55 protein-coding genes, 1 pseudogene and 1 riboswitch (2 of these 57 cut by a window edge) are annotated in these 55,602 nt (G+C 70.8%); of the genes and pseudogenes, 22 read left to right on the top strand and 34 right to left on the bottom strand.

Annotated features, from left to right (window positions below; genetic code table 11):
• Positions 1–90, bottom strand: the 5' end (the start) of a protein-coding gene (locus tag ACIHEI_RS08380) for a peptidase inhibitor family I36 protein (protein WP_396606084.1). 285 nt of this gene lie to the left of the window's left edge; the window shows 90 of its 375 coding nt (coding positions 1–90); the start codon lies at positions 88–90; its stop codon lies off the left edge, out of view.
• Positions 91–584: 494 nt separating this feature from the next.
• Here ACIHEI_RS08380 and ACIHEI_RS08375 point away from each other — a divergent pair, with 494 nt between their 5' ends.
• Together ACIHEI_RS08375 and ACIHEI_RS08370 are read left to right on the top strand one after the other, a co-directional pair.
• A complete protein-coding gene (locus ACIHEI_RS08375) occupies positions 585–1,304 on the top strand; it encodes a FadR/GntR family transcriptional regulator (protein ID WP_051653221.1) in 720 nt (239 codons plus the stop codon).
• Between the two features lie 59 nt (positions 1,305–1,363).
• Positions 1,364–2,611 (top strand): CynX/NimT family MFS transporter, encoded by a 1,248-nt coding sequence (locus tag ACIHEI_RS08370; RefSeq protein WP_392953201.1) that lies wholly within the window; start codon positions 1,364–1,366, stop codon positions 2,609–2,611.
• A gap of 74 nt (positions 2,612–2,685) precedes the next feature.
• On the opposite strand, the gene ACIHEI_RS08365 is transcribed toward ACIHEI_RS08370, so the two are convergent.
• The 11 genes from ACIHEI_RS08365 to ACIHEI_RS08315 form a co-directional block, all read right to left on the bottom strand.
• Complete coding sequence (locus ACIHEI_RS08365; RefSeq protein ID WP_387640304.1) at positions 2,686–3,402, bottom strand: ABC transporter permease; 717 nt, start codon at positions 3,400–3,402, stop codon at positions 2,686–2,688.
• Between the two features lie 10 nt (positions 3,403–3,412).
• A complete protein-coding gene (locus tag ACIHEI_RS08360; protein WP_396606083.1) occupies positions 3,413–4,354 on the bottom strand; it encodes an ABC transporter ATP-binding protein in 942 nt (313 codons plus the stop codon).
• Between the two features lie 9 nt (positions 4,355–4,363).
• A complete protein-coding gene (locus ACIHEI_RS08355; protein WP_392953193.1) occupies positions 4,364–5,260 on the bottom strand; it encodes an ABC transporter permease in 897 nt (298 codons plus the stop codon).
• The gene (locus ACIHEI_RS08350) at positions 5,257–6,270 is read right to left on the bottom strand and encodes an ABC transporter ATP-binding protein (RefSeq protein WP_396606082.1); all 1,014 of its coding nucleotides are present in this window, start codon (positions 6,268–6,270) and stop codon (positions 5,257–5,259) included. Before ACIHEI_RS08350 ends, ACIHEI_RS08355 begins: the two co-directional genes overlap by 4 nt.
• 150 nt (positions 6,271–6,420) lie before the next feature.
• Complete coding sequence (locus tag ACIHEI_RS08345) at positions 6,421–7,425, bottom strand: hypothetical protein (RefSeq protein WP_396606081.1); 1,005 nt, start codon at positions 7,423–7,425, stop codon at positions 6,421–6,423.
• Positions 7,422–8,339 (bottom strand): hypothetical protein, encoded by a 918-nt coding sequence (locus tag ACIHEI_RS08340; RefSeq protein WP_396606080.1) that lies wholly within the window; start codon positions 8,337–8,339, stop codon positions 7,422–7,424. Before ACIHEI_RS08340 ends, ACIHEI_RS08345 begins: the two co-directional genes overlap by 4 nt.
• A complete protein-coding gene (locus tag ACIHEI_RS08335; RefSeq protein WP_396606079.1) occupies positions 8,336–9,328 on the bottom strand; it encodes a hypothetical protein in 993 nt (330 codons plus the stop codon). The genes ACIHEI_RS08340 and ACIHEI_RS08335 overlap by 4 nt, the downstream gene beginning before the upstream one ends.
• Positions 9,329–9,362: 34 nt before the next feature.
• A complete protein-coding gene (locus tag ACIHEI_RS08330) occupies positions 9,363–10,223 on the bottom strand; it encodes a hypothetical protein (protein ID WP_396606078.1) in 861 nt (286 codons plus the stop codon).
• Positions 10,224–10,466: 243 nt separating this feature from the next.
• On the bottom strand, positions 10,467–11,834 hold the full coding sequence (locus ACIHEI_RS08325) for a hypothetical protein (protein ID WP_396606077.1): 1,368 nt from the start codon (positions 11,832–11,834) through the stop codon (positions 10,467–10,469).
• Between the two features lie 123 nt (positions 11,835–11,957).
• Complete coding sequence (locus tag ACIHEI_RS08320; RefSeq protein ID WP_396606076.1) at positions 11,958–12,845, bottom strand: LLM class flavin-dependent oxidoreductase; 888 nt, start codon at positions 12,843–12,845, stop codon at positions 11,958–11,960.
• Positions 12,846–12,961: 116 nt separating this feature from the next.
• Positions 12,962–13,816, bottom strand: a complete 855-nt coding sequence (locus ACIHEI_RS08315; RefSeq protein ID WP_396606075.1) for a hypothetical protein — start codon at positions 13,814–13,816, stop codon at positions 12,962–12,964.
• A gap of 297 nt (positions 13,817–14,113) precedes the next feature.
• Between ACIHEI_RS08315 and ACIHEI_RS08310 the strand changes: the two genes are divergently transcribed.
• On the top strand, positions 14,114–14,713 hold the full coding sequence (locus tag ACIHEI_RS08310; RefSeq protein WP_396606074.1) for a MarR family transcriptional regulator: 600 nt from the start codon (positions 14,114–14,116) through the stop codon (positions 14,711–14,713).
• On the top strand, positions 14,710–15,174 hold the full coding sequence (locus ACIHEI_RS08305; RefSeq protein WP_396606073.1) for a HEPN domain-containing protein: 465 nt from the start codon (positions 14,710–14,712) through the stop codon (positions 15,172–15,174). Before ACIHEI_RS08310 ends, ACIHEI_RS08305 begins: the two co-directional genes overlap by 4 nt.
• Positions 15,175–15,222: 48 nt before the next feature.
• Here ACIHEI_RS08305 and ACIHEI_RS08300 read toward each other — a convergent pair.
• Positions 15,223–15,459, bottom strand: a pseudogene (locus ACIHEI_RS08300) (LLM class flavin-dependent oxidoreductase); the annotation flags it as partial.
• Between the two features lie 80 nt (positions 15,460–15,539).
• Here ACIHEI_RS08300 and ACIHEI_RS08295 point away from each other — a divergent pair.
• The 5 genes from ACIHEI_RS08295 (at position 15,540) to ACIHEI_RS08275 (ending at position 19,378) form a co-directional block, all read left to right on the top strand.
• Positions 15,540–15,854: a hypothetical protein gene (locus tag ACIHEI_RS08295; RefSeq protein WP_396606072.1), complete on the top strand. Its 315-nt coding sequence runs from the start codon at positions 15,540–15,542 to the stop codon at positions 15,852–15,854.
• A gap of 68 nt (positions 15,855–15,922) precedes the next feature.
• Positions 15,923–17,131, top strand: coding sequence for a hypothetical protein (locus ACIHEI_RS08290; protein ID WP_396606071.1), 1,209 nt, complete (start codon positions 15,923–15,925; stop codon positions 17,129–17,131).
• Positions 17,132–17,447: 316 nt separating this feature from the next.
• Positions 17,448–17,696 (top strand): hypothetical protein, encoded by a 249-nt coding sequence (locus ACIHEI_RS08285; protein ID WP_396606070.1) that lies wholly within the window; start codon positions 17,448–17,450, stop codon positions 17,694–17,696.
• Positions 17,693–18,094 carry a DNA-binding protein gene (locus ACIHEI_RS08280; protein ID WP_396606069.1) on the top strand — a complete coding sequence of 134 codons (402 nt, stop codon included), beginning with the start codon at positions 17,693–17,695 and terminating at the stop codon, positions 18,092–18,094. The genes ACIHEI_RS08285 and ACIHEI_RS08280 overlap by 4 nt, the downstream gene beginning before the upstream one ends.
• Before the next feature lie 216 nt (positions 18,095–18,310).
• The gene (locus tag ACIHEI_RS08275) at positions 18,311–19,378 is read left to right on the top strand and encodes a ParB-like protein (protein WP_396606068.1); all 1,068 of its coding nucleotides are present in this window, start codon (positions 18,311–18,313) and stop codon (positions 19,376–19,378) included.
• A 59-nt stretch (positions 19,379–19,437) separates the two neighbouring features.
• On the opposite strand, the gene ACIHEI_RS08270 is transcribed toward ACIHEI_RS08275, so the two are convergent.
• Positions 19,438–20,313 (bottom strand): LamG domain-containing protein, encoded by an 876-nt coding sequence (locus tag ACIHEI_RS08270; protein WP_396606067.1) that lies wholly within the window; start codon positions 20,311–20,313, stop codon positions 19,438–19,440.
• 354 nt (positions 20,314–20,667) lie between these two features.
• On the opposite strand from ACIHEI_RS08270, the gene ACIHEI_RS08265 reads away from it, so the two are divergent.
• The 3 genes from ACIHEI_RS08265 (at position 20,668) to ACIHEI_RS08255 (ending at position 22,970) form a co-directional block, all read left to right on the top strand.
• Positions 20,668–21,081 (top strand): DUF6153 family protein, encoded by a 414-nt coding sequence (locus tag ACIHEI_RS08265; RefSeq protein WP_396606066.1) that lies wholly within the window; start codon positions 20,668–20,670, stop codon positions 21,079–21,081.
• A 98-nt stretch (positions 21,082–21,179) separates the two neighbouring features.
• Complete coding sequence (locus tag ACIHEI_RS08260; RefSeq protein ID WP_396606065.1) at positions 21,180–22,094, top strand: hypothetical protein; 915 nt, start codon at positions 21,180–21,182, stop codon at positions 22,092–22,094.
• Between the two features lie 63 nt (positions 22,095–22,157).
• Entirely contained in the window at positions 22,158–22,970 is an 813-nt protein-coding gene (locus ACIHEI_RS08255; RefSeq protein WP_387640254.1) for an HAD family hydrolase, read from the top strand.
• A gap of 19 nt (positions 22,971–22,989) precedes the next feature.
• Here ACIHEI_RS08255 and ACIHEI_RS08250 read toward each other — a convergent pair whose 3' ends face one another.
• The 11 genes from ACIHEI_RS08250 to hisC form a co-directional block, all read right to left on the bottom strand.
• Entirely contained in the window at positions 22,990–24,765 is a 1,776-nt protein-coding gene (locus ACIHEI_RS08250) for a GAF domain-containing sensor histidine kinase (protein WP_396606064.1), read from the bottom strand.
• Positions 24,766–24,800: 35 nt separating this feature from the next.
• Positions 24,801–28,232, bottom strand: coding sequence for a thiol reductant ABC exporter subunit CydD (gene cydD / locus ACIHEI_RS08245; RefSeq protein ID WP_396606196.1), 3,432 nt, complete (start codon positions 28,230–28,232; stop codon positions 24,801–24,803).
• 32 nt (positions 28,233–28,264) lie between these two features.
• Entirely contained in the window at positions 28,265–29,272 is a 1,008-nt protein-coding gene (gene cydB, locus ACIHEI_RS08240; RefSeq protein ID WP_396606063.1) for a cytochrome d ubiquinol oxidase subunit II, read from the bottom strand.
• Positions 29,273–29,283: 11 nt separating this feature from the next.
• Entirely contained in the window at positions 29,284–30,822 is a 1,539-nt protein-coding gene (locus ACIHEI_RS08235; RefSeq protein WP_396606062.1) for a cytochrome ubiquinol oxidase subunit I, read from the bottom strand.
• A gap of 274 nt (positions 30,823–31,096) precedes the next feature.
• On the bottom strand, positions 31,097–32,560 hold the full coding sequence (locus tag ACIHEI_RS08230; RefSeq protein ID WP_396606061.1) for a sensor histidine kinase: 1,464 nt from the start codon (positions 32,558–32,560) through the stop codon (positions 31,097–31,099).
• Between the two features lies 1 nt (position 32,561).
• Positions 32,562–33,323 carry a response regulator transcription factor gene (locus ACIHEI_RS08225; RefSeq protein WP_396606060.1) on the bottom strand — a complete coding sequence of 254 codons (762 nt, stop codon included), beginning with the start codon at positions 33,321–33,323 and terminating at the stop codon, positions 32,562–32,564.
• A gap of 151 nt (positions 33,324–33,474) precedes the next feature.
• Positions 33,475–34,071, bottom strand: a complete 597-nt coding sequence (locus ACIHEI_RS08220) for a hypothetical protein (RefSeq protein ID WP_396606059.1) — start codon at positions 34,069–34,071, stop codon at positions 33,475–33,477.
• A gap of 13 nt (positions 34,072–34,084) precedes the next feature.
• Positions 34,085–35,287 carry an ABC transporter permease gene (locus ACIHEI_RS08215; protein ID WP_387640237.1) on the bottom strand — a complete coding sequence of 401 codons (1,203 nt, stop codon included), beginning with the start codon at positions 35,285–35,287 and terminating at the stop codon, positions 34,085–34,087.
• Positions 35,284–36,057 carry an ABC transporter ATP-binding protein gene (locus ACIHEI_RS08210; protein WP_396606058.1) on the bottom strand — a complete coding sequence of 258 codons (774 nt, stop codon included), beginning with the start codon at positions 36,055–36,057 and terminating at the stop codon, positions 35,284–35,286. The genes ACIHEI_RS08215 and ACIHEI_RS08210 overlap by 4 nt, the downstream gene beginning before the upstream one ends.
• Positions 36,054–37,439, bottom strand: coding sequence for an efflux RND transporter periplasmic adaptor subunit (locus ACIHEI_RS08205; protein WP_396606057.1), 1,386 nt, complete (start codon positions 37,437–37,439; stop codon positions 36,054–36,056). Before ACIHEI_RS08205 ends, ACIHEI_RS08210 begins: the two co-directional genes overlap by 4 nt.
• Before the next feature lie 256 nt (positions 37,440–37,695).
• Complete coding sequence (gene hisC, locus ACIHEI_RS08200) at positions 37,696–38,772, bottom strand: histidinol-phosphate transaminase (protein WP_396606056.1); 1,077 nt, start codon at positions 38,770–38,772, stop codon at positions 37,696–37,698.
• Between the two features lie 287 nt (positions 38,773–39,059).
• Here hisC and ACIHEI_RS08195 point away from each other — a divergent pair, with 287 nt between their 5' ends.
• The 3 genes from ACIHEI_RS08195 to ACIHEI_RS08185 all read left to right on the top strand — a co-directional run bounded on the left by ACIHEI_RS08195 (position 39,060) and on the right by ACIHEI_RS08185 (position 42,849).
• The gene (locus ACIHEI_RS08195) at positions 39,060–40,217 is read left to right on the top strand and encodes a LacI family DNA-binding transcriptional regulator (RefSeq protein WP_073818037.1); all 1,158 of its coding nucleotides are present in this window, start codon (positions 39,060–39,062) and stop codon (positions 40,215–40,217) included.
• 147 nt (positions 40,218–40,364) lie between these two features.
• Positions 40,365–41,498, top strand: coding sequence for a metallophosphoesterase (locus ACIHEI_RS08190; protein WP_387640223.1), 1,134 nt, complete (start codon positions 40,365–40,367; stop codon positions 41,496–41,498).
• A gap of 127 nt (positions 41,499–41,625) precedes the next feature.
• On the top strand, positions 41,626–42,849 hold the full coding sequence (locus ACIHEI_RS08185; protein ID WP_396606055.1) for a hypothetical protein: 1,224 nt from the start codon (positions 41,626–41,628) through the stop codon (positions 42,847–42,849).
• Between the two features lie 126 nt (positions 42,850–42,975).
• Here ACIHEI_RS08185 and ACIHEI_RS08180 read toward each other — a convergent pair whose 3' ends face one another.
• Positions 42,976–43,977, bottom strand: coding sequence for a DUF5937 family protein (locus tag ACIHEI_RS08180; protein ID WP_396606054.1), 1,002 nt, complete (start codon positions 43,975–43,977; stop codon positions 42,976–42,978).
• Between the two features lie 122 nt (positions 43,978–44,099).
• Here ACIHEI_RS08180 and ACIHEI_RS08175 point away from each other — a divergent pair, with 122 nt between their 5' ends.
• Positions 44,100–45,389 carry an MFS transporter gene (locus ACIHEI_RS08175; RefSeq protein ID WP_396606053.1) on the top strand — a complete coding sequence of 430 codons (1,290 nt, stop codon included), beginning with the start codon at positions 44,100–44,102 and terminating at the stop codon, positions 45,387–45,389.
• A gap of 8 nt (positions 45,390–45,397) precedes the next feature.
• Here ACIHEI_RS08175 and ACIHEI_RS08170 read toward each other — a convergent pair whose 3' ends face one another.
• The 4 genes from ACIHEI_RS08170 to ACIHEI_RS08155 all read right to left on the bottom strand — a co-directional run bounded on the left by ACIHEI_RS08170 (position 45,398) and on the right by ACIHEI_RS08155 (position 47,227).
• Positions 45,398–45,793: a type II toxin-antitoxin system VapC family toxin gene (locus tag ACIHEI_RS08170; protein WP_387640213.1), complete on the bottom strand. Its 396-nt coding sequence runs from the start codon at positions 45,791–45,793 to the stop codon at positions 45,398–45,400.
• On the bottom strand, positions 45,790–46,020 hold the full coding sequence (locus tag ACIHEI_RS08165) for a FitA-like ribbon-helix-helix domain-containing protein (RefSeq protein ID WP_387640210.1): 231 nt from the start codon (positions 46,018–46,020) through the stop codon (positions 45,790–45,792). Before ACIHEI_RS08165 ends, ACIHEI_RS08170 begins: the two co-directional genes overlap by 4 nt.
• A gap of 60 nt (positions 46,021–46,080) precedes the next feature.
• Entirely contained in the window at positions 46,081–46,626 is a 546-nt protein-coding gene (locus tag ACIHEI_RS08160) for a Uma2 family endonuclease (protein WP_387860193.1), read from the bottom strand.
• A gap of 94 nt (positions 46,627–46,720) precedes the next feature.
• On the bottom strand, positions 46,721–47,227 hold the full coding sequence (locus ACIHEI_RS08155; RefSeq protein ID WP_396606052.1) for a hypothetical protein: 507 nt from the start codon (positions 47,225–47,227) through the stop codon (positions 46,721–46,723).
• A gap of 110 nt (positions 47,228–47,337) precedes the next feature.
• Here ACIHEI_RS08155 and ACIHEI_RS08150 point away from each other — a divergent pair, with 110 nt between their 5' ends.
• Positions 47,338–47,763, top strand: coding sequence for a nuclear transport factor 2 family protein (locus ACIHEI_RS08150; RefSeq protein WP_387860195.1), 426 nt, complete (start codon positions 47,338–47,340; stop codon positions 47,761–47,763).
• Between the two features lie 137 nt (positions 47,764–47,900).
• Here the strand turns inward: ACIHEI_RS08150 and ACIHEI_RS08145 are convergent, their stop codons facing one another.
• The 3 genes from ACIHEI_RS08145 to ACIHEI_RS08135 all read right to left on the bottom strand — a co-directional run bounded on the left by ACIHEI_RS08145 (position 47,901) and on the right by ACIHEI_RS08135 (position 49,787).
• Complete coding sequence (locus ACIHEI_RS08145) at positions 47,901–48,938, bottom strand: CU044_5270 family protein (RefSeq protein WP_396606051.1); 1,038 nt, start codon at positions 48,936–48,938, stop codon at positions 47,901–47,903.
• Positions 48,929–49,459, bottom strand: coding sequence for an RNA polymerase sigma factor (locus ACIHEI_RS08140; protein WP_392953094.1), 531 nt, complete (start codon positions 49,457–49,459; stop codon positions 48,929–48,931). Before ACIHEI_RS08140 ends, ACIHEI_RS08145 begins: the two co-directional genes overlap by 10 nt.
• A gap of 196 nt (positions 49,460–49,655) precedes the next feature.
• Entirely contained in the window at positions 49,656–49,787 is a 132-nt protein-coding gene (locus ACIHEI_RS08135) for a hypothetical protein (RefSeq protein ID WP_396606200.1), read from the bottom strand.
• A gap of 449 nt (positions 49,788–50,236) precedes the next feature.
• Between ACIHEI_RS08135 and ACIHEI_RS08130 the strand changes: the two genes are divergently transcribed.
• The 3 genes from ACIHEI_RS08130 (at position 50,237) to ACIHEI_RS08120 (ending at position 52,756) form a co-directional block, all read left to right on the top strand.
• Positions 50,237–51,451, top strand: coding sequence for an AAA family ATPase (locus ACIHEI_RS08130; protein WP_396606050.1), 1,215 nt, complete (start codon positions 50,237–50,239; stop codon positions 51,449–51,451).
• A 7-nt stretch (positions 51,452–51,458) separates the two neighbouring features.
• Positions 51,459–52,079: a DUF4276 family protein gene (locus tag ACIHEI_RS08125; protein ID WP_396606049.1), complete on the top strand. Its 621-nt coding sequence runs from the start codon at positions 51,459–51,461 to the stop codon at positions 52,077–52,079.
• Positions 52,080–52,426: 347 nt separating this feature from the next.
• Positions 52,427–52,756, top strand: a complete 330-nt coding sequence (locus ACIHEI_RS08120) for a hypothetical protein (protein ID WP_396606048.1) — start codon at positions 52,427–52,429, stop codon at positions 52,754–52,756.
• 67 nt (positions 52,757–52,823) lie between these two features.
• Here ACIHEI_RS08120 and thiC read toward each other — a convergent pair whose 3' ends face one another.
• Entirely contained in the window at positions 52,824–54,620 is a 1,797-nt protein-coding gene (thiC, locus tag ACIHEI_RS08115) for a phosphomethylpyrimidine synthase ThiC (protein ID WP_396606047.1), read from the bottom strand.
• Positions 54,616–54,749, bottom strand: a riboswitch (TPP riboswitch). (Overlaps the previous gene by 5 nt.)
• Before the next feature lie 148 nt (positions 54,750–54,897).
• Here thiC and ACIHEI_RS08110 point away from each other — a divergent pair.
• The gene (locus tag ACIHEI_RS08110) at positions 54,898–55,098 is read left to right on the top strand and encodes a hypothetical protein (RefSeq protein ID WP_387640186.1); all 201 of its coding nucleotides are present in this window, start codon (positions 54,898–54,900) and stop codon (positions 55,096–55,098) included.
• Positions 55,099–55,282: 184 nt separating this feature from the next.
• A protein-coding gene (locus ACIHEI_RS08105) for a flotillin family protein (protein ID WP_396606046.1) crosses the window boundary here: on the top strand, positions 55,283–55,602 show its start. The gene runs 1,177 nt beyond the window's last position; 320 of the gene's 1,497 nt are visible here — the first part of the coding sequence; its start codon is at positions 55,283–55,285; its stop codon lies beyond the right edge, outside the window.

Here is a 55,602-nt window from a genome sequence, read left to right as displayed (position 1 = left end):
GTTCCAGTTGCACGAGCCGGAATTGTCGGCGAGTGCACTCGGGGCGGCCGCGAGCGGAATTCCGATCCCGAAGGCGGCCGTCAGGGCCACAGCGGCTATACGACGTCGAACTGCGTTCATCTTGTACCCCCACTGGAACTTTACCGCGCCAGCACCGCGCTGGCGCCGAAAAGGACACTATCAGCGCGGGACCCATGGTGAACGCATCAATATAATTATCGCAGAAATTCACCCTGAGTTACTGACTCCGCTTTCTCCGGGCCAGGAGGATTACGCCCTCTTTTCCCAATTGATCCTGGGGAAACCCTTGGATCTTCCACCAGGACGCAGCCCGCTGCGGTGACAGAGCGTGATGCGGTTCGCACTGGTCGCAATGATCACCGTCGGCAGCCTGGCCCCCGACAGCGCCACCGGCCGAGCCGCGGCATCCGGAATACGTCGAGCACCACCAGGCTGGGGTCGGCCAATCTCCCCCTCTCTTCTCGCAGATGCGGCGTTTTCGCACGCCAGGGCAGTTGTAGGATGACCGGGCAAGGAGTTGTAGGATGACCGACATCCGACAGTGAGCGAGAAGGGAGCCCGGCGTGGAGGGACTGCAGGCGGCCGGGCGGCGTTCACTGGTGGACGAGGCGATCGAGCAGCTGCGCGAGCAGCTGGCGGGCGGGGCGTGGCCGGTGGGGTCGCGGATCCCGACCGAGCACGAGCTCGCCGAGCGGCTGCGGGTGGGTCGCAACACCGTGCGGGAGGCGATCCGGGTGCTGGTGCACGCGGGGATGCTGGTCTCCCGGCAGGGCGAGGGGACGTTCGTCCGCTCGACCAGCGATCCGGCGTCGGTGCTGCGCGGAGTGCAGCGGTCGGGGGTGCGGGACGTGCTGGAGGTGCGGGCCGCGCTGGAGACCGAGGCGGCCCGGCTGGCCGCCGAGCGGCACACCCCGGACGACCTGGCCCGGATGCGGGCCGCGCTGGCCCGGGAGGCCGAGGTGATGGCCGCGCACCCGGAGCGGGCCGGCCGGGAGGCCACCGTCGAGCACGACCTGGAGTTCCACACGGCGGTGGTGGAGGCGGCGCACAACCCGGCGCTGACCGAGGTGTACCGGTACTTCGGAGCCTCGGTGCGGGAGTCGATGCGCGCGGCGTTCGGCGACCACGACATGCCCGAGGTGGCGATCGGCACCCACGCGGCGCTGGTCGACGCGATCGAGAGCGGTGACCCGGAGCGGGCCGAGGCGGCCTGTCGGGCCCTGCTGGCGGAACCGACGGCGGCGGTGGAGCAGCTGCTCGCCGAGATCGCCGCGCGCAAGTAGCGCCGCGCCGCCCGCCCGTTCTGCTTCTTCTTCCACCCGCACAGAGAGTCAGCCCCGCCATGTCGTCGGTCACCCGTGCCGTGCAGCCCGTCCTCGATCCGAAGGTCGGTACCCGAACCGCCAAGTTCGCGCACCCCGCCCTGCTGCTGGTGGGCATCGTGCTGGTGGCCCTGAACATGCGGGCCTGCCTGGCGGCGGTCTCGCCGATGGTGGCGGAGATCCAGCGCACCTTCGGACTGTCGGCGGCGGCGAGCGGCATGATCACCACGGTGCCGGTGCTGTTCCAGGGTGTGGGCGCGCCGCTGACGCCGCGGCTGACCCGCCGGTTCGGCACCGAGCGGGTGGTGCTGGGCGCCGTGCTGGCGCTGGGCGCGGGTGTGCTGCTGCGGGTGCTGCCGTCGGTGTGGACGCTGTACGCGGGCTGCATGGTGATCGGTGTGGCGATCGCGGTGCTGAACGTGTCGATGCCGGGCCTGGTGAAGCGGGAGTTCCCGCACCGGGCGGCCATGATGACCGGCGTCTACTCGACCACCATGCTGGTCGGCGCGACCATGGCGGCCGCGCTGTCGGTGCCGCTGGAGCACGCCCTCGGCGGTGGCTGGCAGGCGTCGCTGGGCGCCTGGTCGGTGCTGGCGCTGGTCGCCGGGCTGGCCTGGCTGCCGCAGGTGCTGAAGGCCCGCCGGGAGCCGACCGTGCCGCTGCGGGTGGCCCCGGCGACGGCGGAGCAGCGCGTCACCGTCAGCCCGTGGAAGTCTCCGCTGGCGTGGCAGATCAGCGCGTTCATGGGGATCTCCTCGCTGCTGGTGTACACCCTGGTGGCGTGGATGCCGACGATCCTGTCGGACCACGGGATGGCGCGCGGCGAGGCCGGTCTGGTGTTCGCGTTCAGCAACCTGGTGCAGGTGGTCAGCGCGTTCCTGGTGCCGCTGGCGGCGGGCCGGATGACCCGGCAGCGCGGGCTGGCGCTGGCGATGGCCGGGCTGAACGCGGCGGGCATCGCGTGGCTGCTGCTGGCGCCGGTGTCGGGCGCGTGGTTCTCGGCGGCGGTGCTGGGTCTGGCGCAGGGCGGTTCGCTGGGCCTGGGTCTGGCGTTCATCGTGCTGCGGACCGAGAACGCGCTGGGTGCGGCCCGGCTCGGCGGGATGAGCCAGGCGGTGGGCTACCTGGTGGCGGCGGCCGGTCCGGTCGGCGGCGGTGCGCTGAAGCAGCTGACCGGCAGCTGGGACGCGACGCTGATCGTGATGCTGGCGCTGGCCGCGGTGGCGGCGGTGGCCGGCTGGGGCGCGGGCCGCGACCGGACGATCTGACGATCTGACGACTCGGGAACGACGAACGGCGGGGACGGCTGCGTGCCGTCCCCGCCGTTTCGCGTTCCTCCGGCCTACTCCTCGCCGTTGAGGGTGAGGCCGGCCAGCTTGACCGAGGCCAGCGCGGTGGCGCCGACGGCGGCGATGATCAGCAGCCACACCGCGGTGGTCAGTGCGACCGGGGCGGTGACGGTGCCGTCGGCTGCGATCGCCTTGGTCAGCGACAGGCCCCACTGCTGGACGGACAGGGTGCGGGCGCCCTCGACGTAGTTGCCGATCAGGCTCTCCCAGATCAGCGCGTAGGCGAGGCCGGCGATCACGGCGTGCCGGGTGACCACGCCGAGCAGCAGGAACAGCGCGCTGTAGGCGGCGCCGGACACCAGGGTGCCGACGGCGTAGCCGAGGGCGACGTTGTCGGCGCCGCCGTAGAGGATCAGCCCGGCCAGGTAGGTCGGGACGGTCGCGAGCAGCCAGGTGCTGCCGATCGCGACGGCCAGCTTGGTGGTGACGATCTTCCAGCGCGGCAGCGGCTTGGCGAGCAGGTAGACGATCGAGCCGTCCTCGATCTCGGTGGCGATGACGCCGGTGCCGGTGATCAGTCCGGTGATCGGGACCAGGGTGCCGAGGGCGAGGTTGCCCAGGATGCTGTGCGCGAGTTCCAGCTTGTCGAGGGTGCTGTTGCGGGCGATCACCGCGATGACCAGCAGCAGGACCGGGACGGCCAGCAGGATCAGGATGCGCCGGCGGCCGAACAGCCCGCGCGCGGTGAGCCTGGCGACGGTGGTGTTCATCGGGGGCCCTTCAGGACGAGACCAGGTACGAGAAGACGCTTTCCAGCGACTCGTCGGCCGGGGAGACGGTGTACAGCCGGATGCCGGCCTCGCGGGCGACCTTGGGCAGCAGGGTGGTGAAGCCCTGGAAGTTGATCGCCTGGATGCGCAGGGCCCCTGCGGCGGAGCCGCTGTGGGGCAGGGCGGTGGCGTCGAGTTCGATGGCGGCCGTGGAGCCGTCCGCGATCAGCGCGGCGGCCAGGCGGCGGTCGTCGCTGGAGCGCACCAGGTACTGGTGCGGGCGGTCGGTCATCAGGCGGCGGATCTCGCGGAAGTCGCCGGACGCGGCGTGCCGTCCGGCCACCACCACCTCGATGTGGCGGGCGAGTTGCTCGACCTCTTCGAGGATGTGCGAGGAGAACAGCACGGTGCGCCCGTCGGCGCCGAAGCGGCGCAGCAGTTCCATCAGCTGGAGGCGCTGGCGCGGGTCCATGCCGTTGAACGGCTCGTCGAGCAGCAGTACCGCCGGGTCGTGGACCAGGGCGGAGGCCATTTTGACGCGCTGCTTCATGCCCTTGGAGTAGGTGCCGGTCTGGCGTTCCTGGGCGTATTCCATCTCGACCAGCGCGAGGGCCCGCTTGGCGGCGGCGCCGGGGTCGGCGAGGCCGTGCAGTTCGGCGTTGGCGAGGACGAATTCCCAGCCCGTCAGGTAGTCGTACATCGACTCCTTCTCGGGGACCAGGCCGATCTGCCGGTAGACCTGCTGGTTGCGCCAGATCGGGGCGCCGTCCAGGGTGACCGCGCCGGAGGAGGGGGCGAGGAAGCCGCTCATCATGTGGATGAGGGTGGACTTTCCGGCGCCGTTGGGGCCGAGGAGGCCGGTGATGCCGGGTCCGATGTTCATGGTGACGTCGTTGACGGCGACCACGTTGCCGAACCAGCGGGAGACCTTGTCGATGGTGATGACGGCCATGGCTGCCTCTCAGACGTTCCGGTAGCGGCGCAGCGTCAGCGCGTAGCTGCCGGCCGTGAGGAGGACGATGACCGTGGCGAACACCAGCACGCCGAAGGAGCCGGGGGCGGCCAGCCGCTCGGGGCCGTCGCCGCCGAGGTTGAACACCTTGTTGACCAGGCCCTGGACGGTGGCGCTGGGCGAGATCAGCTCGGCCCAGGCCGCGGACTCCTTGGGGACGGGGTCGTAGCCGCCGGTCAGGCCGCGGACGATCGCCGAGATCGCGCTGGTGATCATCAGGGTGCCCATGATGGCGGCGACGCCGAAGCCGCGGCGCGGGGTGAGGGCGGCGATCAGCAGGCCGAGCGCGGCGTACAGCAGCGCGTACAGGACGGCGGCGAACAGGCCGTACAGCAGGTGGACCAGGTTGTCGCCGAACGGGAACTTGGCGAGCATCGAGCCGATGAACAGCACCAGCAGCGGCAGCGTCAGGATGATCAGCAGGGCGCTGAACATGGCGGCGAACTTCGCTGCCACGTAGTCGGTGCGGCTGGCCGGGCGGGAGAAGTACAGCGGTACGACGTGGTGGCGCAGGTCGCGGGACATCAGCACGGGGGCCTGCGCGGCCAGGAAGATCTGGGTCAGTACCCCGAAGTTGGCGAGGTACGGGGCGTAGTCCAGCGGCATCTGCTTCAGGCCGGCGAAGGTGGCGATGGCGAGCATCGCGAGCGCCGGGGCGACCAGGCCGCCGAGGAGCAGGAACGGCAGCACCTTGGACTTGCCGGAGCGGCCGAGGCCGAACGCGGCGCGCAGGCTCTGCACGTACAGCGAGCGGGTGGCGTAGCCGCGTCCCAGCCGGGGACCGGTGTAGGGGCGGTAGCCGATGTCGTGGATGACGCCGCTGTGGGTGTTGGCGGGGGTGGTCATGCCTGCTCGCCTCCTGCCGGCACGGCCGCGGCCTGCTGGTCATGCGTCTCGGACCGGGCGGGCTGCTGGTCGCCGTCGGAGTTGCTGCTGAAGATCTCGGCGACCCGGTGGCGGCGCTGCTCGAGCCGGATCAGGCCGAGGCCGAGGTCGTCCACGGTGTCGCGGACGGTGTCGTAGGTCTCGTCGCCGGCGAGTTCCACCAGCAGGATGCGGCCGCTGTCGGCGCGCACCGTCAGTCCGGCGGCGGTGAGGCGTTCGCGCAGCACCTGTTCGGCGTCGAAGGTGTGGTCGGTGGGGTGGTCGGTGACCTCGACCGCGAGCAGCTGGGTGGCCTCGGTGAACGAGGCGGTGGAGGAGGACCGCAGCAGCTTGCCGCCGTCGATCACCACCAGGTGGTCGCAGGTGCGTTCCAGCTCGCCCAGCAGGTGGGTGGTGACCAGCACCGAGATGCCGAAGTCGGTGTGGATGCGGCGGATCAGGCCGAGCATCTCGTCCCGGCCGACCGGGTCGAGGCCGTTGGTCGGCTCGTCCAGCAGCACCAACTGCGGGTCGTGGACGAGTGCCTGGGCGAGCTTCACGCGCTGCTTCATGCCGGTCGAGTAGCCGCCCATCGGGCGGTAGCGCTCCTCGTACAGGCCGACGTGGCGCAGCGTGTCGGCGGTGCGTTCGCGGGCGGCGGCGGCCGGCAGGCCGGACATCCGGGCCATGTGGACGACGAACTCGGTGGCGGACACGTCCGGCGGCAGGCAGTCGTGTTCGGGCATGTAGCCGACCCGTTCGCGGATCTCCGCGCCTTGGGTGGCGATGTCCAGCCCGAGTACCTGTCCGGTGCCTTCGGTGGCGGGGGACAGGCCGAGCAGGATCTTGATGAGGGTGGACTTGCCCGCACCGTTCGCTCCGACCAGTCCGACCACGCCGGGCTGCACCTCCACGGTGAGCCGGTCGAGGGCGGTGACCCGGGGGAACCTCTTGGTGAGGCCGTCCGTCTTGATGACTGTGGACACGGTCATCAACGTAGTGCCGCCACCCCCGGCGCGGAATGCGCTGACAAGCTGAGCTTCCGTCCGCCCACGGGATGACACTCCGGGCCCGCCCCCTAGGGGTTGCGGGGGCGGGCCGGGAATCGTCGCTTCGTCAACTCACCTGTCCGTACAGGTTTTTCATACCATCAGGCTGCTCTGCAGCAGCAGGATCTGCCGGAACGCCTGGTCCGGGACGCCGTTCGGATTGGTCATCTGGACCAGCGCGACCACGTCGCCGCACTGCAGCCAGCCGAGCCGGCCGGTGGGCACGTCGCCGGCCTTCGCGTCCGAGAGCCGGACGTTCACGCTGCCGAGCGCCACCTTGTAGGTGTGGGCGACGTCCAGGGAGGTGGAGTGGATGTCCTTGGTGGCGTCCAGCTGGTTCGCGAACGAGAAGAAGTTGGTCGCCTCGTCCGCCGAGCCGAACCGGATCAGCCGCAGCTCGGTGCGGGTGCCGTCCTTGGTGGTCCAGCCCTGCGCGGCCGCGCCGCGGCAGGCGTCGCTGACCAGCCGCTGCGCGTACTGGTCGTCGTTGGCCAGCATCATGTCCCGGTCGCACGGCACCCAGCGGCCCGCCACCGGCGGCAGGCTCGCGGGCGCACTCGCGGAAGCGCCGGCCGACGCGGAGGCGCTCGCGGACGCGCTCGCGCTCGGGGAGGCGGACGCGGACCCGCTCGGGGCGGCCGACGGGCCGGTGCCGACGGCGCCGTTGGGCAGCGGCAGCAGCAGCGCCCGCAGGTCCGCGGCGTGCGTCTTGATCTTGTAGTCGGACGGCGCCGAGGCGCCCACCGGCAGCGGAGGCATCGTCAACTGCGGGAACACGTAACGGCCGTCGTTCGGCGTGGCCAGACCCGGCAGGTCGGTGCGGTCCGGCAGGGTCACCGCGACGGCGGTGGCCGCGCCGGTCACCACCGTCAGCAGCAGCGCCCCGCCGACCTGCCACAGCCGCTTGCGGTCACGCTTCGGCTGCTCGGGCGACTCGCCCTGGCCGGCCGGGACGAAGGCGTCCAGGGCGCCGGGCGCCTCGCCGTTCCCGGTGGTGGCGGCGTCGGGGGTGACGTCGGGGGTGACGTCGGGGGTGACCGGCACGATCGGTTCGGACGGTTCGGCCGGACCGGGGTTCGGAGTGATGTCGGTGCTCATGCGGTGGCTCCCGGGATGGCCAGTCGGTCGAGTTGCTGACGGAACAGGTCGACGACCTTGTTCTGGTCGAGGGGCGCGACCCCTGAGACCCTCATCTGCACCAGCAGGTCGCCCACGCCGGCGTAGCACTGCAGGAAGTCGAGCTGCTCACCGGCCTTCAGCGTCGGCAGCGCGCAGTGCGCCTCCGAGTGGCCGGCCACGCCCGGGCCCTGCCGGTACAGCTCGTTGTCGGTGAACCACTTGCCGTACGAGTTGTTCTCCGCCTCCACGGCCTGCTGGTTGAACTGGCTGAGCACCAGCATCACCGAGGTCTGGTTGTCCATGGTGACCAGGCTGCGCGCGCCGATGCCCTGGATGTGCAGCGAGGACAGCGCGTTCTCGGCGTCCTTCCGGTACTTCTCCGGGACGTCGGCGATGGTCTCCTTCAGCGCCCTGTCCAGGTCCGCGTCACGCAGCTCGTTGTCGTTGCCGATCGAGCCGAAGTCCGGGCCCAGGTGGTAGCTGGACGGCATCGGCAGCAGCAGGTCGCGCAGGCTGCCGAAGTGATTGCCGTTGGACTTCGCACCCCACTCCTGGGCCGGGCTCGCCGAGGGGGCGGGGGCCGCCGCGGTGGGCGCGGCCGGGGTGTCCTTGTAGTGGACCTTGATGATCGCCTCGCCGATGCCGACGCCGACCAGCGCCGCCGCGACCACCGCGGCGGCCGCCTTGAGCGCGATCCGGCGCGGCTTCGCGGCCAGGGCGGTCGCGGGCTCGGCGTCCAGCGCGGCGTCCTGCGCGGCGTCCGGCTTGGTGAACTCGACTGCGGCGGCAGCCGGTTCGGTGACCGTGGTGGCGGCGGACGTGGCGTCGACCGGCGGGGTGGCGGTGGGCGGCTGCGCGGGTGCGGCCGGCTCGGGGGATTCGATGTCGGTCACGCGAGACGCTCCCACTGTCGCTTGGCGATGTCCTCCAGCTGGCTCCGGTCGACCGGGTTCTTGGCGAAGACCTCGATGCTCATCAGCACGGTGCCCTTCCGGGCCACGGCCCCGCCCCAGTAGTACTCCTCGCTGCTGCGGGCGTACTTGTAGGGCTTCGTGGAGACCATGACCATGCTCTCGTCGTTGCCTGCGAACTTCGAGAGGCTCAGATCGGAGCGGCGCGGGCTCATGCCGGACATCACCTCGTGCACCGACTCCGGCCGGTACTGCCGCAGGCTCACCCGGTACTTGACGTCACCGGCGATCCAGCTGACGTTCGCCTGCCGGCGGAACCCACCGGACAGCAGCGTGGAGAACTGCTCGGCGCTGTTGCCGAAGGTCCTCGCCACGTCCGCGGCGGACATCCAGCCGTTGCTGCCCATGCTGTCGTCCTCGGTGCCGTCCGGACGCTTGATCAGCAGCTCGCGCAGGTCACCGTCGATGTTCAGCGGCTGCGGGCCGGCCGCGGCCAGCGCCTTGGCGTCGATCCGCTCGGCCGGGTAGCTGAGCTTCACCGCGGCGAGCTCGGGCAGCGGCGTCGCCGGACGGGAGGCCTGGATGCCGTAACCGATGACCCCACCGATCACCGGCCCGGCCACCACGGCGGTCAGGAACATCGCGCCCACGCCGAACTTCCGCTTCTTGCGCGCGGGTTCCTCACCCCCGGCGAGCACCTCGACGTGCTCGAAGCCCTCGGTGGTCGGCGCGCCGGACGGGGCGTCGGACGGGGCGTCGGGTGCGTCGGACGCCTCGGCGGAGGCGGGTGCGTCGGGCGCGTCGGGCGCGTCGGGCGCGTCGGGCGCGTCGGGCGCGTCGGCGGAGGCGGGTGCGTCGACGGAGGCGGGTGCGTCGGCGGAGGCGGTAGTGGACGGGGTGGCCGTCGGGGGTTCGGACGGCCCGGCGGCGGCCGCCCCGGGCTCCGCGGCGCCCGTGGACTCGGTGCTCAACTGATACTCCTGGAAAGAGAGTTCGGGACGGCCGTCAGCCGTTGGTGAGGCGGTCGCGCTCGCGCTTCATGGCGTCGAAGAGCAGCGCCTTGTCGGGGTCGCCCTGCACCTCGACAGTGATCTCGTAGACCACGTCGCCGACCACGCCGATACCGATCAGCGCCCCGGTGTACGCCTGCTCCTTGGGCTTGAAGACGTAGCCCTTGGCGTTGGACACCCCGTCGATGTCGAAGGAGTTGTCGCCGTAGCCCGAGTGGTCGGCGAAGCCCTGCGCGCGGTCGGTGCGGCCGAAGCGCTTGAGTTCCGAGCGCACCTCGGTCTTGCCGTCCCGGAGGCGGTAGGTGCGGCCGGCGGCGTCCTTGAAGCCCCAGGAGTCCAGCACCTCCTTGATGTCGACGCTGTCCTTGTACTGCGCCTGGAGGTCGTCCATGCTCAGCATCGCGCCGTCCACCGAACCGTACGGGTCGGCGTTGTCCGGCACCGGCAGCAGGAAGTAGCGCAGGTCACCGGAGTGCTTGCCGCCGGAGACGCTGCCCTGCAGCGTGCTGGACGGGCGCGGCACCGCGCTCGGCGTGGCGATCGGGGTGGGCGAGGGGCTGGGCGAGGCGCTCGCGCTCGCACTGGCCGAGGCGCTCGCGGTGGCGGCCGGGGCGGCGGCCACCCGGGTGGCCGGGTCGGGCTTGCCGACCGCGACGGTGACGGCCGCGCTGGTCGCGGTCACGGCCAGCAGGCCGGCCACCGCGAGGGCCACGCCGGCCGCCCGGGGCAGCCCGCGGGCTGCGGTGGGCTGCTCGGGGCCGGGCTGCTCAGTAACAGGCTCGGCGGCCAACTCGGGTTCGGCCGGGGCCGGGGTGACGGGGTTGGGCTCGGTGGCCGCCGGCCGGTCGGCAGGCACGGCGGCCGGCTCCTGACCAGGGGTCGGTTCGGAAACGGACAAGGGTCTCCCCCCAGGGTGCGCGTGGACGACCGCACGGCCCCCACGGGCTGTCCCCCCGGTCGGCCCGAACACAGGTGTCACCGTGCGGTGCACGAATTATGAGAGCCCTGTGCAGTCGTCAACAACACGGTTGCCAGGCCGATTTGCCGCAATCCCGAGCCAATCGGACAGGCCGTGACCGAACCGCAACCCCCGTCCGAATCAGCTCGTGCCCGAGTCATCCTTCGTGGACGGAGCAGGCTGCCCCGCAGGGGCATCGGAGGACGGTTCGGACCGCTCCTCCGACGCGGTCGACGCGGGCCCCGCGGGCGGTTCCGCAGGGGCCGCCGGGGCTGCCGGAGCGGGTTGCGAGCCCGGCTGCGGGGTAGACTGCGGGCCCGGCTGCGCGGGCGGAGCGGACGGAGCGGACGGCGCGGGCGGAGCGGACGGCGCCGCCGGGTCGGTCAGTCGGATGCCGGCGGCCTCGGCCAGGGCGATGTCGAGGCGCTCCGTACGGATCCGGCGGTCGATGTACATCACGCCGTTGGCGAGCGGCGTCAGCGGCGCCGTCATCGCGGCGATCAGCAGCATGGTCAGCGCGCCCAGCACCACCAGCGTGGTCAGCACACCGCTGCTGGGGAGCGCGGGCTCCTGCGACGAGGCGCCGACGGTGCTGGTCGGCATGATGGCCCCGAGGACGATCCCGAGCGGAGCCGTCACGATGTTCGCCGCGACCCGTCCGGCGAACGCCACGATGAAGCCCAGCAGCAGGCTGCGCCACCAGTTGCCCGCGTTGAGGCGCCAGGCCCGGCGGATCGCGCCGATCGGCGTGGTCTCCTCCAGCACCAGCACCGGCACCTGCAGCGTCAGCCGGACGGTGACGAACACGCTGCCGATCGAGACGGCCGGAAGGAGCACGAGCAGGAGCAGCACCGGCAGCGGGTTGTCGTTCAGCACCGTGAGGGCCACCGGGCCGCCGAACGCCAGGACCTCCAGCAGGAACATCGGCACGAGCACCGCGGCCTGGGACAGCACGGCCGGCCACAGCTTGGGAAGCGCCTCCTTCCAGGCCTGACCGGCCGTCATCGGACGGCCGAGCGTCGCCGCCCGCAGCACCACGGTGGCCAGCGGGGCGACCACGACGTTGAGGGCGAACAGCACCAGTCCGAGCACCAGGATCAGCAGCACCACCGGGCTCACCAGGTCCCACAGCTGCTGCCAGGTCGGCGCGCTCCCGTCGTCGGGCAGGCGCTCGATCGCGTCGCGCAGGTCGCCCACGAAGAACAGCGCGACCACCGTCACCGGCACCGCGCCGATACCGACCAGTGCGAGCAACGGCAGGTAGAGCGCCTTGAAGTAGCGGCGGACGGTGTCGAACACCGCGCTGAACATCTCGCCGAACGACAGCGGGCGCAGCGGGATGACGCCCGGCTGGGGCGCGAGCGGCACGGCCCCCCAGGGGCCCTGCCCCCAGCCGCCGCCGGGCGCACCGGCCTGCCCGTACCCCGGCCACTGCCCCTGACCGGAGGGCTGTCCCTGTCCCCACTGCCCGCCGGGCTGCTGCCCGGGACCTCTGTTGTCCCCGCTCATCCGTACCCCCTTCAGAGGCCACCGCCCCGGCCGCGCGCCGGGCTGCGACGAGCCTAGGACTCCCCTCCGACCACGCCTGCGGCGACCCCTGACCGGTCCTGCCCCCTTCCTACCGACGTTCGCTCAACCCAGTTGCCGCAGTCCGTCGGTGGCGATCCGCTCGAAGACGGCGGGATCGTTCGCGAAGATCGAGTCCGGGACGGGCCAGTGCACCACGAGTTCGGTGATCCCCAGTTCCCGGTACGTTCCCGCCCAGTCGACGAAGGCGTCCACCGACTGCAACGGCTGCTCGGCGGTCGATCCCTGCAGCAGCAGCTTCTCCAACTCGCCGACGTCCCGGCCGCGTTGCTCACACGCTTCGGTCAGTTTCGCGATCTGCCGGGCGATCACCGCGGGCGCCTGCTCCGCCGGCACGTCGGCCGGCGCCTTCGCGTCCCCGTACGTCACCCAGCCCTGGCCGTACTCGGCCGCCAGCCGCAGGCCGCGCGGCCCCGTCGCCGCCACGTAGAACGGCACCCGGGGCGTCTGTACGCAGCCGGGGATGTTCCGGGCCTCCACCGCCGAGTAGTACGCGCCCTCCCGCGTCGTGGCGTCCTCCCTCAGCAACTCGTCCAGCAGCGGCAGGAATTCACCCAGCCGGTCGGCCCGCTCCTTCGGCGACCACGCCTCCTGCCCGAGCGCCGTCGCATCGAACCCCGACCCCCCGGCCCCCACCCCGAGCGTCACCCGCCCACCGGACACGTCGTCCAGCGTGATCAGTTCCTTCGCCAGCGTCACCGGGTGCCGGAAGTTCGGCGACGTCACCAACGTCCCGAGCCTGATCCGCTCGGTCGCACACGCCGCCGCCGTCAACGTCGGCACCGACCCGAACCAGGGCTCCTCCCGGAAGCTCCGCCAGCTCAGGTGGTCGTACGTGTAGGCCGCGTGGAACCCGAGCTCCTCGGCCCGCCGCCACACCTTCTGCCCCTCGCTCCACCGGTGGATGGGGAGGATCACCGTGCTCAGTCGCATGCAACGACGATACGCACGAATCGAACGATGCCAGAGCGGCACTCAACAGCGCTGGGCGGAAGCGCCATCGCCCTGGCTCCCTGATCTCCGCCGCCTGGGCAGGGCGGGTCTGATCATCAGGGCCTGAACTTCTCCGTTCCGATCACCGGAATCACACCTTCGCCGTCCAGAACCTTGAGCGTTCCCATGAGGTTTCCTTGAGCCCAACTGTTCCACGACTTGGCGATAAGGTTGTAGGCACTCTTTCGGCCGGCACTGGTCCCCAGGAGAACCCGGTCACGAAAGAATCGGTTTCGCAGCACGAGACGAGGATCTTTCTGATCCATATTTGCACCGGACTCAAGACCCTTGGCCCAATCGTCGATCCGGTCCGCATATTCCGTGCGTGCAGCCTGAGCAAGAACCACCAGATGCGTGGGCTGGTTGATTCCCGCAGCCCTGTAACAGGCAGATGCACGAGGCGCCATACTAATCAGCTCAGGCCATGCGGCCACTGCCTTCAGAATGTCAGAAGTCGACGCCCTACTGTCATAAAAGCCATCGAAAAGAGTAACGGGATCCCACATCTTGTAGAGATGGCCGATGATTCGAGCTGCAGCCGCTACGGTCACACGGTGAGGGATCTTCAGAAGTTGAGCCGCTTGGCGGCGGTGACCCGCATCCAGCACGTCGAACGTCTCAACAAGGCAGTTTGGAATCACCAGCATCTCGACCGAGACGTTTGAAATCTTGATCGCCATCAGCCGATGCTGCCCGTCGAGCAGTCGCCCGGTGGTATCAAAAGCGATTCCCTGGTGCGTCGTCCTCCATTCACCCTTTGCCATGGCACGCGCATAGCGCTCATAGACAGTGTCAGAGAGAACGCGATTATGCTCGGGGTTGCAGTGGGCGAGCCAAAGATCCGCCATACGAGGAGTGATGACCATGTAGGACGGGCCATCCGGAAGCGGCGGGAGCTTTACCGTCGACAAGTTGCACCTTACATGTGAATGCGTTCAAACAGGTCTCCGATTGAGCCTAGCGCGCAGCTCTGACCGAAAGGTCGATCGACAAAATGTGATCAGAATTTCACGAATTAAAATTACTTGTGGTCGCCCAATTTTCGAAACTGGCGCCGACTTGACACACTCTGTCCGTTTGCCACGAGAGCCGTCGCTCGAGCCACGGCGAGGCAGCGCCCGCCATCGCGCGCGAATCTCATCGCCCGCAAGGGTGACATCGCGACTCCATGGTGGAGCTTGCGTAAGGAGCAAGCTATCCTGCAACTTATGCAAACTCCCCCGCCGGCGCTGCTACCGCTCCTGCGCACCCCATTCCAGGGCGAGTTGCTGGCCTGGCTGTATCTGCATCCGCGAGAAGAGGCATCGCTCGCGGAGCTCGCCTCGCGTTTCGGCGTCTCGTCTGCAACAGCCAGCCGCGAGGCGGATCGATTGGTTGAAGCGGAACTGATCACAGCGCGACGGCATGGGAACCTCCGCCTCCTGCGGGCCAACACCACCGGGCGGCTGGCAGGCCCACTGACCGAGCTGTTCGCCCTCACCTACGGTCCGATCGCCGTGCTCGGAGATCTGCTGCTACCGCTCGCTGGCGTGGAGGAAGCCCACATCTACGGCTCCTGGGCGGCACGTTACACCGGGGAGCACGGTGGGGTGCCCAACGACGTCGATGTCCTCGTGGTGGGCAACCCCGACGAGGACGATCTGTACGAGGCTGCGCGCAAGGCGGAGCGACTGCTCTACCGAGAAGTCAACGTTCACCGGGTCTCGCCCGCCCGTTGGCAGGAGCCGGGCACGGACCCGTTCCTCTCAGGCGTCAGACGTCGGCCGACGGTTCAGCTCGAGGCGTTCGAAAGGAAGCACAAGGGATGAAGTGGCAGCAGGGCCGCGCCGCGGTCGAAGGCATGTTGGCGCGCAAGGAGTTGGAGCGCGTACCAGCGAGCAGGGAGCAGGCCGACAAGCTCCTGGCCCAGGCGTCGAACCATCTCAAAGCCGCCGAGGCCGTCGTCTCCTTCGATGCGATCGGCGCCTACCAACTGCTGTACGACGCGGCACGCAAGGCACTGGTCGCGGTCCTGGAGAACCAGGGGTTGCGTCCGACCAGCCGAGGGGGTCACATCGCAGTTCTGGAAGCTGTCGGCGCGCAACTCGATCCGCCCCTCGGGGCGATTCTCCGGCCCTTCGACCGCATGCGCCGACGCCGGAACCAGGCGGAGTACGCGGATCTGGACGCACCCGGGATCGAAGCCCGGGATGTGGCCAATGACCTTCCGAAGGTCAAGGCGATCACCGAGCTTGCAGAGCGGGTCCTGGATGAGATGAGCCGCTTCTGAAAGTTTTTCAGTTACCACTCGCGGGAGGGTCGGCCAAGGTCAGCGTGCGATGGGTGAACGAGGCTTGACCGACGTCACGAGGGTACCCAATCGCATACTCTGCGTAGCTGTCGCCGCAGCGGTCAAGGTCGGGATCGCCCCGAACCACGGCTCGTCCCGGAAGCTCCGCCACGACAGGTGGTCATACGTGTAGGCGGCGTGGAACCCGAGTTCCTCGGCCCGCCGCCAGATCTTCTGTCCCTCGCCCCACCGGTGGATGGGCAGGATAACGGAACTCAAGCGCATGCAGTGACGATACGCGCGCGGATCGGCGGGACTTCGGACCGCCCGCAAGTCGGCACGAGCAGGTCCACTAGCGTGGCGCCATGGGCACGTTGAGCCGGCGAGAACTGGCCGCGCTGGTCGAGGAAGCGACGGTCGACACCTACGACGAGCACGAGGAGCTGTCGGCTCTGTTCACCGCCGTCGAGGAGAACCTGTCGGTGCCGTTCAGCACCTCGGTGCTGGGCGCCGAGGTGACCGTGCGCGGCATCGACCTCTCACTGGACGGAAGGATCGTCGCCCTGTGCACCCGCGGTGAGTTCCGGCAGACGATCGGATTGCTGGACCTTCAGCTGCCGGAACCGGCTCCGGACGGAGCGGAGTGGGTCGAGGCGTACCGCTACTACTGGACGCAGTGAGCGCCGGAACCTTCGAGATCGAGAGGGCCTGCATGGCTGTCGTGGTACGGAACGAGGATGAGGCATCGTTGCGGGACCTGATCGAGCGAAGCTCCGAACTGAAGGGTGAACTCGTCGCCTTCGCCCAGAGCGCGCGCTTCGACCGGTGGTTGACGCCCCACCTCCTGGAGGCCGCCGGGCCCCAGCGGCAGTTGGAGGAAGGCGATGCGATCCGGATCATCGACAACTTCATCCTGCGGTACCGCTTGCCGGACGGTTCGACCGTGGTGGACCGGTTCGTCGCCGGACGACGGGGCTTGACCGAGGCGGATCGGGAGATGCTTCTCGGCTGGCGTGACCCCGTCGAGGGCATCTTCGAGATCCGGCGCAAGGATGGGGACGCCGTCGTCCTGCTGAACCTGATCGACGACCTGGAGTACCGCACGTACTCGAACGTCGGGCGGGTGGCCTTCCGCGGAGTGTCCAAGGGGGGATTCCTGCACACCTGCCTGGTGCCCGTCCACTCGGTCGACGGGGCGTGGCTGATCTCCGGAACGATGTCGTCCTACCCGAAGTCCAGCGCCACCGAGATCGCCCGGGCGGCGCTCCAACTGGCTACCGAACACCCCCCATTGGTCTTCCGCAACCCCGAGAAGATCGAGCAGGGCTGGCGCTCGATGCGGGAGGACCGAACCGCGTTCATCGAGTTCTGCGGCAGCGACGAACTGGTCCTTCCCCCTGCCGAAACCGAGGAGCGGCTCAACGCCTACTACCGGCACCGGCAGGAAGCCGCCGCCGCCGAGCATCCCGACCGGGCCCGGGGCAGGCGGCTCCCCGGCCTGGCCTTCCCGGCCTTCGAACTGCCGCGAGGACTCGCGGAATCGGAAACGGTCGGTGTCATTTACGACGAAGTCGACGGGCTCAACTTCTACGCGGACTACGGGATGCTGCGGGACCTCTTCGCCGATCCGGCCCTCCCTGGCCGCAGGCAGCACCAGGACCTGCTGCGCGTGTACCTGCGCGAGGAGTCGATTGCACCGCTGCCGCTCCGCCGCCTGGCCGCCGCCCACCCGGAGACCGTCGACGAGGTGTTCCGGAAGCTGCTGCGGAAGCCCGGATTCACCTGGGACGAGCACGGCGAGGAACTGCTGCGCCGGCGCAAGCCCTGGTACTACGAGCAGGAGCCCCGCCCGGGCGTTTCCGTGATCGGTGAGCGTCTCAGCGAACTCGCTGCCGGCGGCCGTCGGCAGAGGTTCTCCAGGACACGGCGTGTGCCGGGTCGACCCGGCCACCCGTGACCGAGGCTGGTTCTCTGTGATCAGTAGCGACCCATGTGCGGCATGGCCTAGATCGGCATTCGCTCTCGTTCCGGTGGACACGCATGCGGCTGAACGGTCGCAGGATGCCTCCGAGTGGCGGGTCCAGCTGCGCCTTCACCGTCTCCTAGACCGCGACCTGGCCGCCCCTGCTCGTGGCGCGAAGTCCCTGGTTCACCAGGACCGCCGCAAGCGCCTTGCGCGCAGGGTTGCTCCCTCTCGGATGCGGCGAGAGCCCGTCGTCAGATCGCCCGAGAGCCGGGGGCCATCCAGGCGCATACCGCAGTATGCTCCCCCCATGGCAGCAACCACGCGCATCACCGTCACGCTTCCGACGGAGCAGGTGGAGGAGCTGAGAAAGCTCACCGACAACGTCTCCGGGTATGTCGCGGAGGCAGTCGCCCGGCAGATTCGGCACCAACTGCTCGCGGACGACCTTCGTCGCTACCAGGAGGAGCAGGGGGCGTTCACCGACGAGGAGATGGCCGAGGCTCACGCCAGGATCTTCGGCTCCGCCGAGTCCGCGGGCTCGGCGAGCGCCGCGTGATCGAACGCTTCGAGACGGTCGTGCTCGACTCGCAAGGGTTGTCCTCATGGATCACGCAGGACCGCGGCGTGCTGGCGATGCTCCAGGCGTTCCACTCCATGGGAGCCGACTTCGTTGTCGGCGCGAACACCATCGTGGAGGTCACCCACGCACGGGTGAACGAGGCCCGGCTGAACTGGACGCTCTCCCGGGTCAAGGTCGAGCCCGTCACCGAGCAGACTGCGAGAGCCTCTGCCACGTTGCTGAAGCAGGCCGGCCTGCATGGCCACAAGTACGCGATCGACGCGACGGTCGCGGAGATGGCATTGCGGCAGCCGGGGCCGGTCGCGATGCTCACCTCGGACATTGACGACATGACGCAGCTCTGCGGCGGCCAAGTTCGGCTGATCTCGATCTGAACCGGCCCTGACACGTTCAGGTGACGCGGGGCACAGGAAACGTCCAACGCGCCCGCGTCCTCTTCCCGTTGACAGTTCGCCGGCTCGAACCGGCCCCGGCGGCTGAGCCGGGGATCGTTCATCCGCGTTCTCCGGGAAGCCACGGCGGGGTTGCCGGGTGTTGGCCCGCCGCTGGGACGCTCACGGCCACATCCAGTCATGCGCGCAGGGAGTGTCATGCGATTCCGAGTTCCTTCCGCGGTACCGCTGTTGGCGGTCGGTGCGGCCCTGGTCAGTGGTGCCGCGACGGCGCCGAGCGCGGTGGCCGCGCCCGGCGCGCCGGGGCAGCGTCCGTCGTTCTGCGGGCACGACAACCGGCACACGCCGTTCGCCGGTTACCTGTGCGCGAAGCCCGGGGAGCTGTTGGACGTGCGGATCGGGGACGTCCACCCGACCCAGCCGTCGCTCGGCTACGACGAGGTGTACTACAAGCTCGGCCGGTACACGCTCGGCAAGGACGCGATCAACAAGAAGTTCAGCGACTGGTGCGAGGCGGACGGCCGCATCGAGGCGGTCGCCGCGAAGCCGAACGCCCGGCTGGACGACCCGTCCTCGTTCACCTGCACGCTGCCGGTGGGCGGGGAGACCGCGGACAGCGAGGCCGCGATGAAGACCGTGGTGATCGGCCCGGGCGGCGAGCCGTTCCTGACGGACGGTCACCACACGCTGACGTCCTTCTACGAGACCCCGGACGGCGGCGCGAACCTGCACGTGCGGCTGAAGGTGCTGGCGAACCTGTCCACGCTGACCCAGAAGGACTTCTGGGCGCAGATGCAGGCCAACAAGTGGGTGTACCTGAACGACCCGCAGGGCAACCCGGTGAAGATCAACAAGCTGCCGACCTCGGTCGGGCTGGCCAACTTCCAGGACGACACCTACCGCAGCCTGCTCTACTTCGGCCGCGACATCGGCTACACCCAGAACTCGGTGCCGTTCCAGGAGTTCTACTGGGGCAGCTGGCTCCGCGACACCAAGCCGGTCGACCTGTCCGGCTGGAACCGCTCGGACCTGACCAGCTACCTGGCCGCCGTGAAGAGCACCACCCAGACGATGGCCGCGCTGCCGAAGAGCAGCGTGGTCAACAGCGGCTTCACCGCCGCCGACCTGGGCGCGCTGGCCCAGTGGAACGCCGGAAAGGCCGCCAACAAGGGCGAGTTCGACAAGCTGAGCAAGCCGTACTCGGACGCCAAGCCGGGCAAGCTGGCGTACGCGCTCGAGTACAAGAAGGTCAACGGCCTGGGCTGAGCGACGAAGAGAGGGGGCCGGCGGATGTCCGCCGGCCCCCTCTCCGTGTCAGAAGGCGGTCAGGAGCCGAGCAGGTTCGCCGCCGGGGTCTCGGTGGACTTGCCGGTGGCGGCCTTGGCGACCTGGTCGGCCGTCAGCGCCTTCTTCCAGACCTGGACGCCGGTGACCGAGCCGTTCCAGGCGTCCGACCACTGCGACTTGTAGCGGGCCCGGCCGAGCTCCAGCGGGCCGGTGCCGGCCACGATCGACGGGGCCGCGGTGGTCTGGGCGAGGACGCCGTCCACGTACAGCGAGATGCTCTTGGCCTTGGCGTTGTAGACGCCGGTCAGGGTGGTCCAGTGGCCGGTGGTGGCGGTCGCGGTGGACACCGCCAGCGCGCTCTTGCCGGTCTCGTTGGCGGTCTGCACCTTGAAGACCCAGCGGTTCTTGTTGGCCCCGGCGTCCTCGCGGCCCAGGTAGAAGGAGAAGAACTGCTCGCCGTTCTGCGACAGCGCCGCCTTCGACGCGCTGGCGGCGTCGTTGCGGACCACGGCGGAGACGGTGAAGTCCTTGCTGGTGTCCACGGTGGCGTCGGCGGCCTCGGCGTAGGCGTCGCCGGTGCCGGTGAGTTGCAGCGCCTTGCCGTCGCGGCCGTCGGCGGCGCCGACCTTCGCGGCGCTGCCGAGCTTCAGCCCGGGTACCGAACCGGCGGTGTCCGAGGCGGAGCCGCCCTGGCCGGAGCCGCCCTGGCCGGCGGGGGCCTTCGCGGACTGCTTGGCTTCGGGGGAGGCGACGACACCGGCCTTGGCGGCCTTGGTGGTTGACGGATCGTCGGCACGATCGGTGACGATCACGGCGACGGCGACCATCGCGCCGACCGCCACCAGGCCGGTGGCCAGCGCGGTGATGCGGACGGTCCGCTTGCGGCTGGCCTCCCGTTCGTCGGCCTCCGCCATCGCCCGCCAGTACGCCGCTTCGGCTCCCCCGGCCGCCGGTTCTCTGGTCGCGCCCGCACTGCCCGTCGCCCGCCTGCCCGCCACGTTCTCCCCGATCCGTCCGCTTGCCTGTCCGCCGGAACTCTAGGCGGCCCGGTTCGAACACGCGAACCGGAACGCCGGTCGTCCCTCCGCCCCGAACACCGGAATCGACGCCGGGGTGAAGGAAGTTGACCTGCGGCCGATCAGGCGCGGCGAGCGGGCGGAGAACATGACCGAGCCGGCACCGAGCAGCACCGGAGCGGGGCAGCAGCGGGGTGTGGTCGCTCGCGCACTTACCCTGCAGGTATACGGGGAGGGGGTATCGTGGTGCGGATGGAGCGGACCGGGCGGGCGACGGACCCGGCCGGGCGGACGGTCGCCCGGTGGGCGGTGCTGTGCGCCCTGCTGCTCGGGCTGTTCCTGATGCACGGAAGCCCGGCGAGCGCCGCCGGGTGCCACCGGGAGACGGCGACCGCGGCGGCCCCGCACATGGGAGCGCACGTCATGGACGGGGGCGGCCGGGTGGCCGTCCGTGCGCCGGGCGCGCACGAGGGGGCGATGGTCGACTGCGTCTCCACCCCGGCCCGCGACCAGCTGCCGCCGGCCGGCCCGTCCGCCACCGTGCCGTGGACCCACCCGCAGCCGTCCGCGGCCGGACCGCTGCGCGCCGGCGGCGCCGAGGGCGGCCGGGCACCGCCCGACAGTGGGCGGGAACTGCTGATCCGGGTCTGCGTCGCCCGCAGGTGAGGGCGCCACCCGGCCGTACCCGAGAAGGGGCCGCCGGGCGCCGCGTCCTGTCCGCGACCGCGCACCACCGCTGCGCGCGCACCCTGGAGCGAACTCCGATGACCCGAACCACCACGACCACCCGCCGCACCCTGCTCACCGCCGCGGCCGCCGCCGCCCTCGCGCTGACCCTCACCGCCTGCGGCAGCGACGCGATGTCCGGCATGAACCACGGCGCCGCGCCCTCCGCCACCGGGCACGACACGTCGGGCGACATGCCCGGCATGAGCCACGGCCCGGACGGCATGGCGGGCATGCCCGGCATGGCCCACAGCACCGACGGGCTGGCCTCCGAACAGGGCGAATACCGCCTCGACGGCACCCTCGCCGGCAACGAGTACCGGTTCACCGTGACCGGCCCGGACGGCAAGGTGCTGACCGCGTACGAGCCGGAGCAGACCAAGGAGATGCACTTCTACGCGATCCGCTCCGACCTGTCCGGCTTCCAGCACCTGCACCCGACGCGCTCCGCCGACGGCACCTGGACCGCCCCGCTGGCCGCCCTGCAGCCCGGCGACTGGCGGATGTACGCCTCGTTCGTCCCCGGCGCGGGCAGCAACAAGGGCACCGGGCTGGTGCTCAGCCGCACCGCGGCCGTCGCCGGCCAGTCCACCCCGGAACCGCTGCCCGCCGCCGCCACGACCAGCACCGTCGACGGCTACACCGTCACCGTGGCCGGCGCCCCGAAGGCCGGCGCGGCCGGGGAGTTGACCGTCACCGTCGCCAAGGACGGCAAGCCCGTCACCGACCTGGAGCCCTACCTGGAGACGTACGCGCACCTGACCGCCTTCCACGCCGGCGACCAGGCGTTCGCGCACCTCCACCCGGAGACCAAGGTCACGGCCCAGGGCGGCGGCCCGACCCTGTCCTTCCACGCCGAGCTGCCGAAGCCCGGCGACTGGCGGCTGTTCCTGCAGTTCCAGACCGGCGGCACCCTGCACACCGCGGCGCTCACCCTGAACGTCGCCGCCTGACCGCCCCGGACCCGCCCCGCCGGGGCGGGTCCGCTTCCCGCACAAGTGCGCGAAGATGGACGGATGACCGCCTCCCCGCGCCCCCGCCTGATCGCCACCGACCTCGACGGCACCCTGCTGTGCCCCGGCGGAACGGTCTCCGCCCGGACGGCGGCCGCGCTGGCCGCCGCCGAGGCCGCCGGCGTGCAGGTGGTGTTCGTCACCGGCCGCCCGCCGCGCTGGATGCGCCACCTCGGCCCGCACATCGGCGGCCACGGCGTGGCGATCTGCTCCAACGGCGGCGCGGTGGTCGACGTCCGGCGCGGCGAACTGCTGGAGACCTGCCCGCTGAACCGCGCCGACACGCTCACCGTCGTCGACCGGCTGCGCGCCGAACTCCCCGGCACCGCCTTCGCGTTCGAGTTCCCGGACGGCTTCGCCCGGGAGGCCGAGTACACCGTCTTCTTCGGCGAGTCCGACAACGACCACCCGGTCGGCCCGGCCGCCGAACTCCTCGCCTCCGGCCGCGTCGACGGCCTGTTCAAGCTGCTCGGCAAGCACCCCGACCTCTCCCCCGACGAGTTCCTCGACCGCGCCCGCACCATCGTCGGCCCGCTCGCCGAGGTCACCCGCTCCAGCCCCATCCCGCTGATCGAAATCAGCGCCCCCGGCGTCACCAAGGCCAGCAGCCTCGCCCGCTGGTGCGCCCAGCACGACATCGACGCCACCGAGGTCATCGCCTTCGGCGACATGCCCAACGACCTCGAAATGCTCGCCTGGGCCGGCCAGTCCTACGCCGTCGCCAACGCCCACCCCCTGGTCCTCGCCTCCGTCACCCGCCACACCGTGAGCAACGACCAGGACGGCGTCGCCGCAGTCATCGAAACCCTGCTCTGACGCCACGTCACCACTAGGTTCAGAGCCGGGCCGTCCAGCGGACTCGGGTGCCCTTGGTGTGGGGGCCGGGTTCGTGCCAGGCGTCGCCGCCGAGGGCCTCGGCCCGGCGGGTGAGGTTGCGGAGGCCGGAGCGGCGGCCGCCGTCGGGGATGCCGATGCCGTCGTCGGTGACGGTGAGGAGGATGCCGGGGAGGCCGGGGCTGTCGGGGGCGACGGGGCGGCCGTCGGGGCCGAGGTGGACGGTGGCGTCGAGTTCGACGGCGACCCGGGAGGCGCGGGCGTGGCGGGCGGTGTTGGAGAGCATCTCCCGCAGAGCAGCGAGGAGTTGGCGGGAGGCCTGTTCGCCGACCAGGCTCTCCACGGGGCCGGTGAAGGTGATGCTGGGCCGGAAGCCGAGTGCCGCCGCGGCCTGGCTGCCCTCGCGCAGGACGCGGGTGCGCAGGGTGTCGGGTTCGTCGTCGGTGTCGCCGTGCTGGAGGGCGTAGATGGTGGTGCGGACTTCCTGGATGGTGGCGTCGAGTTCGTCGACGGCCTTTCCGATGCGTTCCTGGACCTCGGGGACGACGGCCCGGCGGGCGGCGGTCTCCAGCATCATGCCGGTGGCGAACAGCCGTTGGATGACGAGGTCGTGCAGGTCGCGGGCGATCCGGTCGCGGTCCTGGAACACGGCCAGGCGCTGCTGGTTGAGCTGGTACTCGGCGAGCCGCAGGGCCAGCGCGGCCTGCGAGGCGAAGGTCTGGGCGAGTTTCCGTTCGGTGCGGGTGAACGGCGCGGCGCCGGCTCCGCGCCACACGCAGAGCGCGCCCAGGACCCGCCGGGAGGACACCATCGGCACCGCCATGGAGGGGCCGAACTCCCTTGCCAGACGGTCGAACTGACTGTCCGAAGCAACCTCGGGAGCGACTGTCGGGTCGTCCAGGTGGACGGCTTCGCCGGACAGCAGGCGGGGGGTCAGGCCGTGCTCGGGGAGCAGTTCGCCGGCCAGGTAGTCGGCCCGTTCCCCGGAGGCGTACGCGACCCGCATCCGGCCCTCGCCGGCGGGCAGCAGGACCATGCCGAGCGCGCCTTCGGCGAGTTCGCGGACCTGTTCGGCGGCGACGGTCAGCGCGATCCGGGCCTCGTCGGTGGACAGCAGTGAGGTGGTGACGGCCGCCGCGGCGGTGATCCAGCGTTCGCGGCGCCGCCCTTCCTCGTAGAGCCGGGAGTTCTCGATCGCGACGCCCGCGGCGGCGGCCAGTGCCAGCACCACCTGCTCGTCCTCGGGGGTGAACGAGCCGCCGCCCTGCTTCTCGGTCAGGTAGAGGTTGCCGAACACTTCGCCGCGGACCCGGATCGGCACGCCCAGGAAGGACACCATCGGCGGGTGTTCGGGCGGGAAGCCGACCGAGCGCGGGTCGGTGGTCAGGTCGGTCAGCCGCAGCGGCCGGGGGTCGTCGATCAGGGCGCCGAGGATGCCGCGCCCGGCGGGCAGCCGGCCGATCCGCCGGCCGGTTTCGTCGTCGACGCCGACGTGGATGAAGTCCAGCAGGCCGCCGCCGTGCGGGTTGACCACGCCGAGCGCGGCGTACCGGGCGTCGACGAGTTCGGCGGCGCCGGAGGCGATCCGTTGCAGGGTGGTGTGCGGGTCGAGGTTGGCCCCGACCGAGACCACGGCCTCCAGCAGGCGCTGCATCCGGTCGGCCACGGCGGCGGCGGACTGGAGCCGTTCCGAGACCTCGGTGACCAGGGCGTCCAGCCCGAGCGAGGAGATCTCGGGAATGCGCGGTGGGCCGTTCTCGGCGGCCGGCTGATCCATGCCACCAGTGTGCATTCCGGGCGAAGCGGGACGGATCAGACGGCCACCCGGCGCGCCTCGCCGTCCCGTTCGCGGGCCAGCATCGCGGCCAGCCGCCCGTCGGGACGGTCCGCCAGCGCCGACCAGCGGCCGCGTTCCACCACCCGGCCGTCGTCCAGCACCAGCACCTCGTCCACGGTGTCGTCGTCGAGGCCGGCGAGCCGGTGGGTGATCAGCAGGGTGGTGCGGCCCGCGGTGGCGGCGAGCAGGTCGGCGGTGAGCGCGTCGGCGGTCGCCACGTCGAGGTGTTCGGCGGGCTCGTCGAGGATCAGCACGGGGAAGTCGGCAAGCAGCGCGCGGGCCAGGGCGAGGCGCTGGCGCTGGCCGCCGGAGAGCCGGGCGCCGTGTTCGCCGACCATGGTGTCGAGGCCGTCGGGCAGGCCGTCCACCCAGTCCAGCAGGCGGGCCCGGGCGAGTGCGGCGCGCAGCTGCGTCTCGTCGGCGTCGGGGCGGGCGAGGCGCAGGTTCTCCCGCACCGAGCTGTCGAAGACGTGCGCGTCCTGCGCGCACAGGCCGATCACCCGGCGGACGTCCTCGCCGGTCAGTTCGCGGGTGTCCACGGTGTCGGCGAATCGGACGGAGCCGCCGGACGGTTCGACGAACCGCAGCAGCACGTGCGCGAGCGTGGTCTTGCCGGAGCCGGACGGGCCGACCACCACGACCCGGCGGCCGGGCCGCAGTTCCAGGTCGACGCCGCGCAGCGCGTCGCGCGGGGCGCCGGGCCACCGGGCGGTCAAGTCGCTGACGCGGATGGGCAGTTGTTCGACGGGCAGGGGCTTCGGCGCGGCGGGTTCGGTGACCGGCGGGGGCGAGGCCAGCACCTCGGCGAGGCGTTCCCGGGAGGCCCGGGCGCGCTCGCGGAACCGCACCGCGGTGGGCATCCCGGCGACGGCCTCGAACGCGGCGAGCGGCGTCAGCACCACGACGGCCAGGCAGACGCCGGGCAGCGCGCCGGAGGCGACGCCGCGCACGCCGACCGCGGCGGCGGCCACCACCGTCAGTCCGGACACCAGCGCCACCAGGCCCGCGGAGACCGCCCCGGAGGCGGCGGAGCGCCCGGCCAGCCGGGTCAGCGCGGCGTCGGCGCCGCGGGTGGCGCGCAGCCGGTCCGGGAGGGCGCCGGCGACGGTCAGTTCGGCGGTGCCGGTCAGGGTGTCCAGCACGGCGGTCGCCAACTCGCCCTTGGCGGGGGCGTGCCGGCGTTCGGTGCGGCCGGAGATCCGGCGCTCCAGCGCGGGGACGGCGGCCCCGGCGAGCAGCAGGCCGAGGGCGAGCACCAGGCCGGCCAGCGGCAGGAAGGCGGCGAGCGCGGCGGAGGCGCCCAGCGACACCACGACGGCGATCGCGGCGGGCAGCCGCCAGCGCAGGTGGTGGTCCTGTACCGCGTCCACGTCGGCGACCAGCCGGGACAGCAGGTCGCCGCGCCGGAACTGCGGGAGCCCGGCGGGGGCGAGCTGCTCCAGGCGCCGGTAGACGGCGGTGCGGATGCCGCCGAGGGCCTTCAGCACGGCGTCGTGCGAGACCAGCCGCTCGGCGTAGCGGAACACGCTGCGGCCGATGCCGAACGCCCGGACCGAGGTGACGGCGACCATCAGGTACAGCACGGGCGGCATCTGCGAGGCGCGGGAGATCAGCCAGCCGGAGGTGCCCATCAGCGCGACGGCGCAGCCGAGGGCGAGCGAGCCCAGCAGCACGGCGAGCCACAGCCCGGGGACCCGGGAGGACGGTTCGGCGGTGTCCACCGCCTCGTCCCGGTACGCGGGCCGGGGCGCGACCTCGACGGCGGGCTCGGCAACGACCGGAGCGGCGACCGGAACGGGAGCGCCCGGCAGCCGCACGTGGTGGTCGGCGAGCGCGATCAGCGCGGGCCGGTGGGTGATCAGCAGCACCGTGCGGCGGAGCGAGCCGAGGGTCTCCAGCAGTGCGGCCTCGGTGACGGGGTCGAGGTGGGCGGTGGGTTCGTCGAGCACCAGCAGCGGCCGGTCGGCGAGCAGCGCGCGGGCCAGGGCGAGGCGTTGGCGCTGGCCGGCGGAGAGGCCGTGGCCGTTCTCGGCGAGCGGGGTGTCGGGGTCGGCGAAGTCGACCCGGGCGGCGGCGAGCGCGGCGCGCAGCTGCGGCTCGGTGGCGTCGGGGCGGGCGAGGCGGACGTTCTCGGCGACGGTGCCGGCGAACAGGTGGGGGTGCTGCGGGACCCAGGCGAGTTGGGCGTGCCAGCTCGCCAGGTCGGTGTCGGCGAGCGGCTGGTCGCCGATCAGGATCCGTCCGGCGTCCGGGCGGACGAAGCCGAGCAGGGCGCCCACCAGGGTGGTCTTGCCGGCGCCGCTGGGCCCGGTGAGCACTGTGGTGCGTCCGGCCGGTACCACCAGCGAGACCTCGTGCAGGGCGTCCTGGGTGCGGCCGTCGTGCCGGACGGTGAGTCCTTCGATCCGGATGTCGGCGCCGGCGACCTGGGGGGCGGGGCGGCGGCCGGGCTGGGGCAGCGGGGTCTCCAGTACCTCGAAGATCTTCCCGGCGGCGGCCAGGCCCTCGGCGCTGGAGTGGTAGAGCGCGCCGACCTGGCGCAGCGGCAGGTAGACCTCGGGGGCGAGGACCAGCACCAGCAGGCCGGTCTCCAGGTCGAGGGTGCCGTTGACGAGCCGGAAGCCGATGGAGACGGCGACCAGGGCGACGGAGAGGGTGGAGAGCAGTTCCAGCGCGAAGGAGGAGACGAAGGCGAGGCGCAGGGTGCGCAGGGTGGCGCGGCGGTAGTCCTCGGTGATCCGGCCGATCGCGGTGGCCTGGGCCTTGGCCCGGCCGAAGACCTTGAGGGTGGGGAGTCCGGCGACCACGTCGAGGAAGTGGTGGGAGAGCCGGGACAGGCCGGCGAACTGGCGGTCGGTGCGGGCCTGGGTGGCGTAGCCGATGAGGATCATGAAGAGCGGGATCAGCGGCAGTGTGACGCAGATGATCGCGGCGGATTCCCAGTCGGCGCCGAGGATCCGGGTCAGGACGACCAGTGGGACGACCACGGCGAGGGCCAGTTGCGGCAGGTAGCGGGCGAAGTAGTCGTCGAGGGCGTCGACGCCGCGGGTGGCGAGGGTGGCGAGGTCGCCGGTGCGGCGGCCGGTCAGGTAGCCGGGGCCGAGTGCGGTGGCGTGGTCGAGCAGGCGGCGGCGCAGGGTGGACTTGACGGTGGCGACGGAGCGGTGGGCGGTGAGTTCGGTCAGCCAGGCGACCAGTGCCCGGCCGAGGGTGACGGCGGCGAGGCCGAGCAGCGGCCCCCACAGCGGGGACTGGCCGTGCTGGAAGGAGCGGACCACCAGGTCGGCGATCAGCGCGGCCTGGGCGACCAGCAGGGCCGCGCCCACCCCGCCGAGCAGTACGGAGCCGGCGAGGAAGGCGCGGGTGGTGCGGGCGTAGGCCAGCAGCCGGGGGTCGATCGGACGCATCCGCTGCTGGCGTTCCATCAGGGGTGTGCTCCTCAGTGGTGGGCGGCGGCGGGGATGTGCTGGACGCCGATCCGGCGGCGGAACACCCAGTACGTCCAGCCCTGGTAGAGCAGCACGAGCGGGGTGAAGATCACCGCGACGACGGTCATCACCTTGAGCGTGTAGGGCGAGGACGAGGAGTTGGTGACGGTCAGCGACCAGGCCTCGTTCAGGGTGGACGGCATCACGTCGGGGAACAGCGCCAGGAACAGCATGCCGACGGCGGCGGCGATGGTCACGCCGCTGAAGCCGAAGGCCCAGCCCTCGCGGCCGACCTGGTTGGCGCCGAGCGCGCCGAGCAGGGCGAGGACGGCGACGATCAGCGCGGCCAGGCTCCAGCCGTTGCCGGTGTGGACCTGGGTCCAGATCAGGAAGACCGCCGCGAGCACCGCGGTGATCAGCCCGAGCACGGTGGCCTGGACGCGGGCCCGGTGCCGGATGTCGCCGGCGGTCTTCAGCGCGGCGAACACCGCGCCGTGGAAGGTGAACAGCACCAGGGTGGTGAGGCCGCCGAGCAGCGCGTACGGGTTGAGCAGGTCCCAGAAGGTGCCGACGTAGTTCTTGTCCTGGTCGATGGCGACGCCGCGGACGATGTTGGCGAAGGCGACGCCCCACAGGAAGGCGGGCAGCAGGGAGGTCCAGAAGATGGCGAGTTCCCAGTTGCGCTGCCAGCGTTCGCTCTCGCGCTGGTGCCGGTACTCGAAGGAGACGCCGCGGACGATCAGGCAGACCAGGATGATCAGCAGCGGGATGAAGAAGCCGCTGAACAGGGTGGCGTACCAGTCGGGGAAGGCCGCGAAGGTGGCGCCGCCGGCGGTGAGCAGCCACACCTCGTTGCCGTCCCAGACCGGGCCGATGGTGTTGATCAGGACGCGGCGTTCGGCGGTGTTGCGGGCCAGCAGCCGGGTGAGGATGCCGATGCCGAAGTCGAACCCCTCGAGGAAGAAGTAGCCGATCCACAGGACGGCGATCAGGATGAACCAGAAGTCGTGCAGGTGCATGTGATCCGTCCTCAGTACGCGAAGGCGAGCGGCTGGTCGGAGTCCTCGTCCGAGGGGCCGCGCAGGGTCGGGTCCTTGGCGGGCGGCTTCTCGTCCGTGTTGGGGCCGGCGGCGGCGTACTTGGCGAGCAGCTTGACCTCGATCACGGCGAGGATCGCGTACAGGGCGGTCAGCGTGGTGAGGCCGAGCACCTGGGTGCCGACGCTGACGTTGGGGGAGACCGCGTCGCGGGTGAACATCAGGCCGAACACCACCCAGGGCTGGCGGCCCATCTCGGTGAAGATCCAGCCGAAGCTGTTGGCGATCAGCGGGAAGCCCATGGTGAGGATGCCGATCCGCCAGCTCCACCGGGTGAAGAAGACGTTCATCTCCCGGTTCTTGGTGAGCATCAGCTTCGGCGGCTCGTCCTCGCCGGTGCGGTGCTCGGGGGCCAGCCAGAACTTGCGGCGGGTGGTCCACAGGCCGATCAGCGCGGCGACGAAGGACGTCATGCCGAAGCCGATCATCAGCCGGAATCCCCAGTAGGTGACGAAGATGTTGGGGATGTAGTCGGTCGGGTTCCCACCGTGCTGGGCGGCTTCGGCGGCGGCGGTGTCGTTGATGCCGGGGACTTCGGACGAGAAGTCGTTGTGGGCGAGGAAGGACAGTATTCCGGGGATCTCCAGGGCGACCGAGTTGTGGCCCTTGGAGACGTCGCCGACGGCGAACACCGAGAACGGGGCGGGGGCCTGGGTGTCCCAGAGCGCTTCGGCGGCGGCCATCTTCATCGGCTGCTGCTCGAACATCACCTTGCCGAGGGTGTCGCCGCTGATCGCGGTGCCGAGGCCGGCCACCGCGGCGAGCACCAGGCCGACGCGCAGCGAGGTGCGCATCGAGGCGGTCTTGCGCTTGTCGGTCTCCTTGCCCCGCTTGGCGCGCCACAGGTGGTAGCTGGCGATGCCGACCACGAAGGCGGCGCCGGTGAGGAAGGCGGCGGTGAGGGTGTGGAAGACCTGGACCAGGGTGGTGTTCTGGGTCAGCACCCGGACGATGTCGGTGAGTTGGGCCTTGCCGGTGACGGGGTCGATCCGGTAGCCGACCGGGTGCTGCATCCAGGAGTTGGCGGCCAGGATGAAGTACGCGGACAGCGCGGTGCCGATCGCGACCATCCAGATGCAGGCGAGGTGGATCTTCTTCGGCAGCTTGTCCCAGCCGAAGATCCACAGTCCGATGAAGGTGGACTCGAAGAAGAACGCGATCAGCGCTTCCATCGCCAGCGGGGCGCCGAACACGTCGCCGACGAAGCGGGAGTAGTCGGACCAGTTCATGCCGAACTGGAACTCCTGGACGATGCCGGTGACCACGCCCATGGCGATGTTGATCAGGAAGAGCTTGCCCCAGAACTTGGTGGCGTGGAAGTACTTCTCCTTGCCCGTGCGCACCCATGCGGTCTGCAGTCCGGCCACGATCGAGGCCAGGCTGATCGTCAGCGGGACGAAGAGGAAGTGATAGACGGTGGTGATGCCGAACTGCCATCGCGAGATGGTCTCGTGAGCGACTGCTAGGTCCACTGCGCCCTCTCTCACAGGATGTGCAAACCGAACAAAAAAGGCACATCTAGCACGGTAACGCGCCGAACCTGCCCAAGCTTGTCCGCTTGTGAACGTGAACACGTTCACAAGAGCAGTATCCATGATGCTTATCAGTGCATTCGCACGGGGGGGGTGTTCTCCGACAACTCAAATGATCTGCCGCCGGTTCGGCCGCCCACAAGCCGGAGCGGGGCGCCGACGCTGTACCGAACGGCGCTTGACACCGACCTCACTGACGTTACCTCAGCCCGGTTCAGCCCTGGTGCGGCAGGACCACCCTGAAGGCCGCGCCGGCGCCCGGCGCGGTGCGCAGGGCCAGCTCGCCGCCGTGCGCGGACACCAGCGCGGAGGCGATCGCCAGACCCAGACCCGCTCCCCCGGCCTCGCCGGCCCGGCGGACCCGGGACGCGTCCGCCCGGTAGAAGCGTTCGAACACCAGCGCCGCCTGCTCCTCCGCCAACCCCGGCCCCCGGTCCGCGACTTCGAGCAGGCAGCTGTCGTCCACCCGGCCCACCCCGATCCGCACCGCGGTGCCCGGCGGGGTGTGCTTGACCGCGTTGCCCACCAGGTTGCTCACCACCTGGCGCAGCCGGGCCTCGTCGCCGAGCACCGGCGCGGGCTGCGGGGCGCCCTCGCCGTGCGGACCGGTCAGGGCCACCGGGCGTCCCGGGTCCAGCGCGGTCAGGTCGTGCAGGGCGTCGGCGGCCAGCGTGCGCAGGTCCATCGGGGCCAGGTTCAGCGGGCGTTCCTCGTCCAGCCTGGCCAGCATCAGCAGGTCCTCGACCAGGGCGCCGAGGCGCACCGCCTCCGACTCGATCCGGTCCATCGCCCGGTCGACGTCGTCCAGCGCGCCCATCCGGTGCAGCTCGGCGAAGCCACGGATGCCCGCCAGCGGGGTGCGCAGCTCGTGCGAGGCGTCGGCGACGAAGCGGCGCATCCGGCGCTCGGAGGCGGCGCGGTCGGCGAACGCCGTCTCGATGTCGGTCAGCATCCGGTTCAGCGCCGCCGACAGCCGGCCCACCTCGGTGCGGGCCGGCAGCTCCGGCATCCGGTGCGACAGGTCTCCGTCGGCTATCCGCTGCGCGCCCGCCTCCAGCTGGCGCAGCGGCCGCAGCCCGGCCCGCACCGCGACCGCGCCCAGGCCGGCCAGGCCCACCAGGACGGCGCCGCCGATGGTGAAGAAGGTGGTGCGCAGGTGGCTGATGGTGGACTGCACGTCGTCCAGCGGCACCGCGACCTGCACGTACCGCGGCGAGCCGAAGTCGCCCGCGGTGGTGCGCTGCAGCGGCAGCACCATCGAGCGCCACTCGCCGCCGCGCGGCACCTTCTCGGTGAACGGCTCGGCCTCCCGGCGCGCCAGCGCGGCGGAGGTCAGCGCGGGCAGCTGCGGGGCCGGCTCGGAGTCGGTCAGCGGCTGGCGCAGCACCGACAGCACGGTGCCGTCCCCGGCCAGGTAGCGCACCACGTACTCGCTGGGCAGCGCCTGGCCGGTGCGGCGGCTCAGCGCCTGCGGGCTGAACACCGACATCGGGGTCTGCTGGCGGGTCGGCGCGCGCCGGGCCAGCGGTTCGGCGTACCGCTCCAGCTGCTGGTCGGTGCGCTCCACCAGCTGGCCGCGGACGGTGCCGAGCACCCAGGCGTCGCTGACCACCAGGCCGGTGGTGACCAGCAGCACCGCCAGCACCAGCAGCCGGACCCGCAGCGAGAAGCGGGCCATCTCAGCTGTTCGGCGGGCGGCGCAGCGCGTAGCCGATGCCGCGCACCGTGTGGATCAGCTTGGGGCCGTGCGCCGGGCCGGAGTCGAGCTTGCGGCGCAGGTAGGAGATGTACGACTCGACGATGGACAGGTCGCCGCCGAAGTCGTACGCCCACACGTGGTCGAGGATCTGCGCCTTGGAGACCACCCGGCCGACGTTGGCCATCAGGTAGTGCAGCAGCTTGAACTCGGTGGGGGAGAGCGAGACCGGGAGGCCGCCGCGGGTGACCTCGTGCGCGGTCGGGTCCAGGACGAGGTCGGCCACCATCAGGCGGCCGTCGTCGGCGGGGCCGCCGGCCCGGCGCAGGATCGCCCGGATCCGGGCGATCAGCTCCTCCAGGCTGAACGGCTTGGTGACGTAGTCGTCGGCGCCGACGGCCAGGCCCTGGACCTTGTCGCCGGTGCCGTCCTTCGCGGTCAGGAACAGCACCGGAACGTGCTCGGGGCTGCCCGGCCGCTGGGTCTGGTCGCGCAGCCGCTGGACGACGGTGAAGCCGTCCAGGTCGGGCAGCATCACGTCGAGCACCACCAGGTCGGGGCGCTCGGCGGCGATCGCGTCCAGCGCCTCCTGGCCGGTGGCGGCGGAGGCCACCCGGAAGCCGGAGAAGCGCAGGCTGGCCGACAGCAGCTCGCGGATGTTGGGCTCGTCGTCCACCACCAGCAGGAACGGTTCACCGCCCGCCGGAGTCGCCCCGGGCTGGCTCGACTGCAATGCGCCTGACAAGATCTGCTCCGCCTCCCGGGCCGGGACGAAATGGCCGGCCCGGGCTGTTTCCGGGACGGTCGGACGAGGTCCGCCGGGTGCACCCGACCGAGCATCGTCAGACAGACCCTAGCCCGGGCAGGCTACGCCAAATGGACGAAGAACGGGATGGTCAGCCGGTTGTGCTCGAACCGGTACCGGCCGTTCCGCCACCCTGGCCACCACCGCCGCCGCCCCGGCCGCCGAAGCCGCCGAAGCCGCCCGCGCCGCCCTCGGTGAGCTGGGTGGCGCTGTAGGAGCCGTCGGCGCCCTTGCTGCCCATCACGGTGACGTTCTGGCCGGGCTGCAGGTCGCCGACCTTGCCCTCCTTGGTGGTGGTGACCTTGGTGGAGTCGCCGGTGGTGATCTTCACGGTGTTCCCGTTGGCGTCGGTCAGGTAGACGGTGGTGCCGTCCACCGACTTGACGGTGCCGCGGGTGAAGCCGCCGCCGCCCGGGCCGTTCTGACCGCCCGGGCCGTTCTGACCGCCGCGGCGGCCACCGTTCTGCTGTCCCGGGTTCTGGCCTCCGGAGGCGCGGGCGGTGCCGTTGCCGCCGGTGTTGTCGTCCTTCTGGTACCAGACGCCGCCGGCGAAGGACAGCACGGCGATCAGGCCGCCGGCCAGCGCCAGGGTGGGCCAGGGGAGCCCCCGGCGCGGCGGCGCAGCCAGCTCGGCGGTGATGTCGCGGGCGTCCGGCGCGGTGGCCAGCAGCTCCTGCTCGTCCGACATGAAAGGGCTCCTTCTACTCGTGCCGGAGGGCGTCGATGGGGCGCAGCGAGGCGGCCCGGTTGGCGGGGTAGCTGCCGAAGAACAGGCCGATGGCGACGGCGATGGCGAAAGCGCCGAGCACCGATTCGGGGATCACCACCGGCTTGATGCCGACCACCGAGAAGTGCGAGCCGACGATCCCGGCGAGCACGCCGAGGCCGGCGCCGATCACCGACAGCAGGGTGGATTCGGCGAGGAACTGGCCGAGGATGACCGCGCGGGGCGCGCCGAGCGCCTTGCGGATGCCGATCTCCCTGGTCCGCTCGGTGACGGTGACCAGCATGATGTTGGTGATGCCGATGCCGCCGACCAGTAGCGAGATCGCGGCGACGGCGCCGAGCAGCACCGTGAAGGTCTTGGTGGTGGATTCGCGGGCGCTCAGCAGCGAGGTCTGGTTGCTGATCCGGAAGTCGGCCTTGGTGGGGTCCTTGATGGCGTGGGTGCCCATCAGGATCCGGGTGATGTCGGCCTGTGCCTCGGTGGTGGTGTCGGCGGAGGACGCCTGCACCAGGATCTGGTTGACCGAGCCGAAGCCGGTGAACGCGTTCTGCACGGTCGGCAGCGGGGCGATCACCACGTCGTCGGGGTCGTTGAAGCCGGTGGAGCCCTTGGTGGCGAGCACGCCGGTGACGGTGAACGGGGTGCCGCCGATGGTGATCTTCTTGCCGATCGGGTCCTCGGTGGCGAACAGCTCCTTGGCGGTGGTGGAGCCGAGCACCGCGACCTTGCGGGAGTTCAGCACGTCGTCGGCGGAGAAGTAGTCGCCCTCGGCGATCTTCTGGTTGGCGGTCTCGAAGTACGCCGGGTAGCTGCCGACGATCTGGCCGGGCTGGTAGGAGATGTTCCCGTACAGCGCGGTGCCGCTGGTGGTGACCACCGGGGCGACCGACTTGATGGCCGGGGTGTCGGTGGCCGAGGCGAGGGCCTTGGCGTCCTCCACGGTGAGCTTCTTCGCGGCGGTGGCGGAGCCGCGGGAGGCCGCGGTGGAGACGGTCAGCGAGTTGGTGCCCAGCGAGGTGATGGACTCCTTCACCGCGACCGAGGAGCCGTTGCCGACCGCGAGCAGCAGGATCACCGAGGCCACGCCGATCAGCACGCCGAGCATGGTCAGTGCGGAGCGGACCTTGTTGGCGGCCAGGCCGCCGACCGCGAAGCGGATCATCTGCCAGGCGATCACGCGACCACCTCCGCGGCCGGGGCCGGCGGCGGGCCGTCGACCGGGGCCTGCCGGACGTCGGAGACGATCGCGCCGTCGACCAGGCGGACCACCCGCTTGGCGTGCCGGGCCACCTCGTCCTCGTGGGTGATCACCACCACGGTGCGGCCGCGCGCGTTGAGGCCGTCGATGATGCCCAGCACCTCCTCGGTGGAGCGGCTGTCGAGGTTGCCGGTGGGCTCGTCGGCGAGCAGCATCGCGGGCGCGGTGACCAGGGCGCGGGCCACCGCGACGCGCTGCTGCTGGCCGCCGGACAGCTGGTTGGGCTTGTGGCCGGCCCGCTCGGCCAGGCCGACCAGGGTGAGCGCGGCCAGCGCCCGGCGGCGCCGCTCGGCGGCCCGCACGCCCGCGTAGGCGAGCGGCAGTTCGACCTGGGCGAGGGCGGTGGTGCGCGGCACCAGGTTGAACGACTGGAACACGAAGCCGATCTTGCGGTTGCGCACCAGCGCGAGCCGGCCCTCGTCGAGGTGGCCGACGTCGGTGCCGTCGAGCAGGTAGCGGCCGGCGGTGGGGACGTCCAGGCAGCCGAGGATGTTCATCAGGGTGGACTTGCCGGAGCCGGAGGAGCCCATCACCGCCACGTAGTCGCCCTCGGCGATGTCCAGGTCGACGCCGAGGGGTTCGCCGTCCGGGCCGAGCGGGCCGCGCAGGGCGTGCACGACGGCGTCGCCGTGGCCGTAGGACTTGAGGACCCGGCGGATCTGGATCACCGGGGGCTTGCCGGGGCTCATCCGCGCGAACCCCCGCCGCCGTTGCCGCCGCCGTTGCCGCCGCCGCCGTTGCCGCCTCGGGAACCGCCGCCCCCGCCGCCGTAGCCGCCACCGCCGAAGCCGCCGTTCAGGCCGGGGAAGCTGCCGGACGGGAAGCCGTTGCCGGTGCCCGCGGTGGTGGCGGTCAGCTCGACCTTCTCGCCCTCGGTGAGGCCCTCGGTGACCTGCACGGTGCTGTCGCCCTCGATGCCGACCGTCACCTGCACGCGCTCGGTGGAGCCGTCGTCGTGCAGCACGGTCGCGGTGCGGGTGGAGCCGGTGCCCTGGAGGGCCGCGGTGGGCACCGACAGGGCGTTGTCGGCGGAGCCGGTGACCACCGAGATGGTGGCGCTCAGCCCGGTGCGCAGCGCGGCGGTGTCGCCGGTGATCTGGAGCGTCGCGCCGTACTGCACGGCGCCGTTGGTGGAGCTGGAGGGCAGCGAGCTGACCGACAGCACGGTGGCGGCGAGCTTGGTGTCGGACTGCGCGTTCAGGGTGACGGTCGCCGTCTGGCCCTTCTTCAGCTTCAGCGAGTCCAGCTCGGAGAAGTTCGCGGTGACCTCCATCCCGGAGGGGTTGGTGAGCACGATGAATCCGGTCGGGGTGGTGCTGGAACTGGCGCTGCCGGCACCGGACTTGGTGGTGGACGAGCTGCCGGAGCCCGACGATCCGGCGCCGGAGACGGTGTCGCCGACCTTGCCGGTGACCGCGGCGACGGTGCCGTCGGTGGTGGCGGTCAGCGTGGTGCCGGCCAGCGCGGTCTGCGCGTTGGTCAGGGTGTTCTGCGCGTTGTCGACCTGCTGCTGGGCCTGCGCGACCTGCGCCTGGTCGACCTTCACGGTGGTCGTGGTGCTCGGCTGCGGCTGCGGGGTGGCCGCCGCGGAGCCCGAGCCGCCGCGGCCGGACGAGCCGCCGTTGCCGCCGTTACCGGCGCCCGACGAGCCGGTGCCGGGGACGGTGGTGGTGACCGTCTCGCCGGCCTCGGCCTTGGTCAGGTTGGCCTGCGCCGCGGTCAGCGCGGACTGCGCCTGGTCGACCTGCTGCTGGGCGGTGGTGGTGTCGACGGTGGCGAGCACCTGGCCCTTCTTCACCGTGTCGCCGACCGCGACCTTCACCGCCGTCAACCGGCCGCCGGTGGTGAAGTCCTGACCGGCGTCGGAGGGCGAGAACAGCGTGCCCGATCCGGACACGGTGGCCTGGACCGCGCCCTTGGCGACCGTCGCGGTCCGGACCTTGGAGCCGGCGGCGGCCTTGCTGGTCCCGCTGTCCAGGGTGGTGTACGCCAGTGCGGCCCCGCCCAGCAGGGCCACGCCGAGCGCGGAGTTGACGAGGACGGCACCACGCCGTCGCGGAAGCACCTTCATGGCGCAGAAGCATCGCCCCGCGCTCTTTCGCCGCCCTGTGCGGTTCCTGGGCGCCCGCTGGGACCGGCGATCCGGACAAGTCGGCGCACATCACCCGCCGGTTGCCCGTCGGTTGTCCGGCGGACCACCAGCTCTTGACCGGACTCCCGGGAACCTCCCAGCAAAGTCCCGTCCCCGGTTCACCCGCGCCGGGCGCCGGCCGGTCATGCCGACGGGGCGGGCAACCGCGTTGCCCGCCCCGCCCGTTGCGGCTTCGTCAGAGCTCCTTGCGGAACGCCTCCGCGGCGCCCAGGAACAGGTCGTTGCCCTCGGTCTCGCCGATCGAGACCCGGACGCCCTCGCCGGGGAACGGGCGGACCACCACGCCGGCCTCGGCGCAGGCGGCGGCGAAGTCGAGGGTGCGCTCGCCGAGCCGCAGCCAGACGAAGTTGGCCTCGGAGGGGACCACCGTCCAGCCCTGCCCGCGCAGCGCGGCGGTGACCCGGACGCGCTCGGCGACCAGCGCCTCCACGCGCTCCAGCAGGGCGTCCTCGGCGCGCAGCGAGGCGACCGCGGCGTCCTGGGCGAGCTGGCTGACGCCGAACGGGACGGCGGTCTTGCGCAGCGCGCCGGCGACCTGCTCGTGGCCGACGGCGAAGCCGACCCGCAGGCCGGCCAGGCCGTACGCCTTGGAGAAGGTGCGCAGCACGCAGACGTTGGGGCGGTCGCGGTAGAGCTCGATGCCGTCCGGGACGTCCTCGTCGCGGATGAACTCGCGGTAGGCCTCGTCGAGGACGATCAGGATGTGCGCGGGGACGGCGTCCAGGAAGCGGACCAGTTCCTCGCGGTGCAGGGCGGCGCCGGTCGGGTTGTTGGGGTTGCAGACGAAGATCAGCCGGGTCCGGTCGGTGATCGCGGCGAGCATCGCGTCGAGGTCGTGGGCCTCGTCGGCGGTGAGCGGGACGGGCACCGGGGTGGCGCCGGCGATCCGGGTGATGATCGGGTAGGCCTCGAACGAGCGCCAGGCGAACATGACTTCGTCGCCCTCGCCGGCGGTGGCGAGCACCAGGGACTGGGCGACGCCGACCGAACCGGTGCCGGTGGCGATGTGCTCGGCGGGGACGCCGAAGCGCTGGGCGAGTTCGGCGGTGAGCGCGCCGACTCCCATGTCCGGGTAGCGGTTGAAGTCGCCGGCGGCGGCGACCGCGGCCTCCAGCACGCCGGGCAGCGGCGGGTAGGGGTTCTCGTTGGAGGAGAGCTTGTAGGAGTCCGCGCCGGCGGGCTTCCCGGGCTTGTAGCTGGGGATGCTGTCCAGGCTCGGCCGCAGCCGGGGGCCGTGCTCACGCTGAACCACGGGGTTCTCCGTTTCTCTTCGTCGGCGGCGGCGCCGATCACTCCCCGGTCGGGTGCCGTGAACGATACCGACCGCCCCTCACCCGTGCGGGTGAGATGCTCGTCCGGGTTACGGGTGCAGATCAGCCATTCTGCCGGGTTCCTTTGGCACATGTCAGAGGTATTGGAGGCGGAAAACCGCAGCTGTCGAAGGGTGCACCCCGGATCCGGCCATGGAGAAACGGTTCTTTGACGCCGGGTAGTGATCCGGTCACAGAACGCCGTGACGCGCCATACGATCGGTCCGCCATGACAGCAGCAGCCAATCAGAACGGTCGCCGAGCCACCGCCTCACGGCGCCTGGAACGGGCAGGCATCCGGGACGTCGCGGCGGCCGCCGGAGTCTCCATCACCACGGTCTCGGACGCCCTCAACGGGAAGGGCCGGCTCCCCGACGAGACCCGCAGCCGGGTCCGCGAGGTCGCCGAGCGCCTGGGCTACCGGCCGTCCGCCGCCGCCCGGACCTTGCGCACCGGCCGGTCCGGCCTGATCGGACTGACCGTCACCACGTACGGCGAAGAGCCGTTCACCTTCACCGAGTTCGCCTACTTCGCGGAGATGGCGCGGGCCGCCACCAGCGCCGCGCTGGGCCGCGGCTACGCCCTGGTGGTGCTGCCCGCGTCGTCCCGGCACGACGTGTGGAGCAACATCGCGCTCGACGGGACGGTGGTGATCGATCCGCCCGACCAGGACCCGCTGGTCACCGAGCTCTACCGGTCCGGCGTGCCGGTGGTCTCCGACGGCAAACCGGGCAACTGCCCGGTCACCGCCTGGGTGGACAACGACCACGAGGCGGCGGTGCTCGGCATCCTGGAGCACCTGAGCGAGGCCGGCGCCCGCCGGATCGGCCTGCTCACCGGCACGTCCACCGACACCTACACCCGGCTGTCCACCGAGGCGTACCTCGCCTGGTGCGACCGGGTCGGCCAGGAGCCGGTGTACGAGGCGTACCCGGCGCACGACCCGGCCGCCGGGGCGGTCGCCGCCGACCGGCTGCTGGCCCGCCCGGACCGCCCGGACGCGGTGTACGGACTGTTCGACCCGAACGGCACCGACCTGCTGGCCGCCGCCCGCCGCTACGGACTGCGGGTGCCGGACGACCTGCTGCTGGTGTGCTGCTCGGAGTCCGACGTGTACGCCAACACCGAACCGCCGATCACCACCCTGTCGTTGAAGCCCCGTCGGATCGGCACCACCGTGGTCAACCTGTTGATCGACGCGATCGAAGGAGTCGACGCGGGATCGGGCTCCGTCCCCGGGCGGCTGTTCCCGCCGCGCTACCGCACCGCCGGGACGGGCCCGCCGCCCGGCACCCTGATGCCCACCGAGCTGATCGTGCGGGCCTCCTCGCAGCGCCGCAGCCCGCGCACCACGGTCAGTCCGCCCCGCCCGCCGGGCGAGGTGTGAGCGCGCGCCGCCCGCGTCGGCCGGCGGTCCGGACCATCCCGGACCGGGGCAGACCGGGCGGCCGGCCCGCCGCCCGGCGGGTCAACCGGGAAAACGGATACCGACCAGGTGAGGACGGCGGGAGAGTGCGCTTCCTATGATGGGCGAATGACACCCGAGGACCTCTTCCGCGAACCCGAGCACCCGCACTCGGGCATCCGCTCCCGCCAGGACCTCGACGTGCTCCCCCAAGGCTCCTGGTTCGAGCCGGCCGAACCCGCCGGCTACCAGTACGAGGACACCCACAGCACCTACGGCGGCGCCCACTACCTGGAGCAGCACTGGGCCCCCGCCGGGCAGTTCGGCGAAGCCGCCCCGCAGGCACCCGGGCACTACGCGCACGAGGACCCGCCGACCATCGAACTCGGCCCGCCGATCGAGGCGGTGCCCCCCGTCGAGGTGCACTTCCCGTACCCGCAGCCCGAACCCGGCGAGGGCCCCGGCCCGCTGTTCGTCATCGGCGACGTGCACGGCTACCTCGACGAACTGCTCGCCGCGCTGCACCAGCAGGGCCTGATCGACGCCGACGGCCACTGGTCGGCCGGGCGCTCCCGGATCTGGTTCCTCGGCGACTTCACCGACCGCGGCCCGGACGGCATCGGCGTCATCGACCTGGTGATGCAGCTGGCCGCCGAGGCGGCCGCGGCCGGCGGCTACTGCCGGGCCCTGATGGGCAATCACGAACTGCTCTTCCTGGGCGCCGCCCGCTACGGCGACGAGGCCGTCCAGTCCACCGCCGGCACCGCCTCGTTCCTCGCCGCCTGGCGGCTCAACGGCGGCCAGCAGCACGACCTGGAGCGCCTGCAGCCGCACCACATCAGCTGGCTGTCCCGGCTGCCCGCGATGGCGCTGGAGGACGGCCACCTGCTGCTGCACTCCGACACCACCGCGTACCTGGAGTACGGCGAGACCATCGCCGACGTCAACGACGCCGTGCACGCGCTGCTCGCCGACGAGGGCATCGACGAATGGTGGGACGCCTTCCGCAAGTTCACCAAGCGGTTCGCGTTCCGCGGCCAGGCCGGCACCATGGCCGCGCAGGAACTGCTCGCCATGTACGGCGGCTACCGGGTGGTGCACGGCCACAGCCCGATCCCCTACCTGACCGGCGACCACCCCGAGGACGGCGTCCCGCCGCACGTGCCCGGCCCGTACATCTACGCCGACGAACTGGCCATCGCGATGGACGGCGGCGTCACCATGGACGGCCGGCTGCTGGTCGCACAACTGCCGCTGAACTGAACAACTGCTCGATGGCGCAAGGGAACTGGGCGCGCCGAAGTTCCGGAAAGAGCCTGTCGGCGCGCTCCCGCGCACGCCTACCATCGAGGCCAGTGACCTTCCGTCCACCTCGCGGAACGGGGTACCCATGAGCCACCCGCCGCGCCTGCTCGCCGAGGACCGCGCCGACTTCGGCCGGCTGCTCGACGAAGCGCTGCGCGACCCCGCCGTCCGGCAGGCCCTGGCCGAGCCCGGCGTGCACCTCAACACCGAACAGCTCTACACCAGGGCCCTCGCGGACGCCGAAACCGTCGCCGCGCCCGCCGCCGCCGAGTACGCCCGCTACCTGGAACTGCGCGCCGCCGCCGCGGCCGCCGAGCAGCGCCCGGACAGCGCGCCGCCAATCGTCGGCGCTGGGCTGCTCCCCGCGCTGACGGTGCTGACGCCGCTGCTGGCCGGGTCGACCGGGCTGATCCTGCTGGTGCTCGGCTGGCTGCTGCGGGTCACCGCGCCCGGGCTGGCGTTCGGGCGCGCCGCCGTCACCGCCGGGCTGCTCGCGCTGGCCGTCGCCGCCGCCGCGCTGCTGATCGGCGGCGCCGGGCTGGTCCTCACCGCGCGCCGCGGCGCCGCCCGGGCCCTCGGCGCCGACCCGTACCAGCAGGCCGAGCTGGCCGCGGCCCGGGCCGCCTGGCACACCGCGCTGCGCGACCGCGCCCTGCTGCCCTGGCTGCTCGCCCACCACCTCGCGACCCCCGACACCGGCGTCCCGCGCGCCCGGACCGCGCCGCCCGACCTGCTCAGCCCCGGCTACAGCCGGGCCGGGTACGGCAGCCCGGGCTTCACCAGCCCCGGGCCCGAAGGGCTGACGGACGATCAGCGCCGGCCGCGCCCGGCCGGGTTCACGGGCCCCGGGCACAGCAGCCCCGACTTCACCAGCCCCGGCCCGGAGGGCCTCACCGACGATCAGGGGCGCAAGCGCACCGACGGACCGCGCTTCACCAGCCCCGGACCCGAGCAGCTCACCGACGCCGACGGCCGGCCGCGCCCCGACGGGCCGCGCTACACCGCGCCCGACTTCACCAGCCCCGGGCGGCGCGGCCTGACGGGCGATCAGGGCGCGCCGCGACCGGCCGGATTCACCGGGCCGGGCCACAGCAGCCCCGACTTCGCCAGCCCCGGACCGGAGGGCCTGACGGACGATCAAGGGCGCAAACGCGGCGACGGACCGCGGTTCACCAGCCCCGGACCCGAGCGCCTCGCGGACGCGGACGGCCGACCGCGCTACACCTCGCCCGACTTCACCAGCCCCGGACCGGGCGGTCTGACGGGCGACCGCGGCGAGACCGAGGCCCCCGAGCGGGACGGGGGCTGACCGAAGCGGCCGGGAGCAGAGGCGGGCGGCGGCGGGTTCGCCCGGCAGCACCGCCGCGATCGCCCGGGCCTCGGCAAGGCCGACATCTACCTTGAATACAGCGATGCCGCGCCCGCCAAGGGCCGGTCAAAGGGAAGTGCCCCGACCCTGACCGCCTGCCGCCGCGGCCAGCAGGATTTCCGCCGCTTCGGTGCGGCTGTACAGCACGTAGCGGCCGGTGCGGTGGGCGGCGAGCAGGCCGGCGTTCCGGAGGGCGGTGAGGTGCTGGGAGACGGCACCGGGGGTGAGGGCGGTGCGGTCGGCGAGGGCGGTGGTGGAGGCCGGGGTGTCGAGTTCGGCGAGGAGGCGGGCGCGGGTCGGGCCGAGGACGGCGGCGAGGGGGTCGGGGAGGGCGGTGCGGCGTTCCCAGAGGGTGGCCACGGCGCGCGGGGGATAGCGCAGGGTCGGTTGCCAGTTCGGGGTGATGAGCGAGAACACCCGGGGCCAGACGAACACCGACGGGACGAGCAGCAGGCCGCGTCCGGCGAGGTGGCCGGTGCCCCGGGTGTGACGGTGGCCGACGTAGAGGGTGTTCTCGTCCCAGGTGATGTCCGTCCCGAGGTCGCCCAGCAGCCGGTCCGCGCCGTGTTCGGCGAACAGCCGGGCGCGGTGCAGGATGTCGCCCTCGAGCAGCGCGCGGATCCGGGGCCAGTGCGGCGCGAGGGCGATCTCCCAGTAGGCGTCGATCAGTTCGGCGAGTTCGGCCAGTCCGCGCCGCGGTTCGGCCCGCAGCCGGTCGATCCGTTCCGAGCGCGGCGCGCGCGGGCCGTCGAGGCCCGAGCGGACCAGTTCGGGCGGGGTGGCGCGCAGGACGGAGAGCTCGAGCCGCAGGTCGGGGACGGAGGTGGTGGGCGGCGGCGCGAGGAAGGCCGGGATCAGCCGGGGCGGGTCGGGGACCAGGTCGGCGAGCAGGCGCCAGTCCAGCCCTGAATCGGCGAGGCGGCGGTGCGCCCGGGTGCTCCACGGGCGGTGCAACGGGTGTTCGGCGGGATGCTTCAACACCCTTACGCCGGCCACCACTTCCCACAGCGGTGAGAGGGCGAACCGGGTACGGGCCAGGTCGCGGACGGAGAAGGTCACATCCAGCATGTGCGCGCCCTTTCGCGGTGGCAGGTCATGGCTGCGGTGGTGGTCGCGGTCGTCGGCCCCGCAGGATTCAGTGCAGCCTAAATTCCTCGCCCGCCGCCCGGCCCCGCCGGGAACCTCGCTCCATGACCAGCTCCCGCCTCGGCCCCGCGCCGACCGCCCCGCCGTCCGACCCGGATCCGTCGGCCCTGCGAAACCCCGGCTTCCGGCTGCTCCTCGGCGCCGCGGTGGCGAGCAAGCTCGGCACCGCGGTGAGTTCGCTGGCGATCCCCCTGACCGCCCTGCTGGCGCTGCACAGCTCCCCCGGACAGGTCGGGCTGCTGGCGACGCTGAGCACCCTCGCGTTCCTGCTGATCGGACTGCCGGCCGGGGCCTGGGTGGACCGGATCCGCAAGCGGCCCACGATGATCGCCGCCGATCTGGCCAGGGCCGCGCTGCTCGGATCGGTGCCGCTCGCCTGGCTGTTCGGCTGCTTGACGATCCATCAGTTGTACGCGGTGGTCCTGCTGTCCGGCGCGGCCACGGTGTTCTTCGACGTGGCCGCGCTGAGCCAACTGCCCGAACTGGTCGGCCGCAACCGGCTCACCGAGGCCAACGCCCACCTGGTGACGGTGGACGCCCTCACCCAGATCGGCGGGCGCAGCGCGGGCGGCTTCCTGGTGGCGGCGCTGTCCGCCCCGGTGGTGATCGTGGTGGACATGGCGAGCTACCTGGTCTCGGCGCTCCTGCTGCTGCGGATCCGGCGGCCGGAGCCGTCCCCGCGGGAGCGACGCGACGGGCGGCTCGGCGGTGAGATCCGCGAGGGCCTGCGTTTCGTGTTCGGCCACCCGGTCCTGCGGGCCGTGGCGCTCGCCGGGGCGGGCACGAACCTGTCGATCCAGCTGTACCAGACGATGCTGCCGGTGCTGTTCGTCGATGAACTCGGGCTGTCCGCCGGTGTCGTCGGCCTGTTCTTCGCGGTCGGCGGGCTCGGCGTGTTCATCGGTTCGGTCGCGGCCCGCCGGCTGGCCCGCCGCTTCGGCGCGGGACGGGTGCTGTGGCTGATGGGCCTGGCGGTCGCGCCGTGCGGAGTGCTGCCGGCGCTGGCCGGACGGGGCGCCGCGCTCTGGCTCGCGACCGGTGCCTGGCTGGTCATCACCTGCAAGATCGGCATCGACAACGTGATCACGGTGAGCTTCCGTCAGAGCGTGACCCCGGACCACCTGCTCGGCCGGATGAACGCCACCATGCGCGTCCTGCTCACCGGTTCCCTCGCCCTCGGCGCCGCCCTGGCCGGCCTGCTGGCCGAACTCACCTCCGTCCGAACGACGTTGTGGCTCGCGACGGCGGTGCTGGCCACCGTCTGGGTCCCGGTCTTCCGCTCCCCGCTGCGCACCCGACGCGAGCTGCCGGGGCCCGCCGCCACCCATCGGTGACGATGGTCCTAGCCGTAGACCTCGATCTCGCACTTCGCAGCACCGCTGCGGCCGATCCTGGCGTCACAGGTGATCAAGGGCACGCCCAGGGCTTCCGCCAGGGCGACGTATTGCGAGTCGTAGGCGCTGAGGTTGGCGTGCAGCTTCCTCACCCGGTCCCAGAAGGGCAGCGTCTCCCGCTTGGCGAGAGGAAGCATCCGGTACGCGGCAACAGCCCTCTCCGTCTCCCTCTCGGTCAGCTTGCCGCCTCGCTGCATGCCGAGCAGGGCCGACTGGATCTCGTAGTCCAGCAGGGTCGGCGCGTATACCTCCGCAGCTGATGCCACCCGGCCGCGGACAAGTTCGCCATCGGGGCCGTGGGCTGTCAGAACCACGACCAGAGCGGAGCAGTCAATGACGATCAACGCCCGACCCGCCCCTCATCGATCACGGCGAGGACATCCGCGGCGCTGACGTCGGCGGTGGTCTCCCGGTTCAGGCGCTCCATCATCTCGGCCATGGTCGGCTTGGACGCCTCTCGGGCGATCAGCTCCTGCATGTAGGCCTGGAGCGACTTCCCGGCCTGGGCCGCACGAACCTTCAGGGTCTGGATCTGGTCGTCCGGGACATCCCGGATCGTGAGGGCTGTCATGCCTGCATTCTAGTTCGGATGTCTGCAGAATGCAGATAACACCATGGGGTGCAACGGGCCTCAGTACGGCAGCAGGACGGTGGTGTCGAGGGTGAAACCGAAGGGTGTGGGAATGTGGACGGTTTCGCCGAAGGCGGCGTCCTCCCGCATCCGGTAGCGGCCGGCCTCGGGTTCGCGGAAGAGGGTGACAGTCTTCTGTGAGGCGTCCACCAGCAGGTACATCGGAATCTGCATCAGCGGATAGTCGCGGAGTTTCCCGACCCAGTCGTTCTCCGGGTTCGACGGCGAGACGATCTCCACCGCGATGAGGGCGAGGTCGGCCGGAACCTGGTTCGCCGTGGTGGCCATGGCGGCCTCCGGAAGGTACGTCAGGTCCGGGTTCCGCAGCTTGGTCACCTGGGGCGACACCAGGTCCATGTTCCCGGTGGAGAGATACCCGACCGGCGCGTGTGCCTCGAACTGGCGGCGGACGACGGCGAGGTTCCGCTCGTGGATCGCAGAGGGTGACGCCTGCATGATGATGACGTCACCCGAGAACTCGATCTTGAAGTTGGACGGCGCCGACCTGCGGAACTCGTCGATCAAGGCGAGATGGTCGGGGTTCATCCGTCCTCCAGGAGTGCGCATCGCGAGCCGTCACCACGCTACCGGCCGGTCGGCCCTCGCGACGGCCGACGAGTCCCCGGGCCGCCGAGCACGGTCAGAGGTAGTCGAAGTAGCGGATCCACCACTCACAGGGGAGACCGTCCCCGTAGTACGAAGCGAATCCCTCGTTCACCCCGTCGTACGGTCGCGTGAGCAGCTCCTCCGGGAGTACGACGTAACCGAGTTCGGTGAGCGCCCGTTCGACCGCTTCCAGGTCGGCGGGGGCGAGCGCTCCCTCCTCGACTGCCTCGGCGGTGTCGGTGTGGACGCCGGGGTTCTCGGCAGCGATCACCGCCATCGATCCGAAGTTGCTCACCGAGACGACGATCTGCTCGCCGAGCTTGGTCGCACTCGCCGGTATCTCCACCCTTCCGTGCAGACTGGCGTCCTGCACGTGCCGGTCGGCCCAGCACGGGGCGGCGAAGTCGGCTTCCAGCCGCTCCACCAGGCGGTCGAAGAGCGCCCTGGTCGCCCTGTGGTCGTAGCCGGGCGGGAACTCCGGCGACTCCGGGGCGTCCAGCCGGCGGAGAAGAGCGATCAGGTCCGCTTCGGTGCGCAGCATCCGCCCATGATGGCAGGGCAGTTGGGCAGCGAGACACCGGCCCTGCCCGCCGGGTGACCATGTCCGAAATCCGCCGGTCCCGCCGCGCGCGGCCGCCTAGCCTCGCGGTCATGTCTCAACGCAGCCGCGACATCGTTCAGCACGCGTGGAAGGCGTTCGCCAGCCACGACGCGGACCGGATCTCCGCCGTCTTCACCGAGGACGCCGAGTGGCTGGCGCCGGCCGGGAACGCGACGGCCGTCGCACTGGACTGCCCCAGCCACATGATCGGCAGGGCTGCGATCGCCCGGTTCCTCGCCGAGGACTTCGGCCGCCTGTTCGTCCGGGACGTGGACGTCGCGTTCCGCGGGTTCCACGCGGACGGCGACCGGGTCGTCGTCGAGGAGACCATGACCGCGACGCTCGCCAACGGCAATCACTACGCCAACGACTACTGCCTGGTCTTCGAGCTCCGCGACGGCCTGATCCACCGCGTCCGCGAGTACATGGACACGGCCCGCGGCCACCGCATGGTCTTCGGCGACAGCGGGAAGTGACGCCACGCCTCGGGGTGCTGTCGGCTACAGCTCGGGCAGCCGCCCGCCGGGGGCGGGAGACCTGCCTTCCTTGATGCCAGGACGCTGCGCGGGGAAGCGGCGATCTCGCCCCGAGCAGCGTCTGCCTGCTACGGCCCTCAGCTGGCCTCGGCCGCCGGGGTGGTCCCGGCCCGGTCGACCACGGCGCGTGTCTGCACGGCTGTGGTGGCCAGCAGGGTGCCGGGCTCCGGGCTGTCCGCGGTCCGGTTCACCTGCACGCTCCTCTCGCCGAGGAAGTCCAGAGTGGTTTCGTCGAAGATCCATTCCGTCCGGCTGCCGGTCACCGGATCCAGGCGGGCTACGGCGACACCGTGACGGCCGAGGGCATCCGCCACGTCCGTGGCGAGCACCACGCCCGGGATCTGCTGTGCCGCCCGGTACAGGGCGGCGGCGAGCTTCGGGGGGAGCAGGGACTCGCTCGCCAGGTCGCCGATCGCCGTGAACGCCTCCTGATCAGGGCTTGTGCCCATGCCGCCGGTCTCCGCGTGGATGCGCTGCAGGAGGGCCGTCGGATCCGTCGGCAGGGATTCGAGGTAGCGGTAGGTGGGCGCGTTCACACTCGGCGCAGGGTTCGGCGCGAGGTCGTGCCGACCGTCGCCGTGGAGCATCTTGTCCCACAGGCTCTTCGGCACGTCCTCACGGAGCAGTCCGGGTCGGCTCCCGTCGACCGACAACCAGACCTGGCGGGTGTGCGGCTGCTGCATCGACCACGCCCACGGGGAACCGGTGCCCGGTCCACCGCTGGTCCTCGTGAAGGCGACCTTGCTCTCGACGTAGACGTACTTCCCGTCCCCGACCGACAGGTCGGGCTTCTCGGCGGCCGCGTAGGAGATCCGGTCCAGCAGGCCGATCGCGTCGGCGGTCGTGCCGGTGTGGAGAGCGACGACAGGTGCCGGCCCGGTCTCGTCGGGGTCGGTGCCGACGACGATGACTGCCGCGACCACGGCGGCCGCGAGGAGCGGAGCCGTGATCACCAGCCGGCGGGGCCGTCGGGCGGTCCTGCGGGGCACACCCGTGAAGAGCGGGGGGTGGGCCGTGATGCGTCGAAGCTCCCGTTCGGCCCGCTCCAGGTCCACTTCGGTCCCGGCCGGGTCTGCCGGCCGCATGAGGCTACGCACCTCTCGGGTCACACGCATGGCATGTCCTCCTTGTCGTGGTCGCTCACAACGGGTTGCTGGGCGAGCCGGCGGCGCAGCCGCGCACGGGCACGGTGCAGCCGCACCGAGCAGGTGGCGGGGGAGCACCCGAGGGCGGCTGCCGCCTCGGTGATGGACAGCCCTTCCCAGCCGATCAGCGCCAGCAGTTCCCGATCGTTCTCGCTGAGCGCGGCCCAACCCCGGCGGACCGCGTCCTGTTCGGAAACCTGGACCCCCACGTCGCGCGCCGACAGGTCATCGGCGGCGGTGGCCAGGGCGTGCAAGTGGTCGGCGCGCGCCCGGGCGCGGTGATGGCCGGCCACCATGTTGCGGGCGATCGCGTACAGCCAGGGCAACGGCCGGCCCCGGGGCACTCGGTCGAACCCTTGCCATACGGCGGCGAACACCTCACCGGCTATGTCAGGGGCGGCTTCGGCTCCGACCCTTCGCCAGGCATACCGCAACACCGCCACGTAGTGGGCCGTGTACAGCGCACGGAACTCCTCCGCATCACCGCTCACCCGCGCTCCCCAGTTAGGCATTTGATGCCCTGTCTGTGCGATTCGGCCCGCACTTCTTACAGGTCGATCGGAAGATTTGCCCGGGGCCGGGCTCCGACGGGTCGCACGGGCCGCCGAGGCGCTCCCGGAACGCGGAAAGGGCGCCACCCGGGGCAGCCGTCGAGGCTCTCCCGGGCAGCGCCCGTCCTGCGCGGTGTCAGTCCGCCAAGGGCAGGTAGACCCGGTTGCCGCGGGCGGCGAACTCGGCGGACTTCTCGGCCATGCCGGCCTCGGCGGCAGCATCGAGGCCCGTGCCGTGCTGGTCGCGGATCTGCCGGCTGATCTTCATCGAGCAGAACTTCGGCCTGAAGCCCGCATATGTGGCTGCCCACAAGTGCCATCTCCCACGATCGGTGCGTCCCACATCGACCACCAGTTACGCTTCCAGGTACCCAACCTGCCGCTGACCGTACGACCCGAGACGTTGTGCTGTGGCGCTTGAAGGCGTCGACACGTACCGGGCGGTCGCCGCGCACTTACCGCGGCAGAGACCTGGGCTGGGCCGGCTGGCGGGCGCGCATCAAGGCTGTCCAACTCCGGTCCAACACAACCTTGACAGAGCATGGGTCCGGTCCGGCCATAAGCGATCCAAACTGCCTGCCGTAGTCGAAACCATCACCGTGCCCGTCGGCAAGTGACTAGAGTGAGTACGTCCGCCCCAGCCGCGACTGAGCTCTTAGCCAAGGCCGGGCCGCTAACAACCGAACCAGCCGTCTCTCTGGCGAATGGAACTCATCGATGGCAGCTACCACCGCGCAGCATGGACTCGCCCGGATCGAGAGTCTGCGGGTGCGCAACTATCGGGTCCTTCGCGACTTGGAGCTGACGGAGATCACGCCCCTGACTGTATTCGCCGGGCCAAACGGCAGCGGTAAATCCACCCTCTTCGATGTATTCGCCTTTCTGTCAGAATGCTTCGATGATGGACTCCGTCGCGCATGGGACCGCCGTGGACGCGGGCGGGAAATCAGGTCACGCGGCTCGTCGGGAGCCGTCGAGTTCGAAATCAAGTATCGCGAGCCAGGTCTGACGCCGATCACCTATCACCTTGCGATCGAAGATGGAGCTAAAGGTCCAGTAGTTGCATCGGAGTCGCTGAAGTGGCGCCGAGGAAAGCAGTATGGCAAGCCGTACACATTTCTTGACTTCAAGTACGGCGAGGGGACAGTCATCGCCGGCGAGACCCCAGAGGAACAGGACAGGCGAGTCGCAGAAAGATTGACTTCACCGGATCTTCTCGCGGTTAGTACCCTGGGTCAGCTGGCCGCGCACCCTCGCGTCAATGCTCTCCGGCAATTCATCACGGGGTGGTACCTTTCATACATCTCCGCTGATGATGCGCGTGGAACACCTGAGTCCGGCCCCCAGGAGCGACTTTCGAGGACCGGCGACAACCTTCCCAATGTGATGCAATACCTGGACGAGCAACATCCGGAGCGTCTCAAGGAGATTCTCCGGATCCTCGCTGCTCGCGTGCCTCAGCTACAGGAAGTGAAAACCCGTCCACTAGATGATGGCAGGCTTCTTTTGCAGGTTAAAGATGCGCCGTTTGCCGATCCCGTACAGTCACGATGGGCATCTGACGGGACATTGAAGATGCTTTCCTATCTAATTGCACTTTACGATCCGGAGCCGCCCAGTCTCATCGGAATCGAAGAGCCCGAGAATCACCTGCACCCTCGCCTTCTGGTCGAGCTGGCTGAAGAATGTCGAGCTGCCGCCGAGCGGGGCCAGGTATTCGTATCGACTCACTCGCCGTTTCTTGTCAATGGCATCAGGCCGAACGAGCTTCGAGTTCTCTATCGCGACCAAACCGGATACACGAAGGCGTTTCGCGCGTCAGATAGCCAGGCCGTTCGCTCCCACGTCGACTCTGGGGCGCTGCTAGGCGATCTCTGGATGGAAGGGTACTTCAACCATGGAGACCCTTTGAGTCCAGCGCTGGCGCGGTGATGGGCCGATGCTGGAAATTCTTCTCGAAGAGCCAAGCGCAGAGGCTCTGATTCAGAATCTCGCCCCAATCATGACTCCGGGCGCGCAGCAGGGAAGGGATTACGAGCTTCGCGTATTCCAAGGAAAGGATGACTTGCTTCGAAAGCTTCCACAGCGCCTTTCTGGATACGCGAGCTGGGCAGCGGCGGGCAATATTAGATTTCTGATTCTCGTTGATCGCGACGACGATGACTGCCTGGCCCTGAAGAGCCGACTGATTGAGATGGTCGGCAAGGTGGACGGTTTGAACATGCTCGTCGGGGCGGAGCCTGCTGCCGGGGGACACGTTAAGGCCAGAATTGCTTGCGAGGAGATCGAAGCCTGGATACTCGGAGATCCGGATGCCCTCCGTGCGGCCTATCCAAGGCTGCCGAAGGCTTTCGAGAAGAAATCGCAATATCGAGAGCCCGATTCCATCAAGGGCGGCACCTGGGAGAGGCTTGAGAAACTTCTCCAGGATTACGGATACTTCGCTGGCGGGCTACGAAAGATGGAGCTTGCTCGAGCGGTTGCACCGCTCATGCAGCCTGATATCAATGGATCACCCAGCTTTCGACATTTCTGCGAAGCATTCAGAATGCTGATCTGAGTGTATGGGCTGCAATTGATCTCGCGCATGGTCAGTCTTGTGGGGCATCATCAGATACAGACCGTCCTCCTTGACGGGCGTCCACCCAAGCGTTCGTCCACCGTTTCCGCAGTCGAGCCCGAGTCATAGGCAGACCTGTGACTACTCCGTCCGATCAAGAACTCTGGGCCACTGTTATTGCGGCTCGTCCAGAGCTTCATCGCGTGCAGGCCGAGTTCTACCAGAAGGCCACCGACCGAGCCGGTGTTCTGCGACACGCACTCCGAGAGCATGGCTGGGACTAGACATCCGCGCTGCGCTATCTCGACGGGTTCTCCAACGACACGCTGACTCTTCTACCGGAACTGGTGAGCCTGGCTGTCTCGGACCGAACCCATGGATGGGCCTGCGAGGCGATCGAGCATCTCGCCAACCACAGTCTGATTCCCGAGCTGGCGCCGCTGGTCCGGCAACACCTGGACAGCGAGGACGAGTACGAGTACTGGCGCCTCGGCGGCCTTCTCGCGCGCATCCAAGCGTGGCCACTGCTGTGTGAACTCACCGACCGGGCACTGAGAAGCAGGGACCCGGAGATCCAGGAGGCCGGCGAGTTCTACGCCCGGGAGTACGACTTCCTTCAAGGGGCCGCCCAGGACCAGCCAACCGACGGGGACATCTCGTCAGCCGTCAGTGTCTGACTGCCCGACAACCGCCGGCTGGCTGTGTCCGGGATCCCGGTCACAGCCAGCCGTACGATCAAGGGCGTCAGTCCGCCATCGGCAGGTAGACCTTGTTCCCCTGGGCTTTGAACTCCTCGGACATGGCCTTCATGCCCTCGACGGCGGCCTCGTCGTACTCCCGCGAGGCCTCGCCGCCGCCGAACTTCTCATTGATGGATTTGCTGATCTTCATCGAGCAGAACTTCGGGCCGCACATGGAGCAGAAGTGCGCGGTTTTGGCGGGCTCGGCGGGGAGGGTCTCGTCGTGGAATTCGCGGGCGGTCTCGGGGTCGAGGGCCAGGTTGAACTGGTCCTCCCAGCGGAATTCGAAGCGGGCGTCGGAGAGGGCGTCGTCCCAGGCCTGGGCGCCGGGGTGGCCCTTGGCGAGGTCGGCGGCGTGGGCGGCGATCTTGTAGGTGATGACGCCGGTCTTGACGTCGTCGCGGTTGGGCAGGCCGAGGTGTTCCTTGGGGGTGACGTAGCAGAGCATCGCGGTGCCCCACCAGGCGATCATCGCGGCGCCGATGCCGGAGGTGATGTGGTCGTAGCCGGGTGCGACGTCGGTGGTGAGCGGGCCGAGCGTGTAGAACGGGGCCTCGTCGCAGATCTCCTTCTGCAGGTCCATGTTCTCGCGGATCTTGTGCATCGGGACGTGTCCGGGGCCTTCGATCATCACCTGGACGTCCTTGGCGCGGGCGATCCGGCCGAGCTCGCCGAGGGTGGTGAGTTCGGCGAACTGGGCCTCGTCGTTGGCGTCGGCGATGGAGCCGGGCCGCAGGCCGTCACCGAGCGAGAAGGTGACGTCGTAGGCGCGCAGCAGCTCGCAGAGTTCCTCGAAGTGCGTGTAGAGGAAGTTCTCCTGGTGGTGGGCCAGGCACCAGGCGGCCATGATGGAGCCGCCGCGCGAGACGATGCCGGTCTTGCGGCGGGCGGTGAGCGGCACGTACCGGAGCAGGACGCCGGCGTGCACGGTCATGTAGTCGACGCCCTGCTCGCACTGTTCGAGGACGGTGTCCCGGTAGACCTCCCAGCTGAGTTCCTCGGCCCGGCCGTCGACCTTCTCCAGTGCCTGGTAGAGCGGGACGGTGCCGATCGGGACGGGGGAGTTGCGCAGGATCCACTCGCGGGTGGTGTGGATGTTGCGGCCGGTGGAGAGGTCCATGACGGTGTCGGCGCCCCAGCGGGTGGCCCAGGTCATCTTCTCCACCTCCTCCTCGATGGAGGAGGTGACGGCGGAGTTGCCGATGTTGGCGTTGATCTTCACCAGGAAGTCGGTGCCGATGATGGCCGGTTCGCTCTCGGGGTGGTTCACGTTGACCGGGATGACGGCGCGTCCGCGGGCCACCTGCTCGCGGACGAACTCCGGTTCGAGGCCTTCCCGGAGCGCCACGAACTCCATCTCGGGTGTGATCAACCCGCGCTTGGCGTAGGCGAGTTGGGTGACGGATTCGCCGTCCCTGGCGCGCAGCGGGCGGCGTGGGCGGCCGGGGAAGACGGCGTCCAGGTTGCGCAGGTCGCCGCCGCGCGGCGCGGTGTGCTTGATGCCGTCGTCCTCGGGGCGGGCCTCGCGGCCCTGGTACTCCTCGACGTCGCCGCGCTGCCGAATCCATCCGTCGCGCAGGGCGGGCAGTCCGCGGCGGACGTCGGTGGGCAGGTCGGGGTCGGTGTACGGGCCGGAGGTGTCGTACAGCGGGACGGTGCGGCCGTCGGTGAGGTGGACCTCGCGGTAGGGGACCCGCAGGTCGGGGCGGCTGCCTTGGCGGTAGGCCTTGCGCCAGGCGGGGGTGGGGTACCCGGTGGCGGCCGACTCGCGGGCAGACGGGTACTCGGAAAATGCGGTCATCGGACCTTCAACTCCCTACGCCGGCATTACCCGGTCAGGTTCCTGCGGTCGGCGCAGCAGGTGGTACGCGGGCCCGCGTACCGTCAGCGCCCTCTCAGCCCGGTGCTCCGAGCTCCCGTTCCGCGCAGGCGTCGTCCGCCTGCGTTCGGTTCCTCACCGTAGGGCACGTCACGGCGCCGGTCCAGGGCGCACTCCCGCGCCCGGCCCTCCCCCGGCGGGCAACTCCCGCGTGGGCCCGCGCTGTTCACGCCACGTACGAGGTGGGAGAATCGTGCAGGTGATCGGACTGACGGGGCGGGTGACAGGGCGGATCGGCGCGGGCCTGGTCGGCGAGGTGATGGTGCACGTGCCCGAACGGCTGGGCACCGAGGCGTTCCTGGCGTACCGCGCCACACCGGGCGAGCCGCTGCAGCCGGGCACCATGGTGGTGGTGGTCGAATATCAGCCACCGCGCACGGTGTACGTGGAGCCCTTTTGATTGCACGTCAGACGGCCTCCACAAACCTGCCGCAACACTTTTGAGACAGTGAGAGTTCCCACGGTCCAGACCCTTCCCCCCTGATCCGGAACGGCGGAGAATGCGGCTGCCACCGGTTTCCGCGCCAGTTCTGCACGACCCAAGCGCAGCACGGGACCGGTGTGCTCCTAAGGGGGGATTGCCGATGTTGGTCGGCATCGCAGGCGGCGCCGTCGCAGGCCTCGTTCTGCTGATCGTTCTTTTCAAGCTGATGTGGCGCGTGGCGGAACCCAACGAGGCGCTGGTGATCTCGGGTTCCAAGCACGGCGAGGGTCTGGGCTTCCGCGTGGTGACCGGGCGGGGCACCTTCGTGGTGCCGGGCGTCCAGGCGGTGCGCCGGCTCTCGCTGGACCTGAACGAGGCCGCGCTGGACGTGGAGTGCGTGACGTCGCAGGGAATTCCCGTGCACGTCAAGGGCGTTGTGATCTTCAAGGTGGGCGACGACCCGGTGTCGATCGCCAACGC

It is taken from the genome of Kitasatospora sp. NPDC051984 (assembly GCF_044593455.1).
Taxonomy (GTDB): Bacteria; Actinomycetota; Actinomycetes; order Streptomycetales; family Streptomycetaceae; genus Kitasatospora.
This window is presented reverse-complemented; position numbering and strand designations above follow the sequence as displayed.

Coding starts and splice junctions, on each gene's coding strand:
- ACIHEI_RS08370 (WP_392953201.1), top strand. CDS start 1,364: ATGTCGTCGGTCACCCGTGCCGTGCAGCCCGTCCTCGATCCGAAGGTC.
- ACIHEI_RS08365 (WP_387640304.1), bottom strand. CDS start 3,402: ATGAACACCACCGTCGCCAGGCTCACCGCGCGCGGGCTGTTCGGCCGC.
- ACIHEI_RS08360 (WP_396606083.1), bottom strand. CDS start 4,354: ATGGCCGTCATCACCATCGACAAGGTCTCCCGCTGGTTCGGCAACGTG.
- ACIHEI_RS08355 (WP_392953193.1), bottom strand. CDS start 5,260: ATGACCACCCCCGCCAACACCCACAGCGGCGTCATCCACGACATCGGC.
- ACIHEI_RS08350 (WP_396606082.1), bottom strand. CDS start 6,270: ATGACCGTGTCCACAGTCATCAAGACGGACGGCCTCACCAAGAGGTTC.
- ACIHEI_RS08345 (WP_396606081.1), bottom strand. CDS start 7,425: ATGAGCACCGACATCACTCCGAACCCCGGTCCGGCCGAACCGTCCGAA.
- ACIHEI_RS08325 (WP_396606077.1), bottom strand. CDS start 11,834: ATGAGCGGGGACAACAGAGGTCCCGGGCAGCAGCCCGGCGGGCAGTGG.
- ACIHEI_RS08320 (WP_396606076.1), bottom strand. CDS start 12,845: ATGCGACTGAGCACGGTGATCCTCCCCATCCACCGGTGGAGCGAGGGG.
- ACIHEI_RS08310 (WP_396606074.1), top strand. CDS start 14,114: ATGCAAACTCCCCCGCCGGCGCTGCTACCGCTCCTGCGCACCCCATTC.
- ACIHEI_RS08305 (WP_396606073.1), top strand. CDS start 14,710: ATGAAGTGGCAGCAGGGCCGCGCCGCGGTCGAAGGCATGTTGGCGCGC.
- ACIHEI_RS08295 (WP_396606072.1), top strand. CDS start 15,540: ATGGGCACGTTGAGCCGGCGAGAACTGGCCGCGCTGGTCGAGGAAGCG.
- ACIHEI_RS08285 (WP_396606070.1), top strand. CDS start 17,448: ATGGCAGCAACCACGCGCATCACCGTCACGCTTCCGACGGAGCAGGTG.
- ACIHEI_RS08275 (WP_396606068.1), top strand. CDS start 18,311: ATGCGATTCCGAGTTCCTTCCGCGGTACCGCTGTTGGCGGTCGGTGCG.
- ACIHEI_RS08270 (WP_396606067.1), bottom strand. CDS start 20,313: ATGGCGGAGGCCGACGAACGGGAGGCCAGCCGCAAGCGGACCGTCCGC.
- ACIHEI_RS08265 (WP_396606066.1), top strand. CDS start 20,668: ATGGAGCGGACCGGGCGGGCGACGGACCCGGCCGGGCGGACGGTCGCC.
- ACIHEI_RS08260 (WP_396606065.1), top strand. CDS start 21,180: ATGACCCGAACCACCACGACCACCCGCCGCACCCTGCTCACCGCCGCG.
- ACIHEI_RS08255 (WP_387640254.1), top strand. CDS start 22,158: ATGACCGCCTCCCCGCGCCCCCGCCTGATCGCCACCGACCTCGACGGC.
- ACIHEI_RS08250 (WP_396606064.1), bottom strand. CDS start 24,765: ATGGATCAGCCGGCCGCCGAGAACGGCCCACCGCGCATTCCCGAGATC.
- cydD (WP_396606196.1), bottom strand. CDS start 28,232: ATGCGTCCGATCGACCCCCGGCTGCTGGCCTACGCCCGCACCACCCGC.
- cydB (WP_396606063.1), bottom strand. CDS start 29,272: ATGCACCTGCACGACTTCTGGTTCATCCTGATCGCCGTCCTGTGGATC.
- ACIHEI_RS08230 (WP_396606061.1), bottom strand. CDS start 32,560: ATGGCCCGCTTCTCGCTGCGGGTCCGGCTGCTGGTGCTGGCGGTGCTG.
- ACIHEI_RS08220 (WP_396606059.1), bottom strand. CDS start 34,071: ATGTCGGACGAGCAGGAGCTGCTGGCCACCGCGCCGGACGCCCGCGAC.
- ACIHEI_RS08210 (WP_396606058.1), bottom strand. CDS start 36,057: ATGAGCCCCGGCAAGCCCCCGGTGATCCAGATCCGCCGGGTCCTCAAG.
- ACIHEI_RS08205 (WP_396606057.1), bottom strand. CDS start 37,439: ATGAAGGTGCTTCCGCGACGGCGTGGTGCCGTCCTCGTCAACTCCGCG.
- ACIHEI_RS08195 (WP_073818037.1), top strand. CDS start 39,060: ATGACAGCAGCAGCCAATCAGAACGGTCGCCGAGCCACCGCCTCACGG.
- ACIHEI_RS08190 (WP_387640223.1), top strand. CDS start 40,365: ATGACACCCGAGGACCTCTTCCGCGAACCCGAGCACCCGCACTCGGGC.
- ACIHEI_RS08185 (WP_396606055.1), top strand. CDS start 41,626: ATGAGCCACCCGCCGCGCCTGCTCGCCGAGGACCGCGCCGACTTCGGC.
- ACIHEI_RS08180 (WP_396606054.1), bottom strand. CDS start 43,977: ATGCTGGATGTGACCTTCTCCGTCCGCGACCTGGCCCGTACCCGGTTC.
- ACIHEI_RS08175 (WP_396606053.1), top strand. CDS start 44,100: ATGACCAGCTCCCGCCTCGGCCCCGCGCCGACCGCCCCGCCGTCCGAC.
- ACIHEI_RS08165 (WP_387640210.1), bottom strand. CDS start 46,020: ATGACAGCCCTCACGATCCGGGATGTCCCGGACGACCAGATCCAGACC.
- ACIHEI_RS08160 (WP_387860193.1), bottom strand. CDS start 46,626: ATGAACCCCGACCATCTCGCCTTGATCGACGAGTTCCGCAGGTCGGCG.
- ACIHEI_RS08155 (WP_396606052.1), bottom strand. CDS start 47,227: ATGCTGCGCACCGAAGCGGACCTGATCGCTCTTCTCCGCCGGCTGGAC.
- ACIHEI_RS08150 (WP_387860195.1), top strand. CDS start 47,338: ATGTCTCAACGCAGCCGCGACATCGTTCAGCACGCGTGGAAGGCGTTC.
- ACIHEI_RS08145 (WP_396606051.1), bottom strand. CDS start 48,938: ATGCGTGTGACCCGAGAGGTGCGTAGCCTCATGCGGCCGGCAGACCCG.
- ACIHEI_RS08135 (WP_396606200.1), bottom strand. CDS start 49,787: ATGAAGATCAGCCGGCAGATCCGCGACCAGCACGGCACGGGCCTCGAT.
- ACIHEI_RS08130 (WP_396606050.1), top strand. CDS start 50,237: ATGGCAGCTACCACCGCGCAGCATGGACTCGCCCGGATCGAGAGTCTG.
- ACIHEI_RS08125 (WP_396606049.1), top strand. CDS start 51,459: ATGCTGGAAATTCTTCTCGAAGAGCCAAGCGCAGAGGCTCTGATTCAG.
- thiC (WP_396606047.1), bottom strand. CDS start 54,620: ATGACCGCATTTTCCGAGTACCCGTCTGCCCGCGAGTCGGCCGCCACC.